Raw genomic sequence first — 57,671 nt, forward strand, 5'->3', positions numbered from 1 at the left:
TGCACAAGAGCATCCTCCAGCAGAGCCTGCTTCTCTCTTTCCTTATGCATTTCCTCATCGATGCTGCGGCAGCCTAGAACAATGCCATGATTCATATCCCAACTTCCAGAGCGAACAGCCTTCAATTGAAAATAGCGGATCTCGCCGCAGCAGGTCGTACGGTAATTGATATGACAGATTGTTTTTTCAGAAAGCTCCTTTTCAAGCCAAGAGCGAGAAGTAGCTTCCTGCATGAAGGCTTTATCTTCTTCATGTACGGCCGTATCTATGTAGCGCTTCATACAGTCTTCGAGGATTAAATTGCCTGAAAAGATATCATTCAGAATATTGTTTTTACAATCGTTAATTCGCAGTGCCTCGCCATGACCAGTGTCCAGATCAAAGAAGCAAACCAGACTGTATTCGGTGCTGAGGGCATGGATGAGCTCCATCTGACGCCGTTTATCTTCAGAGCGCACCTGCTCCTCGCGGAGTTTTTGGTCGGTGTAATCTAAGAGATAGCGCTGATAGAAAAGCTCACCATTTTTCTCGATGATTTTGATATTGCCCATGACATGCAGGATCTTGCCATCGGCATGCTTTACGCGGTATTCCACGCTGACACTATCGCCTACATTTTTAAGTGCGCTGATGCTTTCCTGCAGACGTGCTTGATCTTCGGGCAGAACAGAGGAGGCCACCATGTGAAAGCCGCTTTGGACAAGCGCCTCTTGTGAGGCATAGCCCAGAATACGCAGCGCGGCCTTATTGACGCTGATAATGTGGGAGCCGTCAAGGGAATGGCACATAACACCGCAGTCCATGGTCGTAAAAAGAAGCTCCAGCGTTTGATTCTTTTGCAGCAGCTCCTGTGCATAGGCGCGTTCCTTGGTGATGTCGATCGCGACGCCTACCGTGCCCATGACGCTGCCATCAAGATCATACAAAGGAGATTTGTAAGCGGTAAGCAATTTCATCCCCTCGCCAGTTTGGATCGTTTCTTCAGAGACGAAGGTTTTCTTGCTTTCCATGACAATGCGCTCGGATTCGATGCAGGCAGGATCATCCTGTTCTACATCCCAGATATAGGCATGCCGGCGGCCCTGCACCTGCTGCTTGGTTTTGCCGACCGTTTGGCAAAAGCTATCATTTACTTTTTCATGGACACCATCTTTGTCCTTGTACCAGATCAAATTCGGGACGCTGTTGATGGTTGACTCCAAAAATTGATTGGTCTCCCACGCATTTTTGCAGAAGCGATAATGCTGCTGCCATTTAGAAAAACGAAACTGAAGCTCTGCCTCAGACATAGGAAAAAACCAGATATCGGTAATATCTGGCAGATATTCTGTCAGCTGAGGAAGCTGCTGTTTTTCTGCTAATATAATAAGATCTGCCCCGTCATTTTTGGATGCAATCAGCAGACGAATGGTTTCGGCCGCATTGAGCTGCCTGAAGTCTGCCAGAATGACATCCGCATTTTGCGCCAGCGGCGCCTCGGCTTGGCTGCTTTGGAAAAATTCATGTGTAAAAGCTTCAAGGGGAGGCATTTCTTGGAGTATCTGAAATAACTCTGGCTGCTGGCTGATGCAATAAAACCGTGTATGACAATGATACATAGGGTTCCTCCCAGAGTGAGTTGTAAAAGTATTCAATATATTTCATTTTAGCAATTCCCGGAATAGATGTCAATGCATTGACAAGTCCTTTTTAAATCGATATGATGGAGAAAAAGTTGTAAGGAGTATTGTATGAGCGTATATAAAATGAGGCTGCTTTGGATTTGCATGAGTCTGTGTATGCTGGCAGGGTGCGGCGCAGGCCGCAACGAGGAAAGTGTGAAGGAGATAGAGCCATCGTCCGAGAGGATGAAGGAGGAGTCTGCGGAGGTTTCGGTTTGGGCAAGAGAGGAAAGCGTGCAGACGGTGGAAAGCAATAACGGTTCGGACAGGGCGCTGCATGTTGAGGGGAGCCAGCTGGTGAATGCAGAGGGCGAGCCGGTGCAGCTAAAAGGGATTAGCACACATGGGTTGGCGTGGTTTCCGGAGTATGTGAATGAGGCGTGCTTTCGGCAGCTGAAGGAGGAGTGGCAGGCAGATGTCATCCGGCTGGCGATGTACACGGCTGAATATGGCGGCTATTGCAGCGGCGGGGATCAGGCGGCGCTGAAGGAGCTTGTGAAAAAGGGAGTAGAGTATGCGACGGACCTGGATCTGTATGTGATCATTGACTGGCATATTTTGTCGGATGGCAATCCGAATCTATATGTAGAGGAGGCGAAAGCTTTCTTTGCAGAAATGGCAGCCTTATATACCGAAAATGATCATGTGCTGTATGAAATATGCAATGAGCCTAATGGCGGCACCACATGGGAGGAGATTAAGGCGTATGCTGCTGAGGTCATTCCGGTGATTCGGGCGCAGGATGCAGAAGGAATCATCATTGTGGGGACGCCTAACTGGTCACAGTTTGTCGGAGAGGCCGCCGCAGATCCGATTGCCGGATATGATAATATTATGTATGCGCTGCATTTTTATGCGGCGACGCATACGGATGAGCTGCGGCATGCCATGACGGAGGCTGTGGCGATGGGGCTGCCTGTTTTTGTGACGGAATACGGAATCTGTGATGCCAGCGGCAGCGGTGCGATCGATGAGCAGCAGGCGAATCAGTGGGTAGAAGCGATGGATGCCAGCGGTGTGAGCTATGTGGCATGGAATTTATCTAATAAAAATGAGACCAGTGCGATGATCGATAGCGGCTGCAGTAAAACCTCTGGGTTTGCCAGAGAGGATCTGAGCCCATCGGGCAGATGGGTGTATGATATGCTGCAGCAGGGTAATAAATAGGGCTTATAAACAAAAGAACCGCCTAAATTGGCGGTTCTCATAAAGAGTGGGAGCAAGTATAATTACCAGTATTGAACAAGGGTTATAACTTTATCATAGTCTGGCATGACATGAGAAGAAGTGCTCATGCTGAAGGGAAGGCTAGAGTCTTTGGGAATATTATCAAGATACTGAGTTTGACCTGCTACGATGCGGTCTTCTTTATAAAAAATAGTGCAAATCGCTACGCTGCCAGAATCTTTGCCGGAATTATTTTTTACTTCTCCAAGAATAGTATAATTTGAATAATTTCCCAGAGTTATCGAAACATTAGAGACTTCGAACAGATCATTTGTGGGGATAACGTTACTTTCAGCTTGTTTGTATTCAGCGTCTTGATTTGTTAGTACGCATTCGATCTTTGCCGCAGGTTTTCCGCTGTTATTTTGAGTTAAGCTATTATAGGCAAGTGTATCGCCAGGGTTTGCTCTGAAGGTAACAACTTGTTCGGTAGCAACTAAGTTTCCGTCTGCATCACGAAAAGTCACATTGATTGAAGGATATTCAAGATATTGATCTTTGGTATTATTTTTGATTACAAGGGTGTAGTATATGTATTCATCACCTTCATAAAATCCGGCATCAACAGAAAAACGGGAGGTCTCTGCGGTAGAGGCTGAATCTGATTCCGAATCCTTAGAATTATCAGGGGAACTGTCTGAATGAGAGTCCTGAGTTAAAAGCCCCAGTTTACTATTTGATGACTCTATAGCCCGAGTGTATGTATTAAAGGTATCAGAAAACGAATTAACATCTCCGGAAGGATCTGTAACCAGTCTATAGTAGTTATCAAAATTAGTATATAAGGTATCATACTCATTTTTGATTGTGGAAGCAGCCGAGTTGGTACCGATGTCGATTTGGATGATTTCTTTGTATTGATTACAAATCGTAGTATAATTTTGCACAACCTCATCACGAGATACATTACCCTTATCGAGCAGCCAATTAAAGGCGCTGTCTACCATAGAGGAATAGTCCATAGTTCCATTGACATTGTTTAATGCATTCCAATAATTATATTCATATTGCCCCAGGTTAGAAAGTAAGATCGCTGTTTCTTCAATAGCTTGGCGGGATTCCTCGACAAGCTTGGTATAAGCGCTTATATCAAATTCGTTTTCTGGCGGAAGAGAGGATTCAGCGGTAAGGGAGGATTCTATTATGCTATTGCTGTCAGCCTCAGGATTGTTTGAAGTGCAGGCTGTAAAGGAAAAAAGTAGAGCTAAAATAAGAGTACAAATAGTAAGTTTTTTAAATTGAGTCATAGTCATAATCTCCTAAAGTGATATTGGCCTAAAATAAAGTGCCTCCTTTGTTGGTAGTTAATTTTGGCCAGAAACTAACCTTTTCATATTTGATGTATATTATAAAATGAAAGTTAGATAAATAGGGAAAATTAAAGCGTTATTTATTATCGTGCGTATATCGGATATAGATATAAAGATCAAGGCATTAGATTAAATGTTTTAGTTATTCCCTTAAAATAAATCAGATCTCAAGGTCTTGGAGAAAGCGCCTGCCAATGAAATTGGAGATACCCTTCCTCTGTTCTTGAGATCTGATAACAGCTTATATCTAACCATTTAAAATGTCAAGTAAAAAAGTTTTTATTTGGAGCCGAGGAGGCATCAATAAGATTACAAATAAACGGCATTTCCAATAGCAATATGGATCAGAGCATTACTGCTCACGCCCAATCTACTGGAAATGCCGTTATTAAAGAGTATACAGATTGAGGATAGAAAAGTCAATTAAAATTTATTGAGAATGCTTCTTTAGAAGTAACATTCGATCAGAACAACAAAAGAACCGCCCCAACCGGCGGTTCTCATACAAAAAGCAGGGTACGGGAGTCGAACCCGCCTATCCGGCTTGGGAAGCCGGCGTACTACCGATGTACTAACCCTGCGTTTGAAACACATCCATTATACATCGTTCACAGATAAAACGCAAGGCCTATTTTAAAATCAGACTTTAGGTTACGGGGTCAGCCGATTAGGACCGCGGAAAATAAACATTGCATCCTTAATCGTAAGTCCCAGAAGCAGCATGGTCAGACGGTCGATACCCAGGCCAAAGCCGCCGTGCGGCGGGCAGCCATATTTAAAAAACTCCAGATAGAATTTCACATCCTTAGCCAGACCCTTTTCCTCCGCCTGTTTTTTGAGAATTTCATAGCGGTGCTCGCGCTGAGCACCTGTTGTGATCTCTACGCCGCGCCAAATCAGATCATATCCCTGTGGTACGCCGTTTTCGTCCCGCATATGATAAAAAGCTCTTTTCTCCGCATCATAATCAGTTACAAACAAAAACTCATGTCCGTAATGCTTTTTTACCCAGTCAAAGCTGAGCCGTTCCGCCTCTGTAGTCAGATCGCCCTTTTCAGCATCGTCAGGGGTATAGCCAAAATCCTGTGCTAGGCCTTCGTACAGCTCTTTCAATGTCACCACAGGGAACGGCGCATCAGGCACGATCACCTCAGTGCCAAAGGCCTCGCGGATCTGATCGCCGTATTGGCTTTGGACCGCTTTCAAACCAGCAGTCAGGAGCGCCTCCTCCAGCTTCATAACATCCCGGAAGGAGTTAATATAGCTAAACTCCAGGTCAAATCCCGTAAATTCAGTTGTATGCTTACTGGTATAGGATTTCTCAGCGCGGAACACAGGACCCACCTCAAAGATGCGCTCAAATCCCGCCGCCATAGCCATCTGCTTATAGAACTGCGGACTCTGTGCAAGATAAGCGCTGCGGTCAAAGTACTTCACTTCAAAAACATCCGAGCCGCTCTCACTGGCTGTGCCGATCAGCTTAGGCGTATGAATCTCAATAAAATGGGCATCCAAAAGATATTGCCGCATGGCGGCGACCAAGGCCGTCTGTACCTGAAACAGCAGCTGGTTCTCAGAGGTCCGCAGGTCGATCCAGCGATAATCGATGCGCTGGTCAATGCTTGAGCGTTCCACCGCCTTTTTCTTTTTCGTTGCCGGAATCTCCTGACGGATAATCGGCAGCGCCTCAGCAAGGCTTTCGATATGAACATCGCTCGGAATCATCTCAATGCCGCCCATCTTTACATACTCATTCTCTGCTGCTGTGCCCCAGACCGTCAGTACCGAATCATTGGTCACATGCTCCAGACGCTCAGCCAGCGCCGGATTTTGTTCCTTCTCCAGCGTCACCTGCAGCTTCCCGGTGATATCCTTCAAAACAATAAAAATCATCGACTTGCTGTTGCGGATAGTATCCACAAAGCCTTGTAGCTTTACTTTACATCCAAGATGATTTTTAATATCCTTTATATATACGCGATCGTCCATACCAAACAGCCTCCATTTTTAAATTGTCATTACTGTAGCACGTTTCAGCGCAAAAATCAATTCACAAATCATGCACCAGCAGAAGAAGACATCAAGGAAGGCGGTCATACTCCACACTATCAACCAAAATACGGTATCCCACCTTTTTATAAGTATGATTAGAAATGGGATTTTCCTGATCGACATACAGCCCCAAATATTCGGCGCCACCTGCGAGCAGCTCTTTGGCAATCAGCTGCATCATAGAAGCGCAGTAGCCGCGCCCGCGGCAAGAAGGATGCGTGTATACGCCTGACAGGCAGCAGCCGTGACTCAGACGGCGGGCAACATAAGCGGTAGAGGCAATCTGGCCCTCCGGTGTTTCATATACGTATAAAGAATCGGACGCCAGCAGATCCTTGCGTTTTTCATAAGCCTTTTCCCATTCGTTTTCAGAAACGACAAGCCCTACATCCTGATGAAAACCGATCGCATAGTCTGCCAGCAGCTCCAGATCGTGAGCAGAGGCTTTGCGGAAGCGGCCCGGACTAAGCGGAAATTCATTGACAGAGCGAAGCTCCATGACATCCATGCGGTGGCCGCGCTGGTATCGGCGGTTTTTGTCACAGGCCAAATAAAGATCACAGATCTGAGCAGAGGCCAAAATGCCAGAGATTTCAATATGCTGCTCCTCGATATATTGAAACAGCAGATGGACAGCGCCGGCGGCAGAGGGAGAGCTTAAGGCATACATCAGCAGGCGGTAAGGGGCTACATGCCCAAATAAAAACAGCGGCTGCTGCTGATCATCTAAAACGGCGCCAAAAAAACAGTCCTTATTGGCAGGGCTCTTGGCATTAGCATAGGCATTGCCTAAAATAAGCTGATAGACTACCTCATGCTCTGCCATGCGGGGCTCATACCTGTCTAAAAATTCCTGACCATGTGCACAAATGAAAAGTTCCATTGTATTCTTGCCTCCTTTAAATATTTTAGCGATGAGTATAGCAAAGTCAGAAAGTAAATGCAAGAAAAAATTGCGCAGAGTTTGTTTAGCCGGAGCCGCGTGCCTATAGGCAATATCAACAAATTGCAGCAGCATGGAAGCGAAATGCTTTATCAATCCTAAAAAAATGTATTTTGGCATATTTTGCACTTGACAAGAAGGAGCTAAACAGCTAGAATACTGCCTAAAGGTTATGAAGGATTAAAAATACCGCAGAGGTGTTTCAGAGAGCCGTTGGCTGGTGTGAAACGGTACACGGAGCGGGGATAGCTCTTTTCCTGAGCCGCTGACTGAACAGGTCTTACGACAGAAGCCCTTCCATCAAAGCGTTTTTGTTAAAAGATAAGTAGGATCAGACGGGATCTCCCGTTACAGAGAATCTGCGTTGATGGACGCGGAGTGAGTGGGTTTCTATCACCAAGAAGAGTGGTACCGCGGAGGATTAGATGATCTTCGTCTCTTTTGAACAAAACAGATTTCTGCTTTGGGATAAAGAGGCTTTTTTATATATAACGGGCTTGCCTCCCTGCAGCAGATGCAAAAAAGAAAGAAAAAAGGAAGGTATGAGGACATGAAAGGATTTGAAAAATATAGCCGGCAGTTTTTTGAAGCGCCGGATTGTGAAATGAGCTGGACGCAGAAAGCCTATATCGACCATGCGCCGGTCTGGTGCAGCGTAGACCTGCGCGACGGCAATCAGGCGCTGATTACGCCGATGAGTCTGGAGGAAAAGCTGGAATTTTTCAAGCTGCTGGTCAAAGTAGGCTTTAAAGAAATTGAAATCGGATTTCCGGCGGCCTCCGAGACAGAATATGAATTTTGCCGTACCCTGATTGAAAATGATATGATTCCCGATGACGTCAGCATTCAGGTGCTCACGCAGTCGCGCGAGCATATCATCGCCAAAACCTTTGAAGCGCTGAAGGGCGCTAAGCATGCGATTGTGCATCTATATAATTCTACGTCCGTTGCGCAGCGCGAGCAGGTCTTTAAAAAGAGCAAGCAGGAAATTATCGATATCGCGACCTTCGGCGCAAAGCTTTGCCTGGAATACCGCGCGAAAACAGAAGGCCATTTTCAGTTTGAATATTCTCCGGAAAGCTTTACCGGCACAGAGCCGGAATTTGCCGCCGAGATCTGCAATGAAGTTATCGATATCTGGCAGCCGACGGCAGACGATAAGGTGATTATCAATCTTCCGGTCACGGTTTCTCATTCTATGCCGCATGTTTATGCTAACCAGATTGAATACATGTGCCGGCATCTGCATAACCGCGAGAATCTGGTGATTTCGCTGCATCCTCACAATGACCGCGGCTGCGCCGTGGCGGACAGCGAAATGGGACTCTTGGCCGGCGGCGACCGCATTGAAGGCACGCTGTTTGGCAATGGGGAGCGCACAGGTAATGTGGACATCATCACCTTAGCGCTGAATATGTATTCACAGGGTGTGGATCCGCAGCTTGACTTTACGAATCTGCCAGAGATCACGGAGGTATACGAAAAGGTCACCCGCATGCATGTATATGAGCGGCAGCCCTATAGCGGACGTCTGGTGTTTGCCGCGTTCAGCGGCTCTCATCAGGATGCGATCGCCAAAGGCATGAAGTGGCGGACAGAACAGCAGCCGGAGCACTGGAACGTGCCGTATCTGCCGATCGATCCGGTGGATGTGGGGCGTGTGTATGAGGCCGATGTGATCCGCATCAATTCGCAGTCCGGCAAGGGCGGCATTGGCTATATCATGGAAACTCGGTTTAATTTTGTGCTTCCGCCGAAGATGCGCGAGGTATTCGGCTATCAGGTCAAGAGCGTTTCCGATCATGCGCACAAGGAGCTGCAGCCAGAGGAAGTATATGAAATCTTTAAACAGAGCTATGTCAATATTTTATCGCCGCTGCAGATTCCGGAAACGCATTATAAGCAGCTGCCCGAGGGCATTGAAGCACAGGTGACGATAGAAGAGGGCAGAGAGCGCCGCGTGGAGACGGCGGTTGGCAATGGCCGTCTGGATGCGGTGAGCAATGCCATCCGTAAGGCAAGAGGCATTCATTATAAGCTTGAGAGCTATACCGAGCATTCTTTAGAAGATAAAACAGATTCCAGCGCTGCGTCCTATGTGAGCATTTCCGATGAAAACGGCAAGCCGTACTGGGGCGTAGGCATCGACAGCGATATTATTGTATCCTCGGTCAAGGCGCTGCTGTCTGCTGTAAATAATATGCTGACCGCAGGCAATTAAAGGAGTAAAGAACCAGATGAAAATTTCAGGTGCACAGATTTTGATTGAAACCCTGATCGAGCAGGGCGTAACCGATGTCTTCGGCTATCCCGGCGGTCAGGTGCTGAATATATATGACGAGCTGTACAAAGCCAGCGACCGCATTCATCATGTGCTGGCGGCGCATGAGCAGGGAGCGGCGCATGCGGCCGATGGCTATTCGAGAGCGACCGGTAAGGTGGGCGTTGTGATCGCTACCTCCGGCCCCGGTGCGACCAATTTGGTCACCGGGATTGCAACGGCCATGATGGACTCCATTCCCATGGTCGCCATCACCGGCAATGTACCGTGTTCTTTAATTGGAAAGGATAGCTTTCAGGAGATCGATATCACGGGCATTACGCTGCCCATTACCAAGCATAATTATTTTGTCAATAATGTAGAGGAGCTGGCTGACGTCATTCGTGAGGCCTTCCAGATCGCCAAGTCCGGCCGCCCGGGCCCGGTGCTGGTCGATATCCCAAAGGATGTGCAGATCGCGCAGTGCGAATTCAGCAAAAAGTCCGTTATGCCCTTCATTCCGCAGCGGATGGCCAAGCAGGCCGATATCGACGAGGCCGTGCGGCTGATCAACGAGGCCGAGCGCCCCTACATCTATATCGGGGGCGGCGCGGCCGGGCGCAAGATGGGCAAGCAGATCCTGGCGCTGGCCGATAAAATCGACGGCTACATAGGCTGCACCTTCATGGGCCTCTCAGCAATTTCCAATTCGTGCGAGCGGTTCCTAGGCATGGAAGGCATGCATGGGCATTATGCCTCATCCATGGCCAACAAAGACGCCGATCTTATCATTGGTGTGGGCGTGCGCTTCAGCGACAGAGCCACCGGCAATGTCGCCAAGTACGCCAAGGGCGCCAAAATCATCCAGCTGGATCCGGACTTTTCCGAGATCAACAAAAACGTCAGAGTCAGCGTAGGCATTGTATGTGATATTGTAGATGCGATTGAGCGGATTCTGATCAGCGTAGACAGTCAAAAGCATCCTGCATGGCAGGAAACCGTCGAAGGCTTCCTGCAGGAAGAGCAGCGGATTGCCGAGGAGGCAGAGGCAGCCGCTACGGTGCCGATGACGCCCAGAAAGATGTTTGATATCATTAACGAGCTGAAAACGCCGGAAACCATCATTGCTACCGATGTAGGGCAGCATCAGATGTGGACGGCGCAGTATGTGGATTTTAAAAAGACCAGACGCTTTGTTTCCAGCGGCGGTCTTGGCACGATGGGCTTTGGACTGGGCGCTGCCATCGGTGCGCAGATTGCTACCGGCGATCCCACGGTGCTGATCACAGGCGACGGCAGCTTCGGCATGAACTTGAATGAGCTGGCGACGGCTGTATCCTATCAGGTGCCTTTGGTGATCGTGATTGTCAATAACGGCGTGCTCGGCATGGTGCGACAGTGGCAGACCCTGTTCTTTGAGGAGCGCTATTCTAACACCGTGCTTGCACGACAGACCGATTTTGTTAAGCTCGCGGAAGCATTTGGCGCCCGCGGCGTGCGCGTTAAAACGCCGGAGGAGTTCAGAGCTGCTTTTGCTGAGGGCATGCAGGCGCAGGGGCCGTTTATTATTGACACGCTGATTGATCAGGATGAGTTTGTGCTTCCGATGCTGCCTCCGGGTGGATCCATTGAGGATATCATTGTGAAAAAGGAGGCGAAGGCATGAAAAATCAATTTGTGATTGCGGTGTATGTGGACAATAAGTTTGGCGTGCTGACGCGGGTGACCAGTATGTTTACCCGGCGAGGTTTCAATATTGACGCGCTCACAGTGGGAGAGACGGAGCGGCCGGAATATTCCCGGATCACGATTTCGCTCAGCGGCGATGGCTATGCCAGAGAGCAGCTGATCAATCAGCTGCGCAAGCTGTACAATGTGAAAAAAGTGGAAATTTTGGAGGATGAGGGCGCGGTAAAGCGTGAGCTTTCGCTGATCAAGCTGAAGAATGCGGCGGAGCACCGCGCAGATATCATGACGGCGGTGCAGGTGTACCGGGCCAAGATCATTGATTATGGCATAGAGAGCATGTGCATTGAGATTACGGGTGAATCCTCCAAGATCGATGCATTCATTCAAACGGTGATGCCGTACGGGATCATTGAGATGTGCCGGACCGGCGTGGTGGCGCTGGAGCGCGGCAGCAGCAGTATTTTAGAAAAAGAGTAGCAAGTGTTTATTCACATCGTTTACAGGTGTTGAACAATATATTTTATCCTAAAAGGAGAGATCTATCATGGCAAACATTTATTATCAGCAGGATTGTAATCTGGCGAAGCTAAACGGCAAGACCGTTGCCATTATCGGTTATGGTTCTCAGGGACATGCACATGCGCTAAACCTGAAGGAGTCAGGCGTCAACGTAATTGTAGGACTGTATGAGGGCAGCAAGAGCTGGCTGAAGGCAGAGGCAGCCGGCCTGAAGGTTATGACTTCAGCAGAGGCGGCTAAGAATGCTGATATCATCATGATTCTAATCAATGATGAAAAGCAGGCTAAGCTGTATAAAGAGAGCATTGAGCCTAATCTGACGGAGGGCAAGACGCTTGCATTTGCGCATGGCTTCAATATTCATTTCGGCTGCATTAAGCCTCCGAAGAACGTAAACGTGATCATGATTGCCCCCAAGGGGCCCGGACATACGGTGCGCAGCGAGTATCAGGCCGGCAAGGGTGTGCCTTGTCTGATTGCTGTTGAGCAGGATGCAACCGGCGACGCGCTGGAGATTGGTCTTGCTTATGCGCTGGGCATTGGCGGTGCGCGCGCAGGCGTGCTGGAGACGACCTTCCGTACTGAGACCGAGACCGATCTGTTTGGCGAGCAGGCTGTGCTGTGCGGCGGCGTATGCGCGCTGATGCAGGCAGGCTTTGAGACGCTGGTGGAGGCAGGCTATGATCCGCGCAATGCTTATTTTGAGTGTATTCATGAGATGAAGCTGATCGTGGATCTGATTTATCAGAGCGGCTTTGAGGGAATGCGCTATTCGATTTCCAATACGGCCGAGTACGGCGACTACATCACTGGTCCGAAGATCATTACCGAGGAGACGAAGAAGGCGATGAAGAAGATCCTGGCTGACATTCAGGATGGATCCTTTGCTAAGGAATTCCTGCTGGATATGTCGGATGCCGGCTCTCAGGTACATTTCAATGCGATGAGAAAGATCGCTTCCGAGCATCCGTCGGAGCTGGTCGGCAAAGAGATCCGCAAGCTGTATAGCTGGAGCGATGAGGATAAGCTGATCAATAACTAATTAAAATGGGAAACAGGGCTGTCGCTGCCTCGCGAGTACGCGGCATCGGCAGCCCCTTCTGATTCTATTTGGAATGGAGAATACGATGATTAAAGATACCATTGTGGACGGATTTCAAAATGCGCCGCATCGTTCGCTGTACCATGCGCTGGGACTGACCAAGGAGGAGCAGGCGCGTCCGCTGATCGGCGTGGTGTGCTCCTATAATGAAATCGTGCCCGGTCATATGAATCTGGATAAGATTGCGCAGGCGGTGAAGCTGGGCGTAGCCATGGCCGGCGGCACGCCGATCATGTTCCCAGCGATTGCGGTGTGCGACGGCATTGCCATGGGGCATACCGGCATGAAATATTCGCTGATTACACGGGATATGATTGCAGATTCTACCGAGGCGATGGCGATGGCGCATGGGTTTGACGGCTTGGTCATGATCCCTAATTGTGATAAGAATGTGCCGGGCCTTCTGATGGCCGCGGCGCGCCTGAATATCCCTACGATTTTTGTGAGCGGCGGCCCGATGCTAGCCGGCCGCGTAGGTGGTAAAAAGACGAGCCTGTCCAGCATGTTTGAGGCGGTGGGTGCGTATACGGCCGGAAAAATTGACGAGGCAAAGCTGACGGAGTTTGAGGAAAAGACCTGTGCGTCCTGCGGCTCATGCTCGGGTATGTATACGGCAAACTCCATGAACTGTTTGACCGAGGTGCTGGGCATGGGGCTTTCCGGCAATGGAACGATCCCGGCAGTGTATTCGGCCAGAATTGAGCTGGCTAAGCATGCCGGTATGCAGATTATGGAGCTTGTAAAGCAGAATATCCGCCCGCGCGATATCATGACAGAGGCGGCCATCCGCAATGCAGTGACGGCTGATATGGCGCTGGGCTGCTCGACCAATAGCATGCTGCATCTGCCGGCGATTGCCAATGAATGCGGCGTCACCTTTAATCTGGATATGGCCAATGAGATCAGCGAAAAAACGCCGAATCTCTGTCATCTGGCGCCGGCAGGTCCGACCTACATGGAGGATCTGAACGAGGCCGGCGGCGTGTATGCTGTGCTGAAGGAGCTGAGCAAGCTGGGGCTGCTGGATGAAAGTGTGATGACCTGTACCGGTCATACGCTGGGTGAAAATATTGTACATGCGCAAAACCGGGATGAAAGCGTGATCCGCACGCCGGAAAATCCATACAGCAAAACGGGCGGCATTGCCGTACTGCGCGGCAATCTGGCGCCGGATGGCTGCGTTGTTAAGCGCAGCGCGGTAGCGCCGGAAATGCTGAAGCATGAAGGCCCTGCCAAGGTGTTTAACAGCGAGGAGGAGGCCATTGCCGCGATCTATGCCGGCAAGATTGTGAAGGGCGACGTGGTGGTGATCCGCTACGAGGGTCCGGCCGGAGGTCCAGGCATGCGGGAAATGCTCTCTCCCACATCGGCGATTGCCGGCATGGGGCTTGACAAGGACGTGGCGCTGATTACTGACGGACGGTTTTCCGGAGCCACCCGCGGAGCCGCCATCGGACATATTTCACCGGAGGCAGTACGCGGCGGTCTGATTGCCTATGTCAAGGACGGCGATATCATTTCGATTGATATTCCGTCTTATCAGATTGAGCTGCATGTTTCAGAGGAAGAAATTGAAAAACGCAAAAAAGAAATGCCGATTCAAAAGAAAGAAGGCATTAAGGGCGCCCTGGCGCGCTATGCTAGCATGGTGAGCTCCGCGGATAAGGGTGCGATCATCAATCAGTTTTAAGTGCCGGAGCACTGGCAGAAAGGAAAAGCAATATGTCAATGACAATGACACAAAAAATATTAGCAGCACATGCCGGTCTGGAAAAGGTCGAGGCCGGGCAGCTGGTATTGGTGAATCTGGATAGGGTGCTGGGCAATGACATCACCTCTCCGGTTGCCATCTGTGAATTTGAAAAGCTGGGCTGCGACAAGGTGTATGACAAAGACCGCGTGACCATGGTGATGGATCACTTTGCACCCAATAAGGATATCAAGGCGGCCGAACAGTGCAAAATGTGCCGTGATTTCTGTGATCACTATGAAGTGACGCATTTTTATGACGTGGGCGATATGGGCATCGAGCATGCGCTGCTGCCCGAAAAGGGACTTGTGATCGCCGGCGACGCCGTGATCGGCGCCGACTCGCATACCTGTACCTATGGCGCGCTGGGTGCTTTTTCCACCGGCGTAGGCTCCACCGATATGGCCTGCGGCATGGCCACCGGCAAGGCCTGGTTCAAGGTGCCTTCCGCCATTCAATTCCGCCTGCACGGCAGGCTAAACCGATTTGTTTCCGGCAAGGATGTGATCCTTCACATCATTGGTAAAATCGGGGTAGACGGAGCGCTTTACAAGTCTATGGAATTCTGCGGCGAGGGCCTAGCCTCGCTGACCATCTATGACCGCCTGACCATTTCCAATATGGCGATTGAGGCAGGCGCCAAAAACGGTATTTTTGCAGTGGATGAGCAGACGCTGGCCTATATCAGAGAGCGCAGCGACAGAGAGCCGGTGATCTATCAGGCGGATGAGGATGCAGTCTATGATGCGGTTTATGATATTGATCTTTCAGAGATTAAGTCCACGGTTTCTTTCCCGCATCTTCCGGAAAATACCCGCACCATTGATGAAGTGGGAGAAGTTGCCATCGATCAGGTGGTGATTGGTTCCTGCACCAACGGACAGTATAAGGATCTGGCAGAGGCGGCCGAGATTCTCAAGGGCCGCAGGGTGGCAAAGCGCGTGCGCGCCATTGTGATCCCGGCTACGCAGGCTGTTTATATGCAGGCCATGGAGACGGGGCTGATCAAGACCTTTATTGAAGCAGGCTGCGCCGTTTCTACGCCGACCTGCGGACCGTGCCTGGGCGGCTACATGGGCGTTCTGGCAGCAGGCGAGCGGGCTGTGGCAACCACAAACCGTAACTTTGTAGGCCGTATGGGCCATGTAGACTCAGAGGTATATCTGGCGAGCCCGGCGGTGGCTGCCGCGAGCGCCGTGGCAGGCAAAATTGCAGATCCGGCAGAGATGATGAAGGAGGCGTAAACCATGAAATTTATTGGAAACGTAATTAAATACGGCGATAATGTGGATACCGATGTAATCATTCCGGCCCGTTATCTGAATACCAGTGATAAAAAAGAATTGGCCTCCCATTGCATGGAAGATATCGACAAGGACTTTGCGGCTAAGATCAAGCCCGGCGACATCATGGCAGCCGGCTACAACTTCGGCTGCGGCTCCTCCAGAGAGCATGCGCCGATCGCGATTAAGGAAAGCGGCATCTCGGTTGTCATCGCCAAGAGCTTTGCTAGAATTTTTTATCGCAATGCGATCAATATTGGTCTGGCCATTGTGGAATGCCCAGAGGCGGCAGAGCGCATTCAAAACGGCGATCAGGTGGAGGCCGATCTGGATGAGGGCATGATCTACGACCGGACAACGGGAGAGAGCTTCCGCACGGAGCCGTTTCCGGAGTTTATTCAAAAGATCATCGAAAACGGCGGCTTGGTGGAGTCCATCCGCAAAGGAGATATTCGGTAACGGTCTATGACAGAACAAGAGCTAAAAGAGTATGCCTGCCGGCTTTCCTCGCTGAGCGTATTCAGGAGAATTTTAGAGGATGAGGCCATCGGCAGCCTGCTGGCATATCTGAAAAACGAAGGCAGTCTGCCGGAGCGGCTGGCGCTGTACAGCGCATTTGTGCACAGGCTGCAGGAGGGCGATATCAGCCTTTCGACAGCGCTGAGCCGGCTCGTCTGCGAGGATGAAAACAGCTACATCAAGCGCGTTTCCCGCCGGGAGAGAGTGCCGGCCTCTATGGAGGCCAATGCACAGGAGGAGCTGACGCTTCTCACAGAGCTGACCCGGCTGACGCCGCAAAGCCTGACGGAGTCTCTGCCGTATGGGGGATATGTGCCCGCGTTCGAAAATGAGACGCTGGATCTAAAGGCGATCTATGCAGAGCGCCTGCGCCATATTGAGCGCTATGGATACGGCATTTTTGCCGGCAGCGGTATGTTTCGGGTGGAGGAGGATGCCATCTGCCCGGTGCCGGCGGCTGATCCGATTTCTTTGGAAATGCTGATTGGCTATGAAGAGGAGCATCAAAAGGTTATTGAAAATACAAGGGCGCTGGTGGAAGGCCGTCCGGCAGCGAATGTGCTGCTGTGCGGAGATGCCGGCACGGGGAAATCTTCCACAGTGAAAGCCGTGTCCAACCTGTTTTTTGCGCAGGGCGTGCGTCTGATCGAGCTGCGCAAGGATCAGCTGACCAAGCTGCCGATGGTGATGGGGCATATTGCCGATCATCCGCTGAAGTTTATTATTTTCATTGATGATCTTTCCTTTAATAAAAATGATGACAGCTTCAGTATGCTCAAGGCAGCGCTGGAAGGGTCGGCCTCGGCGAAGGCGCCGAATGCCGTGATCTATGCGACGAGCAACCGCCGCCATATTGTGAAGGAGACCTTCTCTGACCGGACGGGCGATGATGTGCACCGCGCCGATACGATGCAGGAGCTGATCTCGCTTTCAGATCGGTTTGGGCTGACTGTCTATTTTGAAAAGCCATCCAAATCGCTGTATCTGCAGATCGTGCATGAACTGGCGCAGCGCAGCGGCATAGACCTTGCGGGCGCCGAGCTGGATCAAAGAGCAGAGGCCTTTGCCCTGGGAAAGGGGAACCGTTCGCCTAGGGCGGCGGAGCAGTTTGTACAAAGCTTATTATAGAAAGAAGGAATCCTGTCCATGCTTACACTGGATAATGTATACCGGGCCAGCTATACGCTGAAAAATGTGGCGCGCCGCACCGATGTGATCTATGCGCCGAAGCTAAGCCCCGGTACGGAGCTTTATTTAAAAACAGAAAACCTGCAGCTGACCGGATCGTTTAAGCTGCGGGGCGCTTATTATAAAATGTCACAGCTCAGCCCCGAAGAGCGGGCAAAGGGAGTGATTGCCTGCTCGGCAGGCAACCATGCGCAGGGCGTAGCCTTGGCGGCGCAGCGAAACGGGATTAAGGCGGTGATCTGCCTGCCGGATAATGCGCCGATTTCCAAGGTGGAGGCGACCAAGAGCTATGGCGCTGAGGTATGCCTGGTGGAGGGCGTTTATGATGATGCCTACCGCAGGGCGCTGGAGCTGCGCGATGAGAAGGGGTATACCTTTATCCATCCGTTTAATGATCCGGATGTGATCGCGGGGCAGGGGACGATTGCGCTGGAGCTGGCGGAGCAGATCTCGGATCTGGATGCGGTGCTGGTGCCGGTGGGCGGCGGCGGTCTGATTTCCGGCGTGGCCTATACGATTAAGTCGCTGAATCCGAATATTCGGGTGTATGGCGTGCAGGCGGCAGGAGCGCCTAGCATGCTGCGCTCGATGACGGCGGGCAAGATCGAGTGCCTGCAAGGCGTGTCGACGATTGCAGATGGGATCGCGGTGAAGGAGCCGGGAGATCTGACCTATGAGATTTGCAGTCAATATGTGGACGGCATTGTGACGGTGACGGACGATGAGATTTCGGCGGCCATTCTGGCGCTTATGGAGCAGCATAAGCTGGTGACCGAGGGCGCGGGCGCGGTGGCGGTGGCGGCCGCGATGTTTGGCAAGGTGGATCTGGCCGGCAAGCGGGCGGTCTGCATTTTGTCGGGCGGCAATATTGATGTGACGATCCTTTCGAGAGTGATTACCCGCGGCCTGATTATGTCGGGACGCAGCTGTCAGTTTAAAATTGAGCTGGTGGATAAGCCGGGTCAGCTGCGCGATGTGTCGAAGCTGATTGCGGATCTGGGCGGCAATGTGATTGCGGTGCACCATGAGCGGGCGGATCAGGGCTCGGATGTGAATGGCTGCTATCTGCAGCTGATGTTGGAGACGCGCAATGCGGAGCATATTGAGGAGATCAGAAGAGCGCTCCGGCAGCAGGGCTTTAAAATTTTATCATAATAGGAGGAGCAAACGATGAATAAGATTGCAACAGATAAGGCGCCGGCGGCGATTGGGCCGTATTCTCAGGCGATGCAGGTGGGAAATATGGTATTTACCTCCGGACAGATTCCGCTGGATCCGGCAACCGGGGAGATTGTGGGTGCGACGATCAGCGAGCAGGCGGAGCGTGTGATGCAGAATCTGGCGGCTGTTTTGGAAGCAGCCGGCGCGAGCTTTGAAAGCGCTGTCAAAACGACCTGCTTTTTGGCGGACATGGCGGATTTTGCAGCTTTTAACGAGGTGTATGGACGTTACTTTACCTCTAAGCCTGCGCGCAGCTGTGTAGCGGTGAAAACGCTGCCGAAGAATGTGCTGGTTGAGGTGGAAGTGATTGCGGTAACGGCGGAGTAATCCTGCATGCGGATTACGGTGGTTGGCCCCGGACGATGGGGGTCGTTTATTGCGTGGTATTTAGATCGGGCTGGTCATGAGGTGAGCTTATATGGCCGGCCTGGTTCTGCGTCTATGCGGCAGCTGAAGCAGTCACGGCACAATGCGTGCCTGACGCTGCCGGATTCGGTGCAGCTTAGCGAGTCGCTGCAGAGCGTAGCAGAGGCTGAGGTCGTGGTGATTGCCATGCCGTCGCAGGCTCTGCGGGGATTTTTAGCGAGTCTTTCGGAGCAGCGCCTGCAGGATAAGATTTTTGTTTTGTGCATGAAGGGCTTGGAAATCGGCAGCGGCAAGCGCCTGTCGGTGGTGGCCTCGGAGATGCTGGATGCGTCTAACCGCATTGCGGTGTGGATCGGCCCCGGTCATGTGCAGGAATTCTATGCCGGCATCCCTAACTGTATGGTGATTGACAGCGAGGAGCAGGCGGTAAAGCAGCTGTTGGTGGAGGCTTTTTCTACCGATCTGATCCGTTTTTATTATGGCAGTGATTTGATCGGAAATGAGATAGGAGCTGCCTCTAAAAATGTGATCGGCATTGCGGCCGGCATGCTGGATGGTTTTGGACTGGCGACGCTGAAGGGGCCGCTTATGTCGCGCGGTACGCGCGAGATTGCCCGTTTGATTAAGGCGATGGGCGGCAGCGAGCTTTCGGCGTATGGCCTCTGTCATCTGGGAGATTATGAAGCCACAGTATTTTCAGAATTTAGCCATAACCGCCAGTTTGGCGAGTCTTTTGTGAAGGGCGAGGCCTTTGAAAAGCTGGCAGAGGGATATTACACGGTGCAGGCTTTGATGGAGCTCGCAGATGCGCATCAGGTGGAGCTGCCGATCTGCCGCTGTGTGTATGAAATTCTCTATCATCAGGCAGATCCAAGGCAGGAGCTGAATACACTGTTTACGCGAAGCCTGAAAAATGAATTTTAGGTATATGGTTGAAACCGCCAGAGCCTTTTGGCTCTGGCGGTTTTTAAATTGAAGGCAGTCGCCTGCATGTTGGTAATATCCTCAATTTTGGCTTGTACCGACATGCAACAGTGCTGCCTGCATGTTGGTGTCATCTCAACCTCTGGCTTAGACCGACATGCAAAAGCACTACTTGCATGCTGGTGCCATCTCAACCTCTGGCTCGTACCAGCATGCAACAGCGACATCTGCATGCTGGTAATATCATCAATTTTGGCTTGTACCGACATGCAACAGTATCGTCTGCATGTTGGTGGCATACTTCATTCCAGCTCAGAGCGACATGCAAAAGTACTGCCTGCATGCTGGTGACACCTCAATCTCTGGCTCGTACCAGCATGCAAAAATGCATACTGGATTTTTTTGCATACGGATCACGTCTATTTTAATAAATTCCGCGCATACTAGTAATAAACCGTCGTTATGCTAACGGCATATTTGAGAAAAGAGGATAATCAGTATGACAAAAATCAAAGCGATTCAGTATGGATGCGGCAAAATGAGCAAATACACCTTGCGTTATATGTATGAGCATGGTGTTCAGATTGTCGGCGCCATTGATATCAATCCGGAAGTAGTAGGAAAGGATATCGGCGATTTTGCAGAGCTTGGGGTGAAAACGGGTGTGATCATTAGCAGCAATGCCGATGAGGTTTTAGATAATACCGATGCCGATATCGCAGTGGTTACGCTTTTTAGTCTGGTGAGTGACTGCTATGAGCAATACGTTAAATGCCTAAGCCGAGGCATCAATGTCATCACAACCTGCGAAGAGGCTACTTACTGCTGGACGACTGATCCCGTGCGCGCCAATGCGCTTGATGTGATCGCCAAAGAGCATGGCTGCACCTTAGTTGGCAGTGGTATGGAGGACACTTTCTGGATCAACATGGTTGGCATGGTTGCAGGAAGCTGCCATACGATTCAAAAAATCGAGGGAGCCGTCAGCTATAATGTCGAGGATTACGGACTGGCATTAGCAAAGGCACATGGCGTAGGACTCAGTGCAGAGGAATTTGAAAAGCAAATTGCACATCCCGAAACCATAGAGCCCTGCTATGTCTGGAACTCCAATGAAAGTCTTGCTGCCAAGCTGGGGCTGACTATCAAAAGCCAGACGCAGAAATGCATTCCTTATTTTAAAGAGGAGGATGTCTATTCTTCCACCTTGCAGCGCACGATTCCCAAGGGAGAATGCATCGGCATGGCAGCGGTGGTAGAAACCCAGACATTTCAGGGACCGGTCATTGAAACCAGATGCATCGGCAAGGTATACGGCCCGGACGACGGCGATATGTGCGACTGGAAAATCATCGGAGAGCCCAATACGGAATTTCATGTTGTCAAGCCGGCGACCGTTGAGCATACCTGCGCTACCATCGTCAACCGCATTCCTAGCGTCTTAAATGCGCCGGCAGGACTGATTACGGTGGATGAGCTAGATGAAATTGCTTATTTAGCTTATCCGATGGAATTTTATTGTTAATTAAGAAAACCGCTGAAGCATCAAGGCATGCGGCGATAAGGAAGTAATTTCAGATTAGGCGGTATAGCCCCATTACAAGGGCTGTACCGTTTTTTCTGCGTTCAGCGAACGCTTGCGCTCAGCGAGCGAAATTTCCAAATTTCCTTGATAATAACCGTTGCCACGTTTCCGGCTTCAATTTCCGCAATCATGCGGTTAAAATTTGCTCTGTCAAACGTCATGCCCGATACATCATCTTCAATGAGGGTTGAATGTCATTGGGATTGGTAGTATACTTTATTCGGAAAATTTGCACGTTGGGAAGGAATTTATAATGGAATGTAAAAGGATTGATGGCCAAAATAGAAATCTTATCAATTTATTTATCGAACAGCATTGGTACACAACAACAATGATCATTCGCGGAAAAATAATTGATATGACTAAAACAGAGGGGTTTTATTTTAGTGAAGGAGACAACATCATTGGCCTGATTACATACATAGTTTATGACAATGTGTTAGAGATAACGTCTCTTGATAGTTTACAGGAAAACCAAGGAATTGGTAGTAAACTTGTAGAAGCAGTCGTGCACGAGGCTAAGAAAAGACAATGTCAAAAGATTGTCCTTATAACCACCAATGATAATATTAATGCCATTAAGTTTTGGCAAAAAAGAGGATTTGATATGGCACATCTGTTTCGAAATGCATTAGATATCTCAAGAAGGTTAAAGCCAGAAATCCCTAAAATTGGAGAAAATTCCATACCTTTACGTCATGAAATTGAATTTGAACTCACTATATGAAATTTCATCATTTGGGTGAAATCTTTCTTGACAAGAAAACCGCTGAAGCATCCTAGCTCCAGCGGTTTTTAACTGCTTTTATTATTTTCTTCTTGCCTTCACCGTAAAACAGGAAGCCGTTACCTGAAACACAGTAACGCTCTTCGTCATGGCGGGAGAAAATGAAAAATCCTTTCCCGTTTGATGGTGCATCAGCACAGCCAGAGCATGCTGCTTCTCCGCATCAGACTCCAAAAAGCTAGCCTGACCGCTGCCAATCATGCTTTCATACAAACAGCCATAGCCGCACGGCGTCTGCGCCGGAATCTGCGCCAGCTCCTGGTCCATCTCAAAAGCAACCAAAGGGCAGGACCGCAGCGCCCGTACGCGCCGTCCGTCTGCCGCACAATGAAAATACAGCGTCAAATCACCGTTCTCCGGCCACTCATAACCAAAATTCATCGGCACAATATAGAGCCCGTCCTCATCCTGCATCGCCAGACGGCAAACATGCGCCCGGTCCAGCACAGCCAAAATTTCCTGCCGATCCGTAATCTCCCTATCAGAGCGCCTCATATTTCAAATGCCCTGATTAAATCTTCAAATGTATCGCGGCGCCGGATCAGCTTGGCCTCGCCGGACTGCGTAATCAGCACCTCCGCCGGACGCAGTCGGTTGTTATAATTGGACGCCATACTGTATCCGTATGCGCCCGCGTCGTGGATGCATACTAGGTCATTTTCCCGCATGGCGGGAAGCAGACGGTCTTTAGCTAGAATATCTCCGGTCTCACAGATGTTGCCCACCACCGTGTAGGGGGCGCGGTCCAGCGAAGGAGCGTCTGACAGGATCTCGATTTCATGATAGGCATCGTAGAGCATTGGGCGGGCCAGCACGTTGAAGCCTATATCGGTGCCGCAGTAAAGGTGGCCATAGTTTTCCTTAACGGCATGAACAGTGCCCAGCAGCACGCCGCATTCAGCGGCCAGATAGCGGCCGGGCTCGATTTTGAATAGAATTTCGCGGCCATAGGAACGGGCAAAATCATAAAGCAGCGCGTCCAGCTTGGCACCGAGGGCGGCCAGATCGAGCCGGGACTGGCCGGGCTCATAGGGCATGCCGAAACCGCCGCCGAGATCAATGAAAGAGAGCCCGGGGAATTGATGCGCGATGGCAAGCAGAGAGCGCACACCCTCCAAATAAACCTCTTCCTCTAAAAAGAAGGAACCAATGTGCTGGTTGAGGCCAACCAGATGCAGATCGTATTTTTGCAGAATTTCCTCCATCTGAGGAAAGAGCGCGGGATAGATGGCAAATTTGGTTTTTTTGCCGCCGGTGATCACCTTGTCGCTGTGTCCGGCGCCAATGCCGGAGTTGACGCGCACGCATACCTTGTGGCCGGGGAAAAGCTGGCCGAAACGCTCCAGCTGAGAGAGCGAGTCGATGCTGACAATGATGTTCTGTTCTACAGCATAGGTAAGCTCCTCTGCGGAAACATTGTTGCTGATATAGAAGATATCCTCGGGGGCAAAGCCGGCAAGGCGCTCTGCGTAGATTTCGCCGGGCGACATGGCGTCAGCGCACAGGCCTTCTTCGCGGGCAATTTTTAGAAGGCTGAGATTGCTGTTGGCCTTGACGCTGTAGTTGACTTTAAAATGGGGATATGTAACAAGCTGCGCCATCTCGCGGCAGCGGGTGCGAAACACCCGTTCATTATAAACATAAAGAGGGCTGCCGTACTTTTCGACAAGCGCCTTGGGGCAAAGCCCTTCAAAAAAATGCTGATCTTTCACGGTATTCTCCATTTCATTTGATAATTAGACAAAGCGCCGCTTATATAGAATAAGCGGCGTCATTGCCATGCAATAAATTATACAGGCATATCCGGCAAAAGTAAAGCCTTAATTCGTCTAAAAAAGGAAGTTATGAAACGAAAATGGGAGAGACGTAACGGTTCTGGCAAATTTTTAAGATTTTGTAAAGTTCAAAGGAGCGCGTGACAGAGAAAAGGAAGTATAGTATACTGAGTATATGTTAATAAAGAAATGAGATGAGAAGATGAAAGATACGATGGATCTTTTTGAATATAACGCGCAGGCGCAGCTAAAAAAGGGGAGTCCGCTGGCCTATCGCATGCGTCCTCAGACACTGGAAGAATTTGTCGGACAGCAGCATATCATCGGACCGGGAACGCTGCTGCGCCGGGCAATTCAGGCCGATCAGCTGGGGTCGGTGATCTTTTACGGACCTCCCGGAACAGGAAAGACCACGCTGGCACGCATCATTGCCGGCACGACCAAAGCACATTTCAGTCAGCTCAATGCAGTGACCGCGGGGAAAAAAGATATTGAAGCGGTAATCACGCAGGCGCGCAGCAGCATGGGCATGGACGGTTCGCGTACGATTTTATTTATCGATGAGATCCACCGCTTCAACAAAGCCCAGCAGGATGCGCTTCTGCCGGCCGTCGAGGAGGGCGTGGTAACGCTGATTGGAGCCACCACTGAAAACCCGTATTTTGAAGTCAATCAGGCTCTGTTATCCCGCTCCCGCATTTTTCAGCTCAATCCGCTTAGCAAGGAGGACATCGAGCAGCTGATTTACCGGGCGGTACAGGATGAGGAGAAGGGCATGGGCGCGATGCAGGCCAGCGTCACTCCGGAGGCAGTTAGTTTTCTGGCCGAGGTTTCCGGCGGCGATGCCAGAGCAGCGCTCAGCGCGGTGGAGCTGGGGCTTTTGACCACACCGCCGTCAGCAGACGGAAAGCTAGTACTGGATCTGGTGGCTGCTGAGCAGTGCATTCAAAAAAAGGCCTTTCGCTACGATAAGGACGGCGATGCGCATTATGATGTGCTCAGCGCCTTTCAAAAATCGATTCGGGGCAGCGATCCCGATGCAGCGATCCATTATTTGGCACGCCTCTTAGAAGGCGGAGACCTTAAATCCATTTGCCGGCGGCTTTTGGTCATCGCCTCCGAGGATATCGGACTGGCTTACCCAAGCGCTATTACAATTGTAAAAAGCTGCACGGATGCCGCGCTGCAGGTGGGGCTTCCGGAAGCGCAGATCAATCTGGCGCAGGCCGTTTTGGTACTGGCCACGGCGCCCAAATCCAATTCAGCTGCCGCAGCCATCGGAGCGGCCATGCAGGAGCTGCACGCCAAGGATATCGGCACGGTGCCGCCCCACCTGCGGGATTCCCATTATGTCGGCAGCCAGAAGCTGGGGCACGGCGTATCCTACCTATATCCGCATGATTATCCCAATCACTATGTAAAACAGCAGTATTTGCCGGATGCCCTGCAGGGCGCTCATTACTATGAGCCGGCCGACAATAAAAACGAACGGGCCATCCGAGATTATTTAGGAAAGCTAAAGAATGAAATATAAAACCTTTTGGAAAGATATCAGAAAAAGCATCCGTCATTCAATGGGGCGTTTTTTAGCCATCATGGGCATTGTAGCGCTGGGAGCTGGTTTTTTGGCCGGTCTCAGCGCCGCTGAGCCTGTCATGAAGCTGACGGCCGATCAGTATTATCAGGATACACATTACATGGACATCAAAATTCAGTCCACGCTGGGCCTTACGCAGGAGGACATCGACGCCATTGCCGGCACGCGGGGAGTCTTGCAGGTTATGCCCGCTTACGAGATGGATCTGACGGCAAGGATTGGCGATGCGGACAGCGAGAGCGTGGTCCGTTTTGCCGGCCTGCCGGAAACAATGAACGAGCTCGTACTGCTAAGCGGCCGTATGCCGGAGTCGGAGGGAGAATGCGTCGTGAACGCGGGCAAGGCGGTGGGCGGCGGCATCTCGCTGGGCGATGAGCTGACGGTGCTGGAGGAGGGTCTAAAGCGAGAAAGCTATACGGTGGTAGGGCTGGTTAACAGCGCGCAGCACCTGAGTATGACGCTGGGCTCTACGGCGAAGGGGAGCGGCCGGCTGGCGCTGATTGCCTATGTGCAGGAGGGACAGTTTGAGCAGGAGGTTTATACGGCTGCTTATGTGCGCGCAGAAGGTGCTGAGAGACTGAGTGCGTATTCAAGTGAATATGAGATGATGACGGATGCGCTGGTAGAGCGGCTGGAGGAGACAGGGACGGAGCGCACGCAGCTGCGCTATGAGGAGATGCTGGATCAGGCGAGGGAAAAGCTTGCTCAGGCACAAACGGAGTACCAGCAGGAAAAGGATAAGGTGCAGACGGAGTTAAAGGAAGCAGATGATGAGCTCAGTACCCATGAAAAGGAGCTGCAGGAAGGGCAGCAGCAGATGGAGGCGGGCACGCAGCAGTATGAAACGGGTGTGGCCGGTTTGGAGGCTGCCTGGGGTTCTTATGAAGCAGGGAAGGCTGAGTTTGAGGAGCACAAAAAGAGCGCAGAGGAAAATTTGGAAAAAAGCCGTCAGCAGCTGACAGAAAAGTCGCAGCAGCTTGCTGCGGCCAAGACGGAATGGGAAGCTCAGGCACCAGCACTGGCAGAGGCGGAAAAGCAGCTGCAGCAGGGAGAGGAGGCATTGCTGCAGGCAAAGCAGGAGCTGGACGGGCAGGCGGCGGTGCTGGATGAACAAAGGCAGCGGCTTGACGAGGCCTATGCGGCCCTGCAGGCTCAGAAGGATGAGCTTTCGGAGGAGGCTTATCAGGAAAAGCTGGCCGAGTGGGAGGCGCAGAGTCAGGACTTTTTTGAAAAGCAGACAGAGCTGGCCGGCGCTATGCTGATCTGGCAGGGAAAGCAGGAGGCGCTGGAGCAGCAGAAGGCTCAGCAGCAGGCTGCGAAAAGTGCGTATGAGGCAGCAGGAGCAGAGCTGAAGGAGCAAGAGGCGGCGCTTGCAAAGGCTGAGGAGGCATTTGCTCAAACCGAACAGAAGGTGCGCGGACAGCTGCAGGAAGCACAGCAGGGGCTGGAGGAAATACGCGGCCGGCTGCTGGAAAAGGAAGCGGAGCTGAGAGCAGCGCAAAAGGAGCTTACGCAAAGCCAGACAGATCTGAAAAATGCTTCTATGCAGATTGCAGACGGACAGAGGGAGCTTTCGCGGGCGAAAAAGGAAGCGGAGAAATCATTTGCAGAGGCCTGGGAGGAGATTGAGCAGGGCCGCGATCAGCTAAGTGAAATTCCAAAGGCAGAATGGTATGTGCTGGACCGGGATATGGATGAGAGCTTTGTTAGCTTTGAAAATGATGCGGAGCGCATGGGCAAAATTGCGATTGTATTTCCGTGGATGTTTTTCATTGTGGCGGCGCTGGTATCGCTGACGACGATGACGCGCATGGTAGAAGAGGAGCGTTTGCTCATCGGCACCTATAAGGCGCTGGGGTTTAGCAGCGGCCGGATTTTGATGAAGTATCTGACATATGCAGCTTTAGCCAGCGCAGTAGGAGCAGTTTCTGGTATTGCGCTGGGCTTTGAGGTGCTGCCAAGGGTGGTTTGTAAGGCATATGGAACGATGTATATGCTGCCGGAAACGCAGATAAAATTTTACTGGGGCAAAGCGCTGATTGCAGGAGGGACAGCTCTGGCATGCACGCTGGGAGCGACGGTGATGGCCTGCCTGCGCTGCCTAAAGGAGAAACCGGCTATGCTGATGCAGCCTGCCGCGCCTAAAGCAGGAAAACGTATTTTGCTTGAGCGTTTTACGCTGCTTTGGCGGCATATGAAGTTTACGCAAAAGGTGACAGCGCGGAATTTGTTTCGCTATAAAAAGCGGTTATTTATGACGATTATCGGCATTGCCGGCTGTACGGCGCTTCTGCTGACAGGCTTTGGCCTCAAGGATTCCGTGATGGATATTGTGGAAAATCAGTACCACAAGATATACGCATATGATGGCATTCTGGGAATTCAGGATGAAGCAGACAGCCGGCGTTTGGTAGAAGAAAATAAGGAGCTGGGCAGGTATCTGTATGTATCTGCTAAGCTTGCGGATATCAAAACAAGTGAAGCTGTGATGAGTGCGTATGTATATGTGCCGGAAAATGAGGAGGAGCTTACTACGCTGATTGCCTTTCAGTCGCGTCAAACCGGAAAGCCCGTTGTATTTGACGAGAGCCATATTGTCATTACAGAAAAGCTTGCGGATAAGCTGGGGGTCAAGGAAGGAGATATGATTTCTCTGAAGGACCGGGACGGACTTGATACGGCACTTACCGTGGGCGGCATTACGGAGAATTATCTGTATCATTATGTATATTTGCCGCGCTGCGTCTATGAGGATACGCTAGGCTTTGAGCTGAGCTTTAACCAGATTTTATTTAAAAGCGAAACGCCGGAGCTTGTGAGGGATCAGTTTACGGGCGCCGAGGGAATCTCTACTGTACAACTGCTGGAGGATATTATTGACCCTGTCAGGAAAATGCTGGCGAGCCTGAATTTAGTCGTAGTGGTGCTGATTATTTCTGCCGGCCTTTTGGCCTTTATCGTGCTTTATAATTTGACCAATATCAATATTACAGAGCGGCAGAGGGAGCTGGCAACGATTAAAGTACTGGGCTTTAGGCCTATGGAAGTGGGGGCCTATATTTTCAGAGAAACGACTTTGTTAACGCTGCTTGGTTGTATGGCAGGCCTTTTAGGCGGCATTGGCATGCATCGTTTTGTCGTCACTACGGCAGAGGTGGATATGGTGATGTTTGGGCGGGGCCTGCATGGAATCCATTTTTTGTGGGCAGTTGCCGCTACGCTGCTTTTCTCTGCCTTTGTAGATTTTGTTATGTATTTTAAATTAAAGAAGATCAGCATGGTAGAATCTTTGAAGTCAGTAGATTAAATTTGTCAAGTAGTTTGGCCGAATTTTTTGGCGAAAATTTCTGCGAAAAGGGTTGCGCTTGGCGGATGAAATGACTATAATAAATGCAGAAGATCTGCCTGGAGTGTTCGATACCCTGTTATTTTGAACCTACACCTTTGAAACGGGAGTTCTATCATGTCATTATGGGATGTCAGGCCTCATTTTTCCTCCTATATGTTTATAGGACGACAGAGGAAGGCTGAACATAAACTGCGAACACCCACCTAGCATTTTGCTAGGGATCAAAAGATCAGGACCGGCATTCTGGGGGATTTTTCCGCATGGGGGCCCGTGGCTCAGTTGGGAGAGCGTTCGGTTCGCATCCGAGAGGTCGAGGGTTCGAATCCCTTCGGGTCCATATAGTTTTAAATTGTATACAAAAAGAACTCCCTTTGGTTTTAGGGAGTTCTTTTGTATCAAGAAAGAGATTGAATAACGCGAGATTTTATCCTGTTCTTGATGGTAGGTTACAGTTTCATGTAAATTTACGCATTGGGAAGAATTTGGTCACCAATCTTGAAGAAGGTACCGCCGCCCCAGCCGACCACTGACTTGAGTTCGTTGACAGGCATTGGTCCTTTGTCTTCTATGGCTTTTTCTGCGAACTGCTCTTCGACCAATGTATTTCTGATTTTACAGATATAAATTTCGCTGTCGTCAAGCGGGATTGTCTGCTTGACTTCCAGCTCGAAGACCCACGGACTTTTTTCCAGAATGGGGACATCCAGGACACGTCCTTTGGAGATCGTGGCGTCCACTTTCATTTTATCGGCATCATAACCTGACTTATTTCCAAAATAGTTGGCAAGAGAAAGGAGCTCCTCTGTGACTAGGTTAGCTGAAAAACGGCCTGTGGAGTGAATGCGGTCTTTGGTTAGTTTTTCGCCTCCGATACAGGCCATAACGCTCAGTTCTCCGTCCCAGCAAAAGCCAAACCAGCAGAACAGGCCGAAATTTGGAGATCCGTCTTCCTTATAGGTTCCATAGGTATAAAATGTCTGGGGACAGCAGGCATTTGAGGGATGTGGTAAGGATACTTTCATGTTGTTTTCCTCCTAATTATTAATTCTCTCTGTATTTTCACACAGATCCTTCTATATAAAATAATACTATATAGTATTAAATATGTCAAGAACAATTTTACATGGTCTGCTGCAAAGCAAACGCTTAGTATTGTTGACAAAGGGGGTTAAAAAGGGGTATAATGGCCTGCAAAAATCTATTATTACCTTTGTGTTCTGAAGGCAAAATCAACAGGAAAGAATAAAAGCGAAATGAGGTAAACAATTTGAAATGCATCTTGATGCACAAACGAATCAAAGTAGCAGAAGTTGAACTGGACGATGCGACCGGGCTCATACAGAAAGTCGGCACGGTGTATGCAGCGGATCATTTGCCAGTGGGCGTTTTAGTGCGAAAAGGGATTACTGACCGGGCAGCGCTGAATGAGTGGTGGACCGATCGGTCTATTCCTGCAAGCCGATCTGGCGTGCGCGAAGCACTGGAAAAGATGGAGATTGCCAACACCAAAATGTTGTTGACGCGCTGTTACGGACTGAGTTTGTCGGATCAGTATTGGATTTATCCTAAAGGCTCTAAGCTGGTTTGGGACAGTATCAACTTCTTTGAAAATGATTTTTCCGATGATATCGGTGATGTTCTGTTCGGAGCGGATAAAACGGCAGACGGTTTGGATTTTTCTTCACCGGATAACACCTCAGATGGTAACTTGAAAAAGCGGTGGAAAATTATAACGGTAAGCGGTGCCTTGTTAAGGGCGGCAGCAATCCGTTTCGTCAGCAGCCTTTTAATGAGGTCATCGCTGCTGGGATCATGGAACGACTCAGCATTCCTCATGTGCCGTATACGGTCACATGGAATAAAGGAGCGCCCTACAGTGTATGTGAGGATTTTGTTACGGAAGATACAGAGCTAATTCCCGCTTGGCGCATTCTGAAAACGCAGAAAAAGAACAACGATACTTCGCTCTACCGGCATTTTATAAACTGCTGTGAAGCATTAGGCATCAAAGGCGCAGTACCTTTTCTGGATCGGATGATTGTGCTGGACTATATCATTGCCAATGAAGACCGGCATCTTAACAATTTTGGTGTGCTTCGGGATGCCGAGACGCTTCAATGGATCGGCTTCGCCCCTATCTACGACAGTGGCTCTTCCCTTGGCTACGACAAGATTCCCAGACAGATTCGTTCGGAAAAAGAGATCGTCTGTAAGCCTTTTAAAAACCACCATGCGGAGCAATTAAAGCTGGTATCCGATCTTAGCTGGATTGACTTTGACAGGCTTAAGGATGTAAATAAATTGATGGAAAGAGTGCTGACCGCAGACGGCGCCGAAGAATACATGGATGAAATCCGCCGTCGGGCAATTATCATAGCGGCGCAGCAGCGAATTGAATGGCTTTCGCAGCTCGCGATGAGCCAAACGCCGCTGGAGAATTTTTCTACTGAGGATGATGTGGAAGAAAATATTGCCGAGGATTACACGTCGAAAAGGAAATGATAGAGCTCAATTGGGCAGAATGGATCCCCTTCTTTATTATTTTAGAGGAAGAAAGAAATGTATATGGAAACAAAGCGGCTGATGATCCGCCCGTTTGTAAAAACAGACCTAGAAGCATTTAAGAAGCTGTTGGAGATTAAAGAGCTGCCTGGATGGGGTCAGCAAAGGGAGCGAGCAGAGAGCTTTCTGGAGTGGCATATTGCCAATTATCAAAAAATGGATGTAGTCACAGGAACGGTCTGTTTCGGTATTTTTGATAAAGAGACAGGCAAAATTTTAGGAGCGGCTGGCGTAGGAGAGCATGATGATCTGCATGAAACAGAGATTTTTTATCATCTGCTGGAGGAGGCCAGAGGAAAGGGATATGCGGTAGAGGCGGCCAAGGCCATCACAGAGTGGGTGATAACAGAATACCAGCTTCCTTATATAATCGGAACTGCTGCTATCGATAATATAGCCTCACAAAGGGTGCTGGAACGGTGTGGATACCGATTGATCGATGAACAGACATTGCTCGTGCATATAGAAAATAAAAAGTATCGGTTTAAATATTATCGGTTTTATTCTGAAAATAGCTAATATAACTAGGAGGGGATTTCATTGGGAAAATATTGGAAGGACCTTAAGAAGGAGTTTGCGGGGTATAATGGCAGCAAACTAATGAAGGATATCATGGCAGGGCTTACGGTGGCAGCGGTAGCGCTTCCTTTAGCGCTGGCATTTGGTGTAAGCAGTGGAGCTACAGCGGCGGCTGGACTAATCACGGCGATTGTCGGCGGATTTGTGATTAGTCTTTTTGGCGGGGCCTTTTATCAAATTTCCGGTCCTACCGGCGCAATGGCTGCTATTTTAATTTCGATTATTGCGCGGTATGGAATGTCGGGAGTTTTTATAGCGACGATGATGGCCGGTATTTTGCTTGTTTTGGCCGGCGTTTTACATCTCGGGAAGCTGACTGCGTATATCCCCATGCCGGTAATTGCAGGCTTTACATCAGGAATTTCCGTTATTATTGCGCTCGGGCAGCTAGATAACTTCTTTGGCGTTACTTCGACAGGAGGCTCTGCTGTAGAAAAATTGCTTAGCTATTTTTCCGGCGGATTTTCACCGAACTGGGTGGCAGCAGTGATTGGACTGCTTGTGATTTTATTTCTTGTATTTTATCCTAAAAAGTGGAATGCAGCGGTTCCGGCATCGCTGGTGGCAATTATCTTGTCTACGGCAGCTGCCATGCTGTTTAAGCTAGAGGTTGGATGTGTGGGGGAGATCCCTTCATCATTAATCCTCAGTGATCATCTTTCTTTTTCAGCATTTAGTTTTTCCAGTGTGCAGGGGCTGTTTGCTCCGGCGGTCAGCATTGCAGCGCTGGGAATGGTGGAGAGCCTGCTGTGTGGTGCGAGTGCCGGGCGGATGACAGGCGTGCGTTTGAATAATAACCGTGAGCTCATTGCGCAGGGCATCGGCAATATCGTATCGCCTATGCTTGGCGGAATTCCTGCGACAGCCGCGATTGCGCGGACAAGCGTCGCCATTAAATCAGGAGCGCAGACAAGGCTTACCGGTATGTTTCATTCTGTATTTCTGCTGATATCCATGCTGGCTTTGGGTCCGGTTATGTCCCGCATTCCCTTATCGGCACTAGCCGGCGTTTTGATCGTAACAGCCTGGCGCATGAATGAATGGCATACAATACAATATATCTTTTCCAAGAAATTCAAGGGTGCCATTTTGAAGTTTTTGGCGACTATGCTGGCAACGATCTTTTTTGATTTGACGGTAGCGATTGTGATCGGAGTAGTGATTGCATTGCTTCTGCTGGCAGTCAGGTTGTCCAAGCTGGAAATCAACTATGATCAGGTAGATCCGGGACGCTTGAATAGCCGGGTTACTCCTTTGTCTGCCGTTTATGAGCATGCGGAGGTAGTATACATAACAGGAGCGCTTATCTTTGCCAATACGCAGATGATCACCGATATGACAGAGCGTTTGAGTCAAAAGTCCGTTGTTCTCTTTTCCATGAGGGGCACCTCTTATATGGACATATCAGGAGCACAGGCCTTTTTGGAGCTTGTGCAGGCGCTACAAGAAAAAGAGATTCCGGTTTATATCTGCGGTGTGCCGGAAGGTGTGAAGCGGATGATGGAGCGCAGCGGAATTGCAGAGTATGTTGGTCAGGAAAATTTTTATTGGAGCGTGGAGCGCGCGCTTAGCCGGTAAGCGCAAAGGTTAATACAAGAAACTGGCAGCGCTGCAGGTATATTTTTTGCAGGGCATGGGTCTGGGAGGCTCCTGCTGCGGCAGCTTACCGGCCAGCATGTCCTGAGAGCCCTGCAGAATGCCGGGAATAATATCGGGAGTTACGGGGTAGGTGCCATGAGAGGGCCAGATCGAATCAAAGGCGCCAGATAGGTTCAGTATTTTGCGAAGGCTGTGCTGAAAGGCTTGTATATTGCGGCCGGCGCCAAACATGAAAATATTGCCGTCTTGAATGGTATCACCTGAAATGAGCATACGCTTTTTCCGTTCTAAGAGCATGATGCTTCCGGGGGTATGTCCGGGGGTCAAAAGCACCTCGAATTGCCAGTGTCCTAAATCAATAATATCTCCCTCCCAAAGAGGAGCGATATCTGGCAGATGGCAGCCCTGGGGCAAGGTGCTTTGATAGCGCTCCATTTCGGAAGGATGCATATACAGAGAGCTAAAATCTTGATTACAGCCGGTATGGTCTTTATCGGCATGGGTGTTCACTAAAAATACGGGCAGATCCGTTAGTTCTTTGACCATACTGCGCAGGGGCAGAGTGCCAAATCCGCTATCAACGAGCATGGCAGAGGCTTCTCCCTCAAATAAAAAAGAACGGACGCCGTTTTCTTCGAAGATCCAGAAATGATCAGAAATTTTAATTGTGTGGTTCATTGGTTGCCTCCAGAAAATTTGATTGCTTTCATTATAAATCGGAAGCATAGATTTTTCAACTCAGGCATGCATGCAGAATCGGAAAATGATGGAAAGGAAAATCTCAGAAAAGTGCTTGACAACTCACTATAAGCAGACTATAATATCAAAGTGCGACTAAAAGAGTCGTTAGTGCTGTAGTGGAATTTAATCCACTAGCCCCGGATTCCAATTTCAGACTACGGCAAATAGACAAGGAGTGTAAAGTTTCATGAAGACTTATATGCCGAGCGGTAAGAATATCGAGAGAAAATGGTATGTAGTTGATGCAGAAGGACAGACCCTTGGTCGTCTTGCTTCTCAGATTGCCGCAATTCTTAGAGGAAAAAACAAACCAGAATTTACTCCCTTCTTGGATATGGGAGATTATGTCATTGTTGTGAATGCCGAGAAAATTCATTTAACCGGTAAGAAATTGGAAAACAAGATTTACAGCACCCATACAGGACAGCCTGGTGGTTTGCGTGAAATGAGCTATAAGCAGCTGCTGCAGAGCAAGCCTGAGCTTGCGGTTAAAACAGCTGTCAAAGGTATGTTACCCAAGAATTCATTAGGCCGTGATATGATTAAGAAGCTGAAGGTTTACAGTGGTCCTGAGCATGGTCATCAGGCGCAGCAACCCGAAGTACTCAACATTCAGGCATAAGGAAAGAAAGGAGACATAAATCATGGCTGTTACACAGTATTATGGTACTGGCAGAAGAAAATCCAGCGTTGCACGTGTATACCTGAGACCCGGTACCGGTAAAATTACCGTTAATAAAAGAGATTTAGATCAGTATTTCGGCCTTGAGACCTTGAAGACAATCGTTCGTCAGCCTCTGACCCTTACTGAGAATGTAGATAAGTTTGATGTATATGTAAATGTAGCCGGCGGCGGACTGACAGGTCAGGCCGGTGCCATTAAACATGGCATTGCTCGCGCCCTTTTGAATGTGGATCCGGAGCTTCGTGCCGCTTTAAAGAAAGCTGGTTATTTGACTCGTGACCCCAGAATGAAAGAAAGAAAGAAATATGGTTTGAAGGCTGCTCGTCGTGCACCGCAGTTCTCCAAACGATAATCGTAGAGTGCAATGTATTAAACCCCCCGAAAGCCTTGAGTTTTCGGGGGTTTTTGATTGTTATGATGAGAAAAGAAGTGTGATTTTAGAAGGATAAAAGCTGTACGGAATCGTTGTAACAAAAAAGCTGCGAGGAGTTGAAGTTCGCAGCTTTTTTTCCGTGATCAGTGCTGATATTAGCAGTAGAATAGGTTTGTAAACAGGGAAGACAAATGAAAAGACGCATACAGCAAATTTTAATAAGAAGATTCCCCCTTTCCAATTGAAGGGATACTTATAGGCCAAGAGGCCGCGTCTTGTGTGAGAAATAAAGATGCGAACAGCAATTTCTATCACTGCTATTGCCCATTAAGGGGCGACTGCCGATAGGCAGCATATGGCCCGGTGAGATTCCGAGCTAGCAAGAAAAGCATCTTGGCTCACATCCCTGTTTCAAGTGACGCTTTGTTTTTAATCTATTTAGAAAAGGAGAAAATTATGCTGAATTACATTAAAGCGGAAAGCAATAGGACTACGACTGAAAATGGTGCCGCCGCATATGCAACAAGCGGCTCTGAATGTCTGGATCTGTTTGCCACCATTGGTGCGCTCAGACATGAGAGCGAGAAAAAAATCGTAGTTCGTTTTGTGCGTGCATATGCTGAAAATGCTGATATGGCAATGAAGATCCTTTTCTTTGCGCGGGATATTAGAGGAGGGCTTGGTGAGAGACGCGTGTTTCGTACGATTTTTGCCTGGCTTGCTCAAAACGAGTCTGCTGTCGTTAGGAAAAATATGGAATACGTGGCAGAGTTTGGGCGTTTTGATGATTTGCTTGCGCTTATGGATACGCCTTGCGAGAAAGAAATGCTTGAATTTCTAAAAAAGCAGTTTGTGCAGGATATGATATGTCTTGAGCGGGGGGAAACTGTTTCTTTGCTTGGTAAGTGGCTTCCCTCTGTCAATGCGTCAAATCAGCAAACGGTGCAGCAGGCAAAAAGAATTGCAAAAGCATTTAACATGAAGCAGGCGGCCTATAGAAAAGCCGTGGTAGCTCTTCGAGCTCAGATTCAGATCATTGAAAATCATCTTCGGAAAAGGGAGTATTCTTTCGAATATGAAAAACAGCCCTCTAGAGCGCTTTACAAGTATAGAAAGGCATTTATGAGAAACGATAAAGAAAGATACAGTGCGTTTCTTTCTCAAACTATCTCAGGAAATGTTAAATTGCATGCAGATCACGTGTGTCCTTACGAATTGGTAGAGCCCTATTTGACGCCTGAGTGGTGGAGGCAGAAATCTTTTATGAAAGATATCTCTTCAGATGAAAAAGCGGCGCTCAATGTAACATGGGAGGCGATTCCTGATTTTGCAGGAGATGAAAACGCGATTGCAGTCATTGATACCTCTGGTTCTATGTACTGCGATGCAAAACCGATTCCGGCAGCAGTTGCGCTCTCTCTTGGGCTGTATTTTGCAGACCATAACAAAGGGGTGTTTAAAAATCATTTCATTCAATTCTCAAAGAGACCACAGCTGATTGAGATTAAAGGGGAAACTTTTGTTGACCGTCTTCGGTACATAACAACCTTTAATGAAATTGCGAATACAAATTTGGAGGCAGTGTTTGATTTGCTTTTAAAAGCAGCGGTCGACCATCATGTAAGACAAAACGAGATGCCGGCAAAGCTGATTATCATTTCGGATATGGAGTTTGATTCCTGTGTTTGCAATGTTTCTGAGACGAATTTGAATCAGGCAAAGCAGCAGTATCAAGCCCATGGCTATCAGCTTCCGGAGATTGTTTTCTGGAATGTTGCCAGCAGAAATCGTCAGCAGCCGGTTACGATGAATGAACAGGGCGTTGCATTGGTTTCCGGAGCAACACCGAGAATTTTTTCTATGGTCGTTGGTGGCAAATTATCTCCTTACGCATTTATGCTGGAGGTACTGGAAGGGGAGCGCTATGCGAAAATAGCCGCATAGCGCCGGTGTGAATATTTCTGAGGAGACAGAGAGATGAGGTATAGATTGTTTTTGTACAGCTCTGTCGAGATGACAGGAGATCCGCTGGCCGCTGAAGCGATTGATTGGCTGCAGGATTTTGATATAGAAGAAGTCAGGAGACAGATAGAATCAATTCTTAAGGATAGATGCAGGGTCAATATATGGGAAATTCCTGCGAGGAAAAGCCAGAGGAGGATTTTGGCAATCGCAACTTCGTATTTGCGCATTCATGAAGTTTTACCATGGCTGTATGCAATTACTATGGAGAATGGACTTGTATTATATGATGCGGAGATAAAAAAGTCTTATCTAAAAGAGCTGGTAGATTATGAATTTATTTCTTTTAAGCGAAGAGAACAAGAAATGAAAAATATTATTCTTAAAGAAGTCAGAGCGCTCTGGAAGATTAAAAAAATTTTTACAGCTGAAAGTGCACAAGATAAGAGCAGTGCTTTTGTGGTAACGCTGAAAAAAGAGGCAAAGGTCTCTTTTGCAGAAAGAACAAAGCAGTTTTATGAATGTTTGAAAGGTCACTTATTAGCTGACGAAAATCTGAGCTATGAAAATAACTGCTTTGTTATTGCAAAGGGGGCGTATTCTATTATCTATTGCTTAGAAGGTTATAAAAAGCATGCGAATCAAAGAGGATATGTAAGAGATGGCCGTATCTGTACCTCCCTGCTGCATAGAATGGGCACGGAAGAGGCCTTTAAATGGTTAAAAGGGTGTTCAGAGACGGAGATAAAGGAGATCAATCAATATATGCATTTTCAAGAAATGAAGGAGGACTATCCTGATCCATCTGATCGCTTTGCAGCTAGTATTCGTACTGCTAAAAAAAAGAAGAAAAATGTTAAGAGACTTTAGGCTTAATAAAGAAATTTAAGTTTCCCTGCTTTTCATATGATAAAAACTAGGCAAGCTCCTTCAAAGCGCTGCATAAACTAGAAAGAATAAAAAAGAAATACAGCGCTATGGTGTATTTCCGAAGGGAGAAGCTATGATCATTCATATCGTAGAGCAAGGCGAGACAATCTGGAGTATCGCTGCCAGATATCAGATATCACCACAGCGAATTATCAGTGATAATGGACTAGAAAATACACGCAATCTGGTCATCGGGCAGGCACTGGTTATCTTGCAGCCGGAAGTCATACATACCGTGCAAAGGGGAGAAACCCTTACATCTATTGCGCAAATGTACGGCACAACCGAGATGGAGCTGATTCAGAATAATCCAGTGCTTGTCAGCAGTCCTTATCTGCGGGCCGGAGAGCAGCTGGTCATTCGGTTCCAGGGCGAAAAGGGCCGTGAGCTAACGGTCAATGGATATGCCTATCCGCATATCAATCGCAGCGTGCTGTATAGGGCGCTGCCATATCTAACCTATCTGACCATTTTTGGATATGGATTTACTATGGAGGGAATTTTAATCCCTACGCCTGATGAAGAGCTGATTCAGATTGCCAGACAATTTCAGGTCGGCCCAGTCATGCTCATTTCTTCAATCACCGAGGATGGCAATTTCAGCAGCGAAAGAGCCAGTCAGCTTTTTCAAAACGCAGAGCTGCAAAACAGGGTGCTCGATGCGGTCATAGAGACCATGCAGCAGAAGGGGTATATCGGACTAGATATTGATTTTGAATTTATTGAAGCCGAGGATGAAGAGGCCTATTTGGCCTTTTTAGAGAACGCGGCGGCCAGACTGCATGCGGAAGGCTATTTTATGAATGCAGATCTTGCACCGAAAACTTCATCTTCGCAGGCAGGCTTGTTATATGAAGCCCATAATTATGCGGCAGTAGGAGCAATTGCCGACACGGTTCTGGTGATGACATATGAGTGGGGATACACCTATGGGCCGCCAATGGCAGTCGCACCCTTAAACAAAGTCCGAGAGGTATTAAACTATGCGGTGACCGAAATTCCGCCTGAAAAGATCCTGATGGGAATTCCCAATTATGGATACGACTGGCCGCTTCCGTTTGAAAAAGGAACAACGCGAGCGGAAACGATCGGCAATCAGCAGGCCATCGAAATTGCAGCGCGCTACGGCAGTACAATTCAGTATGATACGCTTTCGGCCTCCCCTCATTTTGAATATTATGCCCCAACGGGGATCAAGCATGTGGTATGGTTTGAGGATGCCCGCAGCATTCAGGCAAAGCTGCAGCTTTTAGAAGAACTGCAGCTCCTTGGCGCTGGCTATTGGAACGTGATGCGGCCCTTTGCGCAAAACTGGGCCGTGCTAAACGCCATGCACAGAATTCGCAAAATCACTTAACCAGAGCAGCAATCAGGCAGTCCACATCCTCCTCGGCAGTAGCCCAGCTGGTACAAAAGCGGACAGCGCTATGCGCATCATCCATTCGCTGCTGATATTCAAAAGCAAAATTCGGGGCCAGAGCCTCTAATACGGTATCCGGCAGAATCACAAATTGCTGATTCGTCGGGCTGTCAATCAAAAACTCATATCCAGCCCGTTCACAGGCCGATTTCAGCTTCATTGCCAGCGAAACAGCATGGCGCCCCAGTTCAAAATAAAGGCCATCCCGCAGCAGCTCCTCAAATTGCAGCCCAAGAAGCCGGCCCTTAGCCAGCATTCCGCCCCGCTGCTTGATCAGATAGCGAAAATCTGACTGCAGAGCCGGATGCAGAATCACGGCGGCCTCGCCAAACAGGGCACCCACTTTGGTGCCGCCAATATAAAATACATCACACAGAGAGGCCAGATCCGGCAGCGTCAGATCATTAGAGGCAGCGGCAAAGCCGTAAGCAAGGCGCGCGCCATCCATAAACAGATATAATCCATGGGCAGAACAAACCTCGTGCAGCGCGGTGAGTTCTGCCTTTTGATAAATGGTGCCAAGTTCAGTGGGATTAGAGATATAGACCATTTTAGGTTGCACCGTATGTTCAAAGGCAGAGCTGGCATAATGCGCATTCACAGCGGCCTCAACGGCAGCTGCAGAAATTTTTCCATTTTCAGAGGGAAGGGCCAGCACCTTATGTCCGCAGGCTTCAATAGAGCCCGTTTCATGCACATGGATATGGCCGGTATCTGCGCACAGCACCCCTTGATGCGGCCGCAGCGCGGCTGCTATTACGGTAAGGTTGGTCTGCGTGCCGCCCACCAGAAAATGCACGGCAGCCTCCGGGGCATGGCAGAGACCGCGAATGGTTTCCGCCGCTTGGCGGCAATACGGATCCTCACCATAGCCAGGCGTTTGCTCCATGTTGGTAGACACTAATTTGGCGAGCAGCCGCGGATGGGCGCCCTCGCAGTAATCGCTGTTGAATCGAATCATAACGGCCTCCGTTTAATATACGATTTTGTCAAGAATACCGCTCAGACAGGCGATGGCGATCCCATAGTTGCACATGGGAACCTGCTGCGCAGCGGCCTGTTCTAGGCGGTTTAATACATAGCGGCGGTTGAACATACAGGCGCCGCAGTGAATGATGAGGTCATAGGAAGAAAGATCGGCAGGGAAATCGGTGCCGCGGACAAAGTCGATGGCAAGGGCTTCGCCAATGCGCTGGCGCAGGAGCTTGGGGATTTTGACCCGGCCGATGTCCTCGGTGAGAGGCGCATGCGTACAGGCTTCTGCAATGAGTACGCGTGAATTTGGCGTGAGCTGCTCAATCGCGGCAGCGCCGGCAACAAATTGCTGGATATCGCCCTTATAACGGGCGAAGAGGACGGAAAAAGAGGTAAGCAGGCTTGCGGCAGGCTTATGGGCGTATACAAAAGCGAAGGCCTGCGAATCGGTGATGATGAGCTTGGGAGGCTCTGCTAATGAGGCAAGCGCCTGCTCCATGGTGGCGGTGGTGCAGCTGATGATGATGCAGTCATGATCCAGCAGATCGCGCGTGGTCTGCACCTGCGGCAGGATGAGGCGGCCCTTGGGCGCCTGCAGATCCTGCGGCATCACAAGCAGGACCGTATCGCCGGGCTGCACCAGATGAGCCGTGATGGATTCAGCCTGATAATCCTCTGGCAGCAGGCGCAGCAGCCGTTCCTTTAAGGCGGCAAGGCCGTCGCCCGTGGAGGCGCTGACCAATACAGGTTTCTCGTGGCAAAGCGTCTCAATCTGCGCGCTGAGCGAAGCACAGTCGGAGCGGACATCTGACTTATTGATGACAGGGATCACCGGGATTTTTTTGGCCTTCAGCTGCTCCAGCCAGCTCAGCTCCTGGGCTGACGCCTCAGAAAAAAGAAGCAGTGCAATATCGGTACGCTGCAGTGCCTCCTGCGTTTTTTGTACGCGCATAGCGCCAAGCGCGCCCTCATCATCAAATCCGGCCGTATCGATCCAGACCACAGGGCCAACGCCGTGCAGTTCCATAGATTTATAGACGGGGTCGGTCGTCGTGCCCGCTATGTCAGACACAACGGCAAAGGCTTGACCGGTAAGTGCATTTAAAAGAGAAGATTTTCCGCTGTTTCGAGGGCCGAAAATGCCGATATGCAGGCGGTTGGCCCGCGGTGTATTTTGTAAGCTCATAGTATTCCTCCATTCCGAAGCGCTTTAGCGCATGACAAAAGTCATAAAACCTTTATCATTGTAACGCAATTTCGGCGCAGAGTCTAGCAATAAATTTGTTGAAAGTTGCCGCTATGGGCTGTACTTTCAGGCTGTTTATGTGATACAATGGACAGAAGACGGAAAAGTGAGGAGGAATCCTAAGTGCTCAGGGGATTGGGCAGAAAAGGGTGATGTCTTGAAATACGGCACCCAATTTTCTGACGGGAAAAAGAAATATGAAAATTGCAATCATCAGTTTTTGGCATGTACACGCCCGCAGCTATGTACAGGAAGCGCTTACGATACCAGGCGTGGAGATCGCGGCCGTGTGGGATGAGGATCCGCAAAGGGGACGGAAATGGGCGCAGGAGCTGGCGTGTCCATACGAAAAGGATTATGCTGCTATTTTAGAAAATGAAGAAATCGAAGGGGTCCTGCTGTGTGCGCCTACGGCCATGCATGCAGAGCTGTTGCTGCAGGCAGCGCAGGCCGGCAAGCATATCTTTACTGAAAAGGTGCTCACCCTCACGCTGGCGCAGGCACAGGCAGTGCAGCGCGCTGTGAGGGAAAATCAAGTTCGTTTTGCCATTTCCTTTCCGCATAAAACGCGGCGGGATCTGCTATTTGTAAAAAAACTAGTTGAGGACGGAGCGCTTGGCCGGCTTACCTATGCCAGAGTGCATAACTGTCATAATGGCAGCAGCGCCGACTGGCTCCCGGCCTCCTTTTATGATCCGGCGCAGAGCGGCGGCGGCGCCATGATCGATCTGGGCGCGCATGGGCTTTATCTGCTGCCCTGGTTTTTAGGCGAGGCGCAGACGGTGCAGTCCACTTTTACACAGGCAGAAAGCCGCGGCGTGGAGGACAATGCGGTCAGCGTATTCACGTTTGCGCAGGGCGCGATCGGCGTGGCCGAAACGGGATTTGTCCAGCGCTATGACCCCATGACAGTGGAGGTGGTGGGGACAGAAGGCGCTGTATTCGTCCGTGCGGGCGAAGCTGTCCGGCTCTGCAATGCTGCCACTGACGGCAAATGGTGCAGCATAGAGGAGGATCAGCTGCCGAAGGGGCTTCCCAGCGCATTGCAGCAATGGGTCAATGCAGTTGAGCTGCATATGGGGACTCTTTGCGATATTGAGGAGGCAGTCTCGCTCACACGGCTGATGGAGGCAGCGTATCGCTCCGCGCAGCTGGGGCAGGCTGTGAAGCTATAAGAAAGGATGTATATATGAGAAAGTTAATCGGTGATAAAGCATTTTATAAGATGGTACTGCTGGTAGCCATCCCTATTATGGTGCAAAATGGAATTACCAATTTTGTCAGTCTGCTGGATAATATCATGGTAGGGCGCGTGGGCACGGCACAGATGTCAGGTGTGGCCATTGCCAATCAGCTGCTGTTTGTTTTTAATCTGGCAATTTTTGGCGCCATTTCAGGAGCCGGCATCTTTGCGGCGCAGTTTTTTGGCTCGGGCGATCATGAAGGCGTTCGTTTTACAATGCGCTATAAGCTGATTATCTGCGTTATTTTGCTGGCTATATGCTATGTGCTGATCTGGTTTAAGGGAGAGGAGCTGATTGCGCTCTTTTTAAATGATGCGGATGCTGGCGATGACATTGCGCTTACGCTGCGAGAGGGGAAAAAATATATGCATACCATGCTGGTTGGCCTGGTTCCCTTTATCTTCTCCCAGTGCTATGCTTCAACGCTAAGAGAGACAGGGGAGACCGTACTGCCGATGAAGGCTGGCATCACAGCGGTGTTTGTGAATTTGGCACTGAATTATGTGCTGATTTTTGGCCATTTCGGCATGCCGGCCATGGGCGTGCAGGGAGCGGCTGTGGCTACCGTCATTTCCCGGTTTGTGGAGACGGCAATGATCATGCTGGTTGTGCACAGAAATCAGGATCAATATCGGTTTGCCGAGGGGCTGTACCGCTCGCTTCGTATTCCTAAAACACTGGTAAAGGCGATCACCATCAAAGGAACGCCGCTGATGCTCAATGAGCTGCTTTGGTCAATGGGAATGTCGGTCATCATGCAGAGCTACTCGCTGCGCGGGCTGAGCGCCATTGCTTCGCTTAATATCAATAGTACCGTATTTAATCTATTCAGCACGGTATATTTTGCAATGGGTTCGGCTATCTCTATTATTATAGGGCAGCAGCTGGGAGCCGGCGAGACGGAAAAGGCCAGAGATACGGATGCCAAGCTTATTTTCTTTGCGGTGGCGCTGAGTGCAGCGGTGGGAGTGATTGCCATTGCGGCTGCGCCTCTGATTCCCCAGATCTATAACACCACAGAAGAAGTGAGAGATCTGGCCACACAGCTGATTCAGGTATCGGCGCTTTGTATGCCGCTGGGCTGCTTTGTGCAGACGAGCTATTTCACGCTCCGCTCAGGCGGAAAAACAGTTGTCACCTTCTTGTTTGACTGTGTCTATGTGTGGGTGATTACCATTCCGACCGCCTTCATTTTGGCAAGATTCACAGCGCTGCCCATTGTGCCGCTTTATCTGGTGGTGCAGCTCATGGACATCATCAAGGCCGTAGTTGGGTTTATACTGGTGAAAAAGGGCGTCTGGGTGCACAATATTGTAGCAGCGGCGAAGGAGGAGGCTGTATAATGCTTTGGCAAAGATATCAGGAAATTGAGCAGAGCGTGCAGCGCGCTGCGCAAAAAACAGGCAGAGCCAATGAGAAGATCAAGCTGATTGCGGTCAGCAAAACGAAACCGCTTTCTATGGTCCGGGAGCTGGCAGAGCATGGTGTGCCTATTTTTGGAGAGAATAAGGTGCAGGAGCTGTGTGAAAAGGCAGCTGCCTGCCCTGATCTGGAGTGGCATTTTATCGGGCATTTGCAGCGCAATAAGGTGAGGCAGCTCTTAAAGCAGAGACCAGCGCTGATTCATTCCTTAGATTCACAGCGGCTGGCTGCCGAGATTGAAAAAGAAGCGGAGAAGCAGGGGGTGGAGGTTCCGGTTCTGGTTGAAATCAATATCGGAAAGGAAGCCTCTAAGAGCGGTTTTTTCCCGGAAGAGGCGGCTGCGCAGATTAAGCAGATAGCGCAGCTGTGTCCGCATGTTAAAATCCAGGGGCTGATGTGCGTAGCGCCGGCGGTGGACAAGCCAGAGGAGGCGCGTCCTTATTTTCAGAGGATGGCTCAGCTGCGCCAAGAAATCATGGAGCGGCAGATTCCCGGGGTCAAGATGGACGAGCTTTCAATGGGCATGACAGGTGATTTTGAAGTGGCGATTGAAGAAGGGGCGACAATGGTTCGCGTGGGCACGGCAATTTTCGGAGAACGGGAGTATGACGTATAGGCGCGGCAGGGAGGATGAAATGGCTGAGAAAGAAAATAATGCGGTGCAGAAAGCGATGCAGCAGGAGGAGCTCCTGTATGACCTGGCAGATCTCTTTAAGGTGCTGGGGGATTCTACACGCATTCGCATTTTATGTGTATTATATAATGGAGAAATGTGTGTGAATGATATTGCGGAGGTGCTGGGGATGACGACCAGTGCCATTTCACATCAGCTTAGAACATTAAAGCAGAGCCGTTTGGTTAAGTTCAGACGAGAAGGGAAAACGATTTTTTATGATCTGGATGATGATCATGTTTTCTCCATTTTGCGGCAGGGAATGGAGCATATTCAGGAATAACTGGCAATATGCATAAAAACAAGGGGGGATACCCCTGTAATTTTGCCCCAAAACAGCCAAATAAAGGCTTGCGCCAGTTGTGGAAAAATGCTATAATACGTTCGCATGTTAAAAATGTAGATTATTTGAGAAAAGGATTGTTGGATGAAAAAAAATCTGCGGTTTCGCATCGCTATGCTGGCAGGAAAAGCGGCGATGGCGGCTCAAAAGCTGCTCGGCATGAATGCCACGTATTTTCCCGGGAAGCTGGCAATTCGGCTTTGCCCGGATTTTCTCGGGCGTATTGATAAGCCGGAGACAGTGCTGGGAGTCACGGGGACCAATGGAAAGACGACCTGCTGCAATTTGCTGTTAAATATTTTAACGGATCAGGGATATGATGTGATCAGCAATAAGCTGGGGTCTAATATCAATGCAGGCATTGCCAGTACGTTGATCGGCGGCAGCAGCATGAGCGGAAGGGCCAAGCATAAGATGGCGCTTTTAGAAATTGATGAGCGCAGCTCTCAGAAAGTCTATCCATATATCAAACCGGACTATGTGCTCTGCACCAATCTTTTTCGTGATACGGTGACCAGGGAAGCACATCCGGAGTTTGTCTTTCATTTAATTTCAGATTCTCTGCCAGAGAAAAGCAAACTGATTTTAAATGGGGATGATCTGCTCAGCAGCCGTTTGGCGCCGAATAATCCAAGAATATATTATTCGATTGGGCGTATGCCGTCAGACAGCCCCGTCTGTGAGAATATCGTGAACGATATGAGGATTTGTCCACAGTGCCACGAATTGCTGCAGTATGAATATGTACGCCATCATCATATTGGCCGCGCTGCGTGCCCTAATTGCGGCTTTAGCTCTCCAAAGGCTAAGTATGAAGCGAAGCTGGAAGCAGAGGCGCTGGTGCTGGAGGGGACAAGCTACCGTCTGATGGGGGACAGTCTTTTTAATGCTTATAATTTATTAGGCGTGATTGCTCTTTTAAGAGAGCTTGGCATGGAACGCGAAAAGATAGAAGCTTCGCTGCAGAAGCTGAAGATTGTGGAGTCGCGGTATTCCAGTGAGAAGATCGGCGAAATAACCGTTGTGACGCATATGGCGAAGGGGAAAAATGCGGTTGCCTGTTCCTGTGTATTTGACTATGTCCGCAAGGAGCCGGGGACAAAAGAGGTTATTTTGGCGCTCGATGATTATTTTGACCGTAAAGGTTCTTCTGAAAATATATGTTGGTATTATGATACGGATTTTGAGTTTTTGAATGACGCTTCGATTAAAAGGATTATTGTGGGCGGCGTGCGTGCGCAGGATATCAAGCTGCGGCTTTTGATTGCCGGCGTGCCGGAGGAGAAAATTGTCTGCAGTCATTCGGAGATGGATACGCCCGGGCTTTTGCAGCTGGATGCGGATGCAGTCTATATTTTGCACGAGCTGTATTTGACGGCTGCCGCGATGACGATTCGGGAGCAGGTCAAAGCAAGGCTGCACGAAAAAGAAGGGAGTCAGAGCCATGCAAATTGAAATTTTATACCCTTCTTTTGCCAATCTGTACGGAGAAGCAACGGCGGTGCGCTATTTAACGCAGTGCCTTCCAGAAGCGGAAATCATTCGTACAGAGCTGGGGCAAATACCGGCTTTTGTCAAGGAAAAAGTGGATATGGTGTATATGGGTGGCATGACGGAGGATCAGCAGGAGCTGGTGATTCGGGAGCTACAGCCCTATAAAGCTCGCATAGAAGAGCTGATTGAGCAGAATACGGTATTTCTGATGGTGAGCAATGCGCTGGAAATCTTTGGCCGTTATATTCAAAAAGAGGATGGTACAGAGATAGAAGCACTGGGATTGTTTGAAACGTATGCGAAAAGAAATATGACCATGCGTTATAACTCGCTGGTGCTGGGCCAGATGGAAGGCTTTAAGCTGCTTGGCTATAAATCGCAGTTTTCTCATTCCTACGGCGATAATACAAATGAGTTTTTGTTTGAAACAGAGCGCGGAGCGGGAATCAATCCGGAATCCAAGCTGGAGGGACTGCGGCGCCGTAATTTTATGGCTACCTATCTGCTGGGGCCGCTGCTGGTGTTAAATCCAGCGTTCATGAGGTATCTATTGGGGCTTTTAGGCATAAAGGAGTGCCGCCTGCCTTATGAGGATACTATGCAAGAAGCGTTCAATAGGCGGCTGGCCGAATTTGAAGACCAGAACACCCGCTATTGATATAAAAAGGAGGTTATTTATTATGAAACAAAAAGAAATCTTCGAGACTTATGAATCCGAAGTACGTTCTTATTGTCGTAATTTCCCTGCCGTTTTTGCTACGGCCAAGGGTTCCGTTATTACAGATTGCGACGGGAATAGCTATATCGACTTTTTCAATGGCGCGGGTGCTCTGAATTATGGTCATAATAACGACTATATTAAAGGCAAGGTAGTGGATTATCTGATGAGCGACGGGATCATGCATGCGCTTGACATGATGACCTCGGCAAAGGGTGAGCTGATTCAGTTCATGGAAGAAAAGATCTTGCAGCCGCGTGGCTTGGACTATAAGATTATGTTTCCTGGTCCGACTGGTACTAATGCGATTGAAATGGCGCTGAAGCTGGCGCGCAAATATACTGGACGCCGTACCATTTGGGCGCTCATGGGAGCGTTTCATGGGATGACGCTGGGAGCTTTGGCGTTAACCAGCGATCAAAACAGCCGCAAGGGCGGCGGGATTCCGCTGGAGAATACCGTGCATATGCCGGCTCCGTATATGTTTCCTGAGCTTGATACGGTTCAGTATATGGAGGCTGTTTTGCAGGATGATCATTCCGGAATCGAAAAACCGGCAGCGATCATTGTGGAGACCACACAGGCTGAGGGCGGCATTCAGGTACTTCCTACGGACTATTTACAAAAACTGCGTGCATTTTGTGATAAGCATGAAATTTTGCTGATTGTGGATGATATTCAGGTGGGCTGTGCGCGGACTGGTACCTTCTTCTCCTTCCAGCGTGCCGGCATCGTTCCTGATATTGTCTGTCTTTCAAAATCCATCGGTGGTTATGGCTTCCCCTTTGCGCTGACGCTAATCAAACCGGAGATCGACTGCTTCAACCCCGGTGAACATAACGGAACTTTTCGCGGCAATCAGCTTGCTATGGTGGCTTCTAAAGCCGGCATGGAATTTATGCTGGAGGCAAAGGTAGAAGAAGGCGTTCAGGAGAGAGAAGAAATTATTCGTTCTTTCTTAGAGGAAAAGATTGCTGGGCCCGGCCGTGAGATCCGCGGTATCGGATGCATCTGGGGAATTGACGTAGGCACAGGAGAACGCTCTAAAGCCGTGATCCGCGAATGCTTCAAAAACGGCCTTATTTTGGAAAGAGCAGGACGTGATGACAGCGTAGTTAAGGTAATGCCCTCGCTTGTTATTGAAAAGGAACTGCTGGTAAAGGGTCTTGAAATTCTGAAGCAGAGCATGGATACCGTATTAAATGATTAAAGCAAGAGAGAACCTTTCTGAGGATAAATCAGAAGGGTTCCTTTTTTATTTGCGAAAGCGAAAGACTCAACTCCGGGAGGTCCGTCCCTATATGCGCATACCCCGTTATGAATTTTCTGATTTTAAGTTTTAACGTGCCTTTGCCTGATTTTGCACGTTATACCCTCGCTCTGTTTTTTATTTCAACTGAGCAAAAAATGAGTTTTCCCCGTTGAATTTGATAAATCTTCATGTGCTTAACGGAGAAAATCCCGCTAATGCCCCGTTATATTCTGTTTTAGAGTCCCCAGCTAACGTGCTTAACTCTTTCAATGCACGTTAAAATGACATGATATGTAAATTGGTAACGCCAAAAATCACAAATTCCCATTGACAAATCAAAAAGAAAGGTTTAAACTAACAATTGAACAGATGTTCAATTGTTAGTGTTTTCAATTGTCTAAGAAAGGGAAAGCAAAATGATTACGAAAAAGTATCGTATGGAAAATTTGGGCTGTGCCAATTGTGCGGCAAAGATGGAAAATAAAATCAATGCGCTTCCGCAGGTGCAGGAGGCGACTCTTGCCTTTGCAACGAAACAGCTGCGCGTGACAGCCGAGGATCCGGATTCTTTATTAGAAGAGATGCAGGCCATTGCAGCATCAATAGAATCAGCGGTTGTCATTCGTCCGTGGAGCAGGGGAAAGGGTCATGATCATGAGCATGCAGAATGCGGCTGCGGCCACCACCATGATCATGAGCATGCAGAATGCGGCTGCGGCCATCACCACGATCATGAGCATGCGGAGTGCGGCTGCGGTCACCACCATGATCATGAACATGAGCACCACCACGAACACGACCATCATCATGACCATAGCCATAGCCAAACGCATGACCATGGCCACGATCACGAGGAAATAGATGTCAAATGGGTGATTATCGGTGCTGTGCTTTTTGTGATAAGCCTGATTCTGGAGTGGTGTACAGGCATAGAGGCTGGCAGCAGCCTGGAGTGGGGTTCCATCTGCATAGCACTGCTGATGATAGCGGCCTATATCATCTTAGGCAAAGAAATTATCTGGGCGGCTGTCAAGGGCATTGGGCACGGACAGATTTTTGATGAAAACTTTTTAATGAGTATTGCCACACTGGGAGCAATCGGCATCGGGGAGTATGCCGAGGCAGTGGGCGTTATGCTTTTCTTTAGAGTGGGAGAATACTTTGAACATAGAGCAGTAGAAAAGAGCCGCAGTGCAATTATGGAAGCAGTCGACATGCGGCCTGAAATGGTGCAGCGTGTAAAAGGCGAAGAAAGTGAGCTAATCCCAGCAGAAGAAGCACAGAAAGGGGATATTGTGATGGTTCGCCCCGGCGATAGGATTCCGCTGGACGGTACGATAGTCGAAGGAGAGACGCAGATCGATACGTCGCCCGTTACCGGAGAGCCAGTACCGATGAGCGCCAAAATCGGCGATGCAATCCTTTCCGGCTGCATCAACAACACAGGGCTGATTCAGATCCAGGTAGAAAAGGTCCTAGAAGAATCCATGGTAACTCGCATTTTAGAATCCGTAGAAAATGCGGCCGCCAGCAAACCGCAGATGGAACGGTTCATCACGCGTTTTGCCAAGATCTACACCCCCATCGTGGTGGCAATTGCCCTGCTAACAGCCATCATTCCGTCTCTTATAAGCGGCAACTGGGGCTACTGGGTCTATACAGCGCTCACCTTCCTAGTCATCAGCTGCCCCTGCGCAATGGTGCTTAGCGTACCGCTGGCCTTCTTCTCCGGCATCGGCAGCGGCTCACGCAAAGGGATCCTTTTCAAAGGAGGAACCGCGCTGGAGGCCCTGACAAAGATCAAAGCAGTTGTCATGGATAAAACAGGCACCATCACACAAGGAAATTTCGTAGTACAGAGCATTCATTCCTTTGGGGCATGGGATACCAAGCAGATACTGGAAGCCGCCGCCGTTTGTGAAGGTGCGTCCACGCATCCCATTGCCCGCAGCATCTTAAAAGAGGCAGAGCAGCAGCTGGAGATGCTTCCGGCCGCGCCGGAAAGTATTGAAGAGATCGCCGGAAAGGGAATCAAAGCCCAGTATGACGGCAAGGAACTGCTGTGCGGCAATGACAAACTGATGCAGGCCTATGGCATCGGGCTTCCCAGTGAGCAAGGTGCCTACGGCACCCATGTGTATGTAGCGGTAGACGGTGATCTGGCAGGAGAAATTTTGATTGCGGATACGATCAAAAAAGAGGCGGCATCAGCGATTCATAAGCTGCGTGAGAAGCATAAGCTGACGGCTATGCTGACGGGGGATGCGAAGCAGAGTGCGCAGGCTGTGGCGGATACCGTGGGTGTGCAGCAGGTGCGGGCTGAGCTTTTGCCGCAGGATAAGCTGACGGCGCTGCGCGAGATTCGCGAGCAGGAGGGCGGCGTGATGTTTGTAGGGGATGGCATTAACGATGCGCCGGTGCTGGCAGGAGCCGATGTGGGCGCGGCGATGGGCAGCGGTTCTGATGCAGCGATTGAGGCGGCGGATGTTGTGTTTATGACATCGAGCGTGGAGGCCATTCCTCAGGCGATTGATATTGCAGAAAATGCGATGCGGGTGGCTAAGCAGAATGTGATCTTTGCGCTGCTGGTGAAGGTGGCCGTGATGGCGCTGGGCCTCGCCGGGATTGCTAATATGTGGCTGGCAGTATTTGCTGATAGCGGCGTTGCACTGCTATGTGTGCTTAATTCGATTCGGATTTTGAGAAAATAAGAATTTCAAATGAATGACAGGGCTTTCTGCACTTAGATTTTCTAGGAGCGGAGAGCCCTGTTTTGATGTTGTCAAGAAAGGGGAAATCTCTTATAATGATAGAAAAAGTAAAATGAGGAGGTAGTGAATATGAAAACAATCTGCGGGCTGGACTGCCATGAATGCGGAGGATTAGAAAATGGCTGTAAGGGCTGTGCAGAGACAAACGGGTGTCCGTTTGGAGGGACCTGCATGATTGCAGAGTGCTGTCGGCGCAAGGAGTGTGAGAATTTTGGACAGGCCTTTGCGGCTTCGTGCAAGCTTAAAGAACAGCTAATGGATGAGTTTAATGCGCTTGGCATTGAGGATATGGAAAAGGTTACGAGCCTAAACGCACTGTCAGGGGCGTATATCAATCTGCAGTATACGCTGCCAAGCGGGCAAAAGATTCGGTTTTGGGATGATGACAGGATCTATCTTGGCAATCAGATTGACAAGAAAAACAGCAGCCGGTGCTATGAACTGACGGCTGATGAGAATTATCTGCTGGTATGCGAATATGGAGAGGGTGGATCAGACGCGGAGATTATCGTGTACCGCAAACGGGCAAGCCGCTGATTTGTGCTATGAGGCATTTGTCAAGATTCTAAATGAAGGATATGTATGATCCTATATACATCAATATATACCTGCGATATGCATTATACATGCTTCAATTTTCAGAAAAAAATTGCGAATTAAAAGGCAAAATGATATAATACAGTTGTCTAAGTGTGACATATATTTAACAGATGCATGACGCGGTCACAATGAATATCATCCTATTAGATGGAAAAGGAGAACAGCATGAGTAAAGTAACAATTATTGGAGCCGGTGCGGTCGGCTCAACCATTGCCTATACGATGGTCGTCAACGGAATCGCTTCCGAGATCGTCATGATTGACGTAAAGGAAGAAAAAGCGCTGGGCGAAGCCATGGATATCCGGCAGGGGACACCCTTCTGCGCCCCCGTTTCAATCTATGCAGGCAGCTACCGCGATGCGGTAGGGTCGGACATTGTCATCATTACCTCCGGCGTAGCCAGAAAGCCGGGTCAGACCCGCATCGATCTGGCGCAGACAAACGTAGGCATCATCAAACAGATTGCGCCGGAAATTACGAAGTATGCCCCCAATGCTATTTACATTTTGGTCGCCAATCCGGTGGATATTTTAACATATGTGTTTACCAAGGTCAGCGGACTGCCTGAACGTCAGGTGATCGGCTCTGGTACGATTCTGGATACGGCCCGTCTGCGTTCTCGTCTGGCAGAGTATCTCTGCATCAGCCAGAAAAACGTCCATGCGTACGTGTTCGGCGAGCACGGCGATACATCGTTTATTCCCTGGTCCTTGGCCTCTGTTTCCAGTATTCGTTTGGATGATTACAGAAAAAGCATCATGGGCAATGAAGATGTGGGCATGGCGCCGGTATTTGACCGCGCTGAAATTGAAAAATACATGAGAACCTCCGGCGGCAAGATCATTCGCCGCAAAGGGGCTACCTTCTATGCGGTTTCCGTCTCCACCTGCCATATTGTCAAGAGCGTTTTAAGCAACAGCGATACGCTGATGACCGTTTCTTCCATGCTGCACGGCGAGTTTGGAATTGAAGATGTCTGTCTGAGCCTTCTGTCTATTGTAGATCGCACGGGTATCAAAGCTAAAATCACGCCAGGTCTTACTCCCGATGAGATTGAGCAGCTGCATCACAGTGCAGACAGCTTAAAGAGCGTCATTCAGCAGTTAGATATTTAATACATAAATTTAGGAGGAAAGTCCAATGGAATATCGGATTGAGCGAGATTCGATGGGCGAGATGCAGGTGCCGGCCGACCGGTACTGGGCTGCACAGACCCAAAGAAGCTTTCAGAATTTCAAAATTGGCGGAGAGCTGATGCCAAGAGAGATCACGCATGCTTTTGGGATCCTCAAAAAAGCAGCTGCCAGAGCCAACTATCAGCTCGGCAAGCTGGACGAAGAGAAGAAACAGGCAATTGAAAAGGCATGTGACGAAGTGATCTCCGGAAGCCTGAACGATCACTTCCCGCTGGTGGTGTGGCAGACAGGAAGCGGTACACAGTCCAATATGAATGCCAACGAGGTCATTGCCAACCGCGGCAATGAGATTGCCGGCAAAAAGCTGCTGCATCCTAACGATCATATCAACATGTCCCAAAGCTCAAATGACACCTTCCCCACCGCAATGCATATCGCAGCCGTGATCAGTATCGAAGATAAGCTGTTTCCGGTGATGGATCAGTTCGTTGCTACGCTGCGCCGCTTGGAGCAGGAAAATGACGATATCGTCAAGAGCGGTCGCACGCATCTGCAGGATGCAACGCCGATCAAATTTTCACAGGAAATCAGCGGCTGGCGCAACATGATCGAAAAAACAAAGGAGATGCTCGAAAAGGCTCTGCCCGGGCTCAAAGAGCTGGCGCTCGGCGGTACGGCGGTCGGCACCGGACTCAACACGCCGAAGGGCTTTGCCGAGGAGGTTGCCAAGCAGGTGAGCGAGCTTACGGGCAAAGCATTTGTCACAGCGGCCAATAAGTTCCATGCGCTGACCTCGAAGGATGATTTGGTATTCGCGCACGGCGCGCTCAAGGCGCTGGCTGCGAATCTGATGAAGATTGCCAACGACGTACGATGGCTCGCCAGCGGGCCGCGCTGTGGACTAGGCGAAATTCATATTCCCGAGAATGAGCCGGGCAGTTCGATTATGCCGGGCAAGGTAAATCCGACGCAGTGCGAATCCATGACGATGGTTGCCGTGCAGGTGATCGCCAATGATGTGGCTGTTGGTATGGCAGCTTCTCAGGGCAATTTTGAGCTTAACGTATTTATGCCGGTTCTGATTTATAATTTCCTGCAGTCGGCAAGACTTTTAGCAGAAGGGATGAGATCCTTCCATGATAATTGCGTGGTGGGCATTACGGCAAACAGAGAGAAAATGAAGCATAACCTTCATAATTCGCTGATGCTGGTAACAGCTCTGAATCCCTATATTGGCTATGACAACGCGGCTAAAACTGCTAAAAAAGCGTATAAAGAAAATATATCTCTCAAAGAAGCATGCATTCAGCTGGGCTTTTTGACAGAGGAAAAATTCGATGAAGTATTTCATCCGGAGGAAATGGTATGATTTTTAGTTATTACCCGGGATGTACCCTGAAAACAAAGGCAAAGGAACTGGATCTATATGCCAGAAAATCTGCTGAGGCTTTGGGTGTAACCATGGAAGAAATTCCGGATTGGCAGTGCTGCGGCGCTGTATATCCCATGGCCAGCGATGAAATTGCGACCAAGCTTTCGGCAGTGAGAGCGCTGCAAAGCGCTAAAGATAAAGGACAGGATCTGCTCACACTCTGTTCAGCCTGTCATCATGTGATCAAGAGAGTTAATCATGATCTGCAGACCAGAGACGATCTTCAGACTAAGATTGCCAATTATCTGGAGCTTGAGGAGCCCTATACCGGCGAGACCCATGTGCTGCATTATCTGGAGATGCTGCGCGATACGGTTGGCTTTGACAAGATTAAAGAGAAGGTTGTCAATCCTTTAAAAGGCAGGAAAATTGCCGCCTATTACGGCTGTCTGCTGCTGCGCCCCAGCGGCGTGATGCAGTTTGACAATCCGGAAAATCCGACGATCATGGAGGATTTTATCCGCAGTATCGGTGCTACGCCGGTGGAAACGCCTTACCGCAATGAATGCTGCGGCGGATATGTGAGTATGGAAAATAAAAAGCTGGCAGAGAAAAAGGTGGATGCGATTATCGGCTCCGCTATGGAAAAAGGCGCCGAGATGATCATCACGGCCTGCCCGCTTTGTATGTATAATTTAGATGCAAATGCAACCGAGCATAAGCTGCCGATTGTTTACTTTACAGAGCTTTTGGCAGAAGCGCTGGGCGTTAAATAAGGAGGATTGGATATGGAAAAGTATACGCAAGAGCAAATCCTCAGAATGAGCGGCGTGAATACCAGAAAATGTATGAAATGTGGCAAATGCTCCGGCACCTGTCCGGCCTATGATGAGATGGAATATCATCCGCATCAGTTTGTGGCCATGGTGGAAAACGGCGATATTGACGCGCTCATGCAGTCAAAGTCGATTTGGAACTGTCTTTCCTGCTTCGCCTGCGTGGAGCGGTGCCCAAGAAGCGTAGAGCCGGCCAATCTGATTGAAGCAGTACGGCTTGCTGTGATCCGCCGCCAGGGAGAGAATCACCTGAAGGCGGAGGAAGTTCCGGCTAAGCTGGAAGAGAAGCTTCCGCAGCAGGCCATTGTAAGTGCATTTCGTAAATACAGTAAATAACTGAGAAGGGTGGAAGTCATAAGTGCAGAAGATAGGCGTTTTTATTTGTCATTGTGGAACTAATATTGCGGCAACCGTTGACGTTGAGGCTGTCACCGAAGCGGTGAAAAGCGAGCCCGGCGTTGTTTACGCGGTGAACTATCAATATATGTGTTCCGAAAATGGTCAGGCGCTCATTAAAAAGGCAATTGCTGATTATGCTCTGACCGGCGTGGTTGTGTGCTCCTGTTCTCCCAGAATGCACGAAGCAACCTTCCGAAAGGCAGCAGAGTCCGCCGGCATCAATCCTTATATGGTTGAGATTGCCAACATTCGCGAACATTGCTCCTGGATTCATAAAGATAAAGTCGAGGCGACAGAAAAGGCCATTATTTTGGCCAGAGCCGCGATTGCAAAAGTACATTTGAATGCTCCGCTGATCGCAGGGCAGAGCGACGTAACCAAAAGGGCGCTGGTGATTGGCGGCGGAATCGCCGGAATCCAGACGGCGCTGGATATTGCAGAGGCCGGCTATGAGGTAGATATCGTAGAGAAATCTCCGACCATCGGCGGCAAGATGGCGCAGCTCGATAAAACCTTCCCCACCTTGGACTGTGCGGCATGTATTTTAACGCCTAAAATGGTGGATGCAAAGGCCAACGACAAGATCACGCTCTATACCTACAGCGAGGTAGAGTCGGTTAAAGGCTTTGTGGGTAATTTTGAGGTTGCCATCCGCAAAAAGGCACGCTATATCAACACAGATCTGTGTACGGGCTGCGGCGAGTGTACGACCAAATGTCCTTCCCGTAAGGCTAAAAGTGAATTTAATATGGGCCTGACCAACCGCGGCGCGATCTATATTCCGTTTGCACAGGCCATTCCGAATGTAGCGACCATTGACCCAGAGTATTGTATCCATATGAAGACCGGCAAATGCGGTCTGTGTGAAAAGGTTTGCTCTGCGCATGCTATTGATTTTAAGCAGCAGGATCAAATTGTGGAGCAGCGCTATGGCGCTATTGTGATGGCAACAGGCTTTAATCTGATCAATCTGGACAAATTCGATGAGTTTGGCTATTCTAAATATCCGGATGTTGTGACATCGCTCGAGTTTGAACGGCTGATGAATGCAGCCGGTCCTACGGAGGGCACGCTTTTGCGCCCGTCCAATCATGAGCATCCTAAAACACTTGTGTTTGTGCAGTGCGTAGGCTCTCGCGATACCTCCGGCTGCGGCAAGCCCTACTGCTCTAAGATCTGTTGTATGTATACCGCCAAACATGCCATGCTCGTCCGTGACAAATACCCGGAT

Annotated in this window: 47 protein-coding genes, 2 tRNA genes, 1 other RNA gene and 2 pseudogenes (2 of these 52 cut by a window edge); 40 read left to right on the top strand and 12 right to left on the bottom strand. The window is 49.5% G+C overall.

Going from position 1 to position 57,671, the window contains the following annotated elements; translation table 11 throughout:
- Positions 1-1,598: the 5' portion of a response regulator gene (locus HFE64_10645; protein MCI8633920.1), read on the bottom strand. It extends 1,555 nt beyond the left edge of the window; 1,598 of the gene's 3,153 nt are visible here — the first part of the coding sequence; its start codon is at positions 1,596-1,598; the stop codon falls past the left edge of the window.
- 147 nt (positions 1,599-1,745) lie between these two features.
- On the opposite strand from HFE64_10645, the gene HFE64_10650 reads away from it, so the two are divergent.
- Positions 1,746-2,828 carry a glycoside hydrolase family 5 protein gene (locus HFE64_10650; GenBank protein MCI8633921.1) on the top strand — a complete coding sequence of 361 codons (1,083 nt, stop codon included), beginning with the start codon at positions 1,746-1,748 and terminating at the stop codon, positions 2,826-2,828.
- Between the two features lie 62 nt (positions 2,829-2,890).
- Here HFE64_10650 and HFE64_10655 read toward each other — a convergent pair whose 3' ends face one another.
- From HFE64_10655 to HFE64_10670, 4 genes are all read right to left on the bottom strand, one after another.
- Positions 2,891-4,135: a hypothetical protein gene (locus tag HFE64_10655; GenBank protein ID MCI8633922.1), complete on the bottom strand. Its 1,245-nt coding sequence runs from the start codon at positions 4,133-4,135 to the stop codon at positions 2,891-2,893.
- A 573-nt stretch (positions 4,136-4,708) separates the two neighbouring features.
- A tRNA-Gly gene (locus HFE64_10660) sits at positions 4,709-4,779 on the bottom strand.
- A 70-nt stretch (positions 4,780-4,849) separates the two neighbouring features.
- On the bottom strand, positions 4,850-6,187 hold the full coding sequence (gene aspS / locus HFE64_10665; protein MCI8633923.1) for an aspartate--tRNA(Asn) ligase: 1,338 nt from the start codon (positions 6,185-6,187) through the stop codon (positions 4,850-4,852).
- A gap of 91 nt (positions 6,188-6,278) precedes the next feature.
- The gene (locus tag HFE64_10670) at positions 6,279-7,133 is read right to left on the bottom strand and encodes a GNAT family N-acetyltransferase (protein MCI8633924.1); all 855 of its coding nucleotides are present in this window, start codon (positions 7,131-7,133) and stop codon (positions 6,279-6,281) included.
- Between the two features lie 610 nt (positions 7,134-7,743).
- On the opposite strand from HFE64_10670, the gene HFE64_10675 reads away from it, so the two are divergent.
- The 12 genes from HFE64_10675 (at position 7,744) to HFE64_10730 (ending at position 21,539) form a co-directional block, all read left to right on the top strand.
- On the top strand, positions 7,744-9,414 hold the full coding sequence (locus HFE64_10675) for a 2-isopropylmalate synthase (protein MCI8633925.1): 1,671 nt from the start codon (positions 7,744-7,746) through the stop codon (positions 9,412-9,414).
- A gap of 16 nt (positions 9,415-9,430) precedes the next feature.
- Positions 9,431-11,119, top strand: a complete 1,689-nt coding sequence (ilvB, locus tag HFE64_10680; GenBank protein ID MCI8633926.1) for a biosynthetic-type acetolactate synthase large subunit — start codon at positions 9,431-9,433, stop codon at positions 11,117-11,119.
- Positions 11,116-11,619: an acetolactate synthase small subunit gene (gene ilvN / locus HFE64_10685; GenBank protein ID MCI8633927.1), complete on the top strand. Its 504-nt coding sequence runs from the start codon at positions 11,116-11,118 to the stop codon at positions 11,617-11,619. Before ilvB ends, ilvN begins: the two co-directional genes overlap by 4 nt.
- 67 nt (positions 11,620-11,686) lie before the next feature.
- On the top strand, positions 11,687-12,703 hold the full coding sequence (gene ilvC / locus HFE64_10690) for a ketol-acid reductoisomerase (protein MCI8633928.1): 1,017 nt from the start codon (positions 11,687-11,689) through the stop codon (positions 12,701-12,703).
- Positions 12,704-12,788: 85 nt separating this feature from the next.
- Positions 12,789-14,453: a dihydroxy-acid dehydratase gene (ilvD, locus tag HFE64_10695; GenBank protein MCI8633929.1), complete on the top strand. Its 1,665-nt coding sequence runs from the start codon at positions 12,789-12,791 to the stop codon at positions 14,451-14,453.
- Positions 14,454-14,485: 32 nt separating this feature from the next.
- On the top strand, positions 14,486-15,757 hold the full coding sequence (gene leuC, locus HFE64_10700; GenBank protein ID MCI8633930.1) for a 3-isopropylmalate dehydratase large subunit: 1,272 nt from the start codon (positions 14,486-14,488) through the stop codon (positions 15,755-15,757).
- A 3-nt stretch (positions 15,758-15,760) separates the two neighbouring features.
- A complete protein-coding gene (leuD, locus tag HFE64_10705) occupies positions 15,761-16,255 on the top strand; it encodes a 3-isopropylmalate dehydratase small subunit (protein ID MCI8633931.1) in 495 nt (164 codons plus the stop codon).
- 6 nt (positions 16,256-16,261) lie between these two features.
- Positions 16,262-17,443, top strand: a complete 1,182-nt coding sequence (locus HFE64_10710; protein ID MCI8633932.1) for an ATP-binding protein — start codon at positions 16,262-16,264, stop codon at positions 17,441-17,443.
- An 18-nt stretch (positions 17,444-17,461) separates the two neighbouring features.
- Positions 17,462-18,658, top strand: coding sequence for a threonine ammonia-lyase (locus HFE64_10715; GenBank protein MCI8633933.1), 1,197 nt, complete (start codon positions 17,462-17,464; stop codon positions 18,656-18,658).
- A gap of 15 nt (positions 18,659-18,673) precedes the next feature.
- Positions 18,674-19,051 (top strand): RidA family protein, encoded by a 378-nt coding sequence (locus HFE64_10720; GenBank protein ID MCI8633934.1) that lies wholly within the window; start codon positions 18,674-18,676, stop codon positions 19,049-19,051.
- Positions 19,052-19,057: 6 nt separating this feature from the next.
- Positions 19,058-20,014: an NAD(P)H-dependent glycerol-3-phosphate dehydrogenase gene (locus HFE64_10725; GenBank protein MCI8633935.1), complete on the top strand. Its 957-nt coding sequence runs from the start codon at positions 19,058-19,060 to the stop codon at positions 20,012-20,014.
- Positions 20,015-20,504: 490 nt separating this feature from the next.
- Positions 20,505-21,539: a dihydrodipicolinate reductase gene (locus HFE64_10730; protein ID MCI8633936.1), complete on the top strand. Its 1,035-nt coding sequence runs from the start codon at positions 20,505-20,507 to the stop codon at positions 21,537-21,539.
- Between the two features lie 140 nt (positions 21,540-21,679).
- Here HFE64_10730 and HFE64_10735 read toward each other — a convergent pair.
- Positions 21,680-21,781, bottom strand: a pseudogene (locus HFE64_10735) (resolvase).
- Positions 21,782-21,852: 71 nt separating this feature from the next.
- Between HFE64_10735 and HFE64_10740 the strand changes: the two are divergent.
- Positions 21,853-22,326, top strand: a complete 474-nt coding sequence (locus HFE64_10740) for a GNAT family N-acetyltransferase (GenBank protein MCI8633937.1) — start codon at positions 21,853-21,855, stop codon at positions 22,324-22,326.
- Positions 22,327-22,407: 81 nt separating this feature from the next.
- On the opposite strand, the gene HFE64_10745 is transcribed toward HFE64_10740, so the two are convergent.
- A complete protein-coding gene (locus tag HFE64_10745; GenBank protein ID MCI8633938.1) occupies positions 22,408-22,881 on the bottom strand; it encodes a pyridoxamine 5'-phosphate oxidase family protein in 474 nt (157 codons plus the stop codon).
- Positions 22,878-24,110 carry a diaminopimelate decarboxylase gene (gene lysA, locus HFE64_10750; GenBank protein MCI8633939.1) on the bottom strand — a complete coding sequence of 411 codons (1,233 nt, stop codon included), beginning with the start codon at positions 24,108-24,110 and terminating at the stop codon, positions 22,878-22,880. Before lysA ends, HFE64_10745 begins: the two co-directional genes overlap by 4 nt.
- A gap of 265 nt (positions 24,111-24,375) precedes the next feature.
- Here lysA and HFE64_10755 point away from each other — a divergent pair, with 265 nt between their 5' ends.
- The 4 genes from HFE64_10755 to HFE64_10770 all read left to right on the top strand — a co-directional run bounded on the left by HFE64_10755 (position 24,376) and on the right by HFE64_10770 (position 29,444).
- Positions 24,376-25,695 (top strand): replication-associated recombination protein A, encoded by a 1,320-nt coding sequence (locus tag HFE64_10755; GenBank protein ID MCI8633940.1) that lies wholly within the window; start codon positions 24,376-24,378, stop codon positions 25,693-25,695.
- On the top strand, positions 25,685-29,065 hold the full coding sequence (locus HFE64_10760; GenBank protein MCI8633941.1) for an FtsX-like permease family protein: 3,381 nt from the start codon (positions 25,685-25,687) through the stop codon (positions 29,063-29,065). Before HFE64_10755 ends, HFE64_10760 begins: the two co-directional genes overlap by 11 nt.
- Before the next feature lie 92 nt (positions 29,066-29,157).
- Positions 29,158-29,361, top strand: a non-coding RNA gene (ssrS, locus tag HFE64_10765) — 6S RNA.
- Between the two features lie 10 nt (positions 29,362-29,371).
- Positions 29,372-29,444 (top strand) — tRNA-Ala (locus tag HFE64_10770).
- Positions 29,445-29,571: 127 nt separating this feature from the next.
- Here the strand turns inward: HFE64_10770 and HFE64_10775 are convergent.
- Complete coding sequence (locus HFE64_10775; protein MCI8633942.1) at positions 29,572-30,129, bottom strand: flavin reductase; 558 nt, start codon at positions 30,127-30,129, stop codon at positions 29,572-29,574.
- A gap of 260 nt (positions 30,130-30,389) precedes the next feature.
- Between HFE64_10775 and HFE64_10780 the strand changes: the two are divergent.
- From HFE64_10780 to HFE64_10790, 3 genes and pseudogenes are all read left to right on the top strand, one after another.
- Positions 30,390-31,609: pseudogene (locus tag HFE64_10780) on the top strand (excisionase).
- A gap of 57 nt (positions 31,610-31,666) precedes the next feature.
- The gene (locus HFE64_10785) at positions 31,667-32,188 is read left to right on the top strand and encodes a GNAT family N-acetyltransferase (protein MCI8633943.1); all 522 of its coding nucleotides are present in this window, start codon (positions 31,667-31,669) and stop codon (positions 32,186-32,188) included.
- A gap of 81 nt (positions 32,189-32,269) precedes the next feature.
- A complete protein-coding gene (locus tag HFE64_10790; protein ID MCI8633944.1) occupies positions 32,270-33,826 on the top strand; it encodes a SulP family inorganic anion transporter in 1,557 nt (518 codons plus the stop codon).
- 9 nt (positions 33,827-33,835) lie between these two features.
- On the opposite strand, the gene HFE64_10795 is transcribed toward HFE64_10790, so the two are convergent.
- Positions 33,836-34,525 carry an MBL fold metallo-hydrolase gene (locus HFE64_10795; protein MCI8633945.1) on the bottom strand — a complete coding sequence of 230 codons (690 nt, stop codon included), beginning with the start codon at positions 34,523-34,525 and terminating at the stop codon, positions 33,836-33,838.
- Between the two features lie 250 nt (positions 34,526-34,775).
- Here HFE64_10795 and rplM point away from each other — a divergent pair, with 250 nt between their 5' ends.
- From rplM to HFE64_10820, 5 genes are all read left to right on the top strand, one after another.
- A complete protein-coding gene (gene rplM / locus HFE64_10800; GenBank protein ID MCI8633946.1) occupies positions 34,776-35,210 on the top strand; it encodes a 50S ribosomal protein L13 in 435 nt (144 codons plus the stop codon).
- A gap of 22 nt (positions 35,211-35,232) precedes the next feature.
- Complete coding sequence (gene rpsI, locus HFE64_10805; GenBank protein MCI8633947.1) at positions 35,233-35,625, top strand: 30S ribosomal protein S9; 393 nt, start codon at positions 35,233-35,235, stop codon at positions 35,623-35,625.
- Positions 35,626-36,099: 474 nt separating this feature from the next.
- Entirely contained in the window at positions 36,100-37,590 is a 1,491-nt protein-coding gene (locus HFE64_10810; GenBank protein ID MCI8633948.1) for a DUF2828 family protein, read from the top strand.
- A gap of 219 nt (positions 37,591-37,809) precedes the next feature.
- Positions 37,810-38,478 (top strand): hypothetical protein, encoded by a 669-nt coding sequence (locus HFE64_10815; GenBank protein MCI8633949.1) that lies wholly within the window; start codon positions 37,810-37,812, stop codon positions 38,476-38,478.
- Positions 38,479-38,611: 133 nt separating this feature from the next.
- Complete coding sequence (locus tag HFE64_10820) at positions 38,612-39,895, top strand: LysM peptidoglycan-binding domain-containing protein (GenBank protein ID MCI8633950.1); 1,284 nt, start codon at positions 38,612-38,614, stop codon at positions 39,893-39,895.
- Here the strand turns inward: HFE64_10820 and HFE64_10825 are convergent.
- On the bottom strand, positions 39,888-40,919 hold the full coding sequence (locus tag HFE64_10825; GenBank protein ID MCI8633951.1) for an aminotransferase class I/II-fold pyridoxal phosphate-dependent enzyme: 1,032 nt from the start codon (positions 40,917-40,919) through the stop codon (positions 39,888-39,890). The two genes, HFE64_10820 and HFE64_10825, sit on opposite strands and share 8 nt — an antisense overlap.
- Before the next feature lie 12 nt (positions 40,920-40,931).
- Entirely contained in the window at positions 40,932-42,119 is a 1,188-nt protein-coding gene (hydF, locus tag HFE64_10830; GenBank protein MCI8633952.1) for a [FeFe] hydrogenase H-cluster maturation GTPase HydF, read from the bottom strand.
- 257 nt (positions 42,120-42,376) lie between these two features.
- Between hydF and HFE64_10835 the strand changes: the two genes are divergently transcribed.
- The 14 genes from HFE64_10835 to HFE64_10900 all read left to right on the top strand — a co-directional run.
- The gene (locus tag HFE64_10835; protein MCI8633953.1) at positions 42,377-43,354 is read left to right on the top strand and encodes a Gfo/Idh/MocA family oxidoreductase; all 978 of its coding nucleotides are present in this window, start codon (positions 42,377-42,379) and stop codon (positions 43,352-43,354) included.
- Positions 43,355-43,368: 14 nt separating this feature from the next.
- Positions 43,369-44,766 (top strand): MATE family efflux transporter, encoded by a 1,398-nt coding sequence (locus tag HFE64_10840; protein ID MCI8633954.1) that lies wholly within the window; start codon positions 43,369-43,371, stop codon positions 44,764-44,766.
- Positions 44,766-45,461, top strand: coding sequence for a YggS family pyridoxal phosphate-dependent enzyme (locus HFE64_10845; protein MCI8633955.1), 696 nt, complete (start codon positions 44,766-44,768; stop codon positions 45,459-45,461). The genes HFE64_10840 and HFE64_10845 overlap by 1 nt, the downstream gene beginning before the upstream one ends.
- Entirely contained in the window at positions 45,451-45,801 is a 351-nt protein-coding gene (locus HFE64_10850; GenBank protein MCI8633956.1) for a winged helix-turn-helix transcriptional regulator, read from the top strand. Before HFE64_10845 ends, HFE64_10850 begins: the two co-directional genes overlap by 11 nt.
- A gap of 144 nt (positions 45,802-45,945) precedes the next feature.
- Entirely contained in the window at positions 45,946-47,316 is a 1,371-nt protein-coding gene (locus HFE64_10855; protein MCI8633957.1) for a DUF1727 domain-containing protein, read from the top strand.
- The gene (locus tag HFE64_10860; GenBank protein MCI8633958.1) at positions 47,306-48,013 is read left to right on the top strand and encodes a hypothetical protein; all 708 of its coding nucleotides are present in this window, start codon (positions 47,306-47,308) and stop codon (positions 48,011-48,013) included. The genes HFE64_10855 and HFE64_10860 overlap by 11 nt, the downstream gene beginning before the upstream one ends.
- A gap of 22 nt (positions 48,014-48,035) precedes the next feature.
- Positions 48,036-49,283, top strand: a complete 1,248-nt coding sequence (ectB, locus tag HFE64_10865) for a diaminobutyrate--2-oxoglutarate transaminase (GenBank protein ID MCI8633959.1) — start codon at positions 48,036-48,038, stop codon at positions 49,281-49,283.
- 458 nt (positions 49,284-49,741) lie between these two features.
- A complete protein-coding gene (cadA, locus tag HFE64_10870; protein MCI8633960.1) occupies positions 49,742-52,036 on the top strand; it encodes a cadmium-translocating P-type ATPase in 2,295 nt (764 codons plus the stop codon).
- 129 nt (positions 52,037-52,165) lie between these two features.
- Complete coding sequence (locus tag HFE64_10875) at positions 52,166-52,633, top strand: DUF3795 domain-containing protein (protein MCI8633961.1); 468 nt, start codon at positions 52,166-52,168, stop codon at positions 52,631-52,633.
- Positions 52,634-52,861: 228 nt separating this feature from the next.
- Complete coding sequence (locus HFE64_10880) at positions 52,862-53,812, top strand: L-lactate dehydrogenase (protein MCI8633962.1); 951 nt, start codon at positions 52,862-52,864, stop codon at positions 53,810-53,812.
- 25 nt (positions 53,813-53,837) lie between these two features.
- On the top strand, positions 53,838-55,202 hold the full coding sequence (fumC, locus tag HFE64_10885) for a class II fumarate hydratase (GenBank protein ID MCI8633963.1): 1,365 nt from the start codon (positions 53,838-53,840) through the stop codon (positions 55,200-55,202).
- A complete protein-coding gene (locus HFE64_10890) occupies positions 55,199-55,981 on the top strand; it encodes a disulfide reductase (GenBank protein ID MCI8633964.1) in 783 nt (260 codons plus the stop codon). The genes fumC and HFE64_10890 overlap by 4 nt, the downstream gene beginning before the upstream one ends.
- Positions 55,982-55,993: 12 nt before the next feature.
- On the top strand, positions 55,994-56,377 hold the full coding sequence (locus HFE64_10895) for a 4Fe-4S dicluster domain-containing protein (GenBank protein MCI8633965.1): 384 nt from the start codon (positions 55,994-55,996) through the stop codon (positions 56,375-56,377).
- Between the two features lie 22 nt (positions 56,378-56,399).
- Positions 56,400-57,671, top strand: the 5' portion of a protein-coding gene (locus tag HFE64_10900; protein ID MCI8633966.1) for a CoB--CoM heterodisulfide reductase iron-sulfur subunit A family protein. It continues 714 nt past the right edge of the window; the window shows 1,272 of its 1,986 coding nt (coding positions 1-1,272); it begins with the start codon at positions 56,400-56,402; its stop codon lies beyond the right edge, outside the window.

The sequence above is a fragment of the Lachnospiraceae bacterium genome, from assembly GCA_022794035.1.
Classification (GTDB): domain Bacteria; phylum Bacillota; class Clostridia; order Lachnospirales; family Bianqueaceae; genus CALWPV01.

Bases quoted from the DNA above. Each gene is read 5' to 3' on its own strand.
- fumC (MCI8633963.1), top strand. From the start codon at position 53,838: ATGGAATATCGGATTGAGCGAGATTCGATGGGCGAGATGCAGGTGCCG.
- HFE64_10775 (MCI8633942.1), bottom strand. From the start codon at position 30,129: ATGAAAGTATCCTTACCACATCCCTCAAATGCCTGCTGTCCCCAGACA.
- HFE64_10740 (MCI8633937.1), top strand. From the start codon at position 21,853: ATGGAATGTAAAAGGATTGATGGCCAAAATAGAAATCTTATCAATTTA.
- HFE64_10835 (MCI8633953.1), top strand. From the start codon at position 42,377: ATGAAAATTGCAATCATCAGTTTTTGGCATGTACACGCCCGCAGCTAT.
- ilvN (MCI8633927.1), top strand. From the start codon at position 11,116: ATGAAAAATCAATTTGTGATTGCGGTGTATGTGGACAATAAGTTTGGC.
- aspS (MCI8633923.1), bottom strand. From the start codon at position 6,187: ATGGACGATCGCGTATATATAAAGGATATTAAAAATCATCTTGGATGT.
- HFE64_10895 (MCI8633965.1), top strand. From the start codon at position 55,994: ATGGAAAAGTATACGCAAGAGCAAATCCTCAGAATGAGCGGCGTGAAT.
- HFE64_10845 (MCI8633955.1), top strand. From the start codon at position 44,766: ATGCTTTGGCAAAGATATCAGGAAATTGAGCAGAGCGTGCAGCGCGCT.
- ectB (MCI8633959.1), top strand. From the start codon at position 48,036: ATGAAACAAAAAGAAATCTTCGAGACTTATGAATCCGAAGTACGTTCT.
- HFE64_10825 (MCI8633951.1), bottom strand. From the start codon at position 40,919: ATGATTCGATTCAACAGCGATTACTGCGAGGGCGCCCATCCGCGGCTG.
- rplM (MCI8633946.1), top strand. From the start codon at position 34,776: ATGAAGACTTATATGCCGAGCGGTAAGAATATCGAGAGAAAATGGTAT.
- HFE64_10725 (MCI8633935.1), top strand. From the start codon at position 19,058: ATGCGGATTACGGTGGTTGGCCCCGGACGATGGGGGTCGTTTATTGCG.
- HFE64_10710 (MCI8633932.1), top strand. From the start codon at position 16,262: ATGACAGAACAAGAGCTAAAAGAGTATGCCTGCCGGCTTTCCTCGCTG.
- rpsI (MCI8633947.1), top strand. From the start codon at position 35,233: ATGGCTGTTACACAGTATTATGGTACTGGCAGAAGAAAATCCAGCGTT.
- HFE64_10855 (MCI8633957.1), top strand. From the start codon at position 45,946: ATGAAAAAAAATCTGCGGTTTCGCATCGCTATGCTGGCAGGAAAAGCG.
- HFE64_10715 (MCI8633933.1), top strand. From the start codon at position 17,462: ATGCTTACACTGGATAATGTATACCGGGCCAGCTATACGCTGAAAAAT.
- ilvB (MCI8633926.1), top strand. From the start codon at position 9,431: ATGAAAATTTCAGGTGCACAGATTTTGATTGAAACCCTGATCGAGCAG.
- leuD (MCI8633931.1), top strand. From the start codon at position 15,761: ATGAAATTTATTGGAAACGTAATTAAATACGGCGATAATGTGGATACC.
- HFE64_10745 (MCI8633938.1), bottom strand. From the start codon at position 22,881: ATGAGGCGCTCTGATAGGGAGATTACGGATCGGCAGGAAATTTTGGCT.
- ilvD (MCI8633929.1), top strand. From the start codon at position 12,789: ATGATTAAAGATACCATTGTGGACGGATTTCAAAATGCGCCGCATCGT.
- cadA (MCI8633960.1), top strand. From the start codon at position 49,742: ATGATTACGAAAAAGTATCGTATGGAAAATTTGGGCTGTGCCAATTGT.
- leuC (MCI8633930.1), top strand. From the start codon at position 14,486: ATGTCAATGACAATGACACAAAAAATATTAGCAGCACATGCCGGTCTG.
- HFE64_10820 (MCI8633950.1), top strand. From the start codon at position 38,612: ATGATCATTCATATCGTAGAGCAAGGCGAGACAATCTGGAGTATCGCT.
- HFE64_10840 (MCI8633954.1), top strand. From the start codon at position 43,369: ATGAGAAAGTTAATCGGTGATAAAGCATTTTATAAGATGGTACTGCTG.
- HFE64_10785 (MCI8633943.1), top strand. From the start codon at position 31,667: ATGTATATGGAAACAAAGCGGCTGATGATCCGCCCGTTTGTAAAAACA.
- HFE64_10860 (MCI8633958.1), top strand. From the start codon at position 47,306: ATGCAAATTGAAATTTTATACCCTTCTTTTGCCAATCTGTACGGAGAA.
- HFE64_10655 (MCI8633922.1), bottom strand. From the start codon at position 4,135: ATGACTCAATTTAAAAAACTTACTATTTGTACTCTTATTTTAGCTCTA.
- HFE64_10675 (MCI8633925.1), top strand. From the start codon at position 7,744: ATGAAAGGATTTGAAAAATATAGCCGGCAGTTTTTTGAAGCGCCGGAT.
- lysA (MCI8633939.1), bottom strand. From the start codon at position 24,110: ATGGAGAATACCGTGAAAGATCAGCATTTTTTTGAAGGGCTTTGCCCC.
- HFE64_10795 (MCI8633945.1), bottom strand. From the start codon at position 34,525: ATGAACCACACAATTAAAATTTCTGATCATTTCTGGATCTTCGAAGAA.
- HFE64_10650 (MCI8633921.1), top strand. From the start codon at position 1,746: ATGAGGCTGCTTTGGATTTGCATGAGTCTGTGTATGCTGGCAGGGTGC.
- HFE64_10875 (MCI8633961.1), top strand. From the start codon at position 52,166: ATGAAAACAATCTGCGGGCTGGACTGCCATGAATGCGGAGGATTAGAA.
- HFE64_10755 (MCI8633940.1), top strand. From the start codon at position 24,376: ATGGATCTTTTTGAATATAACGCGCAGGCGCAGCTAAAAAAGGGGAGT.
- HFE64_10890 (MCI8633964.1), top strand. From the start codon at position 55,199: ATGATTTTTAGTTATTACCCGGGATGTACCCTGAAAACAAAGGCAAAG.
- HFE64_10850 (MCI8633956.1), top strand. From the start codon at position 45,451: ATGACGTATAGGCGCGGCAGGGAGGATGAAATGGCTGAGAAAGAAAAT.
- HFE64_10790 (MCI8633944.1), top strand. From the start codon at position 32,270: ATGAAGGATATCATGGCAGGGCTTACGGTGGCAGCGGTAGCGCTTCCT.
- HFE64_10720 (MCI8633934.1), top strand. From the start codon at position 18,674: ATGAATAAGATTGCAACAGATAAGGCGCCGGCGGCGATTGGGCCGTAT.
- HFE64_10880 (MCI8633962.1), top strand. From the start codon at position 52,862: ATGAGTAAAGTAACAATTATTGGAGCCGGTGCGGTCGGCTCAACCATT.
- HFE64_10760 (MCI8633941.1), top strand. From the start codon at position 25,685: ATGAAATATAAAACCTTTTGGAAAGATATCAGAAAAAGCATCCGTCAT.
- hydF (MCI8633952.1), bottom strand. From the start codon at position 42,119: ATGAGCTTACAAAATACACCGCGGGCCAACCGCCTGCATATCGGCATT.
- HFE64_10670 (MCI8633924.1), bottom strand. From the start codon at position 7,133: ATGGAACTTTTCATTTGTGCACATGGTCAGGAATTTTTAGACAGGTAT.
- ilvC (MCI8633928.1), top strand. From the start codon at position 11,687: ATGGCAAACATTTATTATCAGCAGGATTGTAATCTGGCGAAGCTAAAC.